Annotated in this window: 58 protein-coding genes, 5 tRNA genes, 1 other RNA gene and 4 pseudogenes (1 of these 68 only partly in view); 34 read left to right on the top strand and 34 right to left on the bottom strand. The window is 69.9% G+C overall.

Annotated elements, in window-relative coordinates; all coding sequences use genetic code 11:
- From ACFYO2_RS17545 to ACFYO2_RS17510, 8 genes are all read left to right on the top strand, one after another.
- Nucleotides 1-42: the 3' portion of an Lsr2 family protein gene (locus ACFYO2_RS17545; protein WP_388349458.1), read on the top strand. 276 nt of this gene lie to the left of the window's left edge; the window shows 42 of its 318 coding nt (coding positions 277-318); its start codon lies beyond the left edge, outside the window; the stop codon is at nucleotides 40-42.
- A 123-nt stretch (nucleotides 43-165) separates the two neighbouring features.
- Nucleotides 166-237 (top strand) — tRNA-Gly (locus tag ACFYO2_RS17540).
- Nucleotides 238-317: 80 nt separating this feature from the next.
- Nucleotides 318-393, top strand: a tRNA-Gly gene (locus ACFYO2_RS17535).
- A 137-nt stretch (nucleotides 394-530) separates the two neighbouring features.
- Nucleotides 531-1487: an ABC transporter ATP-binding protein gene (locus tag ACFYO2_RS17530; protein WP_388349456.1), complete on the top strand. Its 957-nt coding sequence runs from the start codon at nucleotides 531-533 to the stop codon at nucleotides 1485-1487.
- Entirely contained in the window at nucleotides 1484-2260 is a 777-nt protein-coding gene (locus tag ACFYO2_RS17525) for an ABC transporter permease (RefSeq protein WP_388349454.1), read from the top strand. The genes ACFYO2_RS17530 and ACFYO2_RS17525 overlap by 4 nt, the downstream gene beginning before the upstream one ends.
- A gap of 17 nt (nucleotides 2261-2277) precedes the next feature.
- A complete protein-coding gene (locus tag ACFYO2_RS17520) occupies nucleotides 2278-3540 on the top strand; it encodes a sensor histidine kinase (protein ID WP_388349628.1) in 1263 nt (420 codons plus the stop codon).
- The gene (locus tag ACFYO2_RS17515; RefSeq protein ID WP_388349452.1) at nucleotides 3537-4151 is read left to right on the top strand and encodes a response regulator; all 615 of its coding nucleotides are present in this window, start codon (nucleotides 3537-3539) and stop codon (nucleotides 4149-4151) included. The genes ACFYO2_RS17520 and ACFYO2_RS17515 overlap by 4 nt, the downstream gene beginning before the upstream one ends.
- A 23-nt stretch (nucleotides 4152-4174) precedes the next feature.
- Nucleotides 4175-4247: transfer RNA gene (locus ACFYO2_RS17510), tRNA-Gly, on the top strand.
- A gap of 48 nt (nucleotides 4248-4295) precedes the next feature.
- Here the strand turns inward: ACFYO2_RS17510 and ACFYO2_RS17505 are convergent.
- From ACFYO2_RS17505 to ffs, 6 genes are all read right to left on the bottom strand, one after another.
- Complete coding sequence (locus ACFYO2_RS17505; RefSeq protein WP_388349450.1) at nucleotides 4296-5195, bottom strand: phosphoribosylaminoimidazolesuccinocarboxamide synthase; 900 nt, start codon at nucleotides 5193-5195, stop codon at nucleotides 4296-4298.
- Nucleotides 5196-5304: 109 nt separating this feature from the next.
- Complete coding sequence (locus ACFYO2_RS17500) at nucleotides 5305-6819, bottom strand: N,N-dimethylformamidase beta subunit family domain-containing protein (RefSeq protein WP_388349448.1); 1515 nt, start codon at nucleotides 6817-6819, stop codon at nucleotides 5305-5307.
- A 198-nt stretch (nucleotides 6820-7017) separates the two neighbouring features.
- Nucleotides 7018-8970 (bottom strand): hypothetical protein, encoded by a 1953-nt coding sequence (locus ACFYO2_RS17495; RefSeq protein WP_388349446.1) that lies wholly within the window; start codon nucleotides 8968-8970, stop codon nucleotides 7018-7020.
- A gap of 405 nt (nucleotides 8971-9375) precedes the next feature.
- Nucleotides 9376-10629 (bottom strand): phosphoribosylamine--glycine ligase, encoded by a 1254-nt coding sequence (gene purD / locus ACFYO2_RS17490; RefSeq protein ID WP_388349444.1) that lies wholly within the window; start codon nucleotides 10627-10629, stop codon nucleotides 9376-9378.
- An 87-nt stretch (nucleotides 10630-10716) separates the two neighbouring features.
- Nucleotides 10717-13086: a DNA polymerase III subunit gamma and tau gene (locus ACFYO2_RS17485; RefSeq protein ID WP_388349442.1), complete on the bottom strand. Its 2370-nt coding sequence runs from the start codon at nucleotides 13084-13086 to the stop codon at nucleotides 10717-10719.
- A 59-nt stretch (nucleotides 13087-13145) separates the two neighbouring features.
- Nucleotides 13146-13244, bottom strand: an RNA gene (gene ffs / locus ACFYO2_RS17480) — signal recognition particle sRNA small type.
- Between the two features lie 72 nt (nucleotides 13245-13316).
- Between ffs and ACFYO2_RS17475 the strand changes: the two genes are divergently transcribed.
- Nucleotides 13317-13404 (top strand) — tRNA-Ser (locus tag ACFYO2_RS17475).
- Between the two features lie 62 nt (nucleotides 13405-13466).
- Here ACFYO2_RS17475 and ACFYO2_RS17470 read toward each other — a convergent pair.
- From ACFYO2_RS17470 to ACFYO2_RS17400, 15 genes are all read right to left on the bottom strand, one after another.
- Nucleotides 13467-14750 carry a tyrosine-type recombinase/integrase gene (locus ACFYO2_RS17470; protein ID WP_388349440.1) on the bottom strand — a complete coding sequence of 428 codons (1284 nt, stop codon included), beginning with the start codon at nucleotides 14748-14750 and terminating at the stop codon, nucleotides 13467-13469.
- 84 nt (nucleotides 14751-14834) lie between these two features.
- Nucleotides 14835-15062 carry an excisionase family DNA-binding protein gene (locus tag ACFYO2_RS17465; protein ID WP_093686248.1) on the bottom strand — a complete coding sequence of 76 codons (228 nt, stop codon included), beginning with the start codon at nucleotides 15060-15062 and terminating at the stop codon, nucleotides 14835-14837.
- A 340-nt stretch (nucleotides 15063-15402) separates the two neighbouring features.
- Entirely contained in the window at nucleotides 15403-16965 is a 1563-nt protein-coding gene (locus ACFYO2_RS17460) for a YfjI family protein (RefSeq protein WP_388349437.1), read from the bottom strand.
- On the bottom strand, nucleotides 16962-17285 hold the full coding sequence (locus ACFYO2_RS17455) for a hypothetical protein (RefSeq protein WP_388349436.1): 324 nt from the start codon (nucleotides 17283-17285) through the stop codon (nucleotides 16962-16964). The genes ACFYO2_RS17460 and ACFYO2_RS17455 overlap by 4 nt, the downstream gene beginning before the upstream one ends.
- A complete protein-coding gene (locus ACFYO2_RS17450; RefSeq protein ID WP_388349434.1) occupies nucleotides 17282-18166 on the bottom strand; it encodes a DNA primase in 885 nt (294 codons plus the stop codon). The genes ACFYO2_RS17455 and ACFYO2_RS17450 overlap by 4 nt, the downstream gene beginning before the upstream one ends.
- Entirely contained in the window at nucleotides 18163-18792 is a 630-nt protein-coding gene (locus ACFYO2_RS17445; protein WP_388349432.1) for a DNA cytosine methyltransferase, read from the bottom strand. Before ACFYO2_RS17445 ends, ACFYO2_RS17450 begins: the two co-directional genes overlap by 4 nt.
- On the bottom strand, nucleotides 18789-19517 hold the full coding sequence (locus ACFYO2_RS17440) for an SAM-dependent methyltransferase (protein WP_388349430.1): 729 nt from the start codon (nucleotides 19515-19517) through the stop codon (nucleotides 18789-18791). Before ACFYO2_RS17440 ends, ACFYO2_RS17445 begins: the two co-directional genes overlap by 4 nt.
- A gap of 89 nt (nucleotides 19518-19606) precedes the next feature.
- Entirely contained in the window at nucleotides 19607-19894 is a 288-nt protein-coding gene (locus ACFYO2_RS17435; RefSeq protein ID WP_388349428.1) for a hypothetical protein, read from the bottom strand.
- 18 nt (nucleotides 19895-19912) lie between these two features.
- Nucleotides 19913-20380, bottom strand: coding sequence for a hypothetical protein (locus tag ACFYO2_RS17430; RefSeq protein WP_388349426.1), 468 nt, complete (start codon nucleotides 20378-20380; stop codon nucleotides 19913-19915).
- A 16-nt stretch (nucleotides 20381-20396) separates the two neighbouring features.
- Complete coding sequence (locus tag ACFYO2_RS17425; protein WP_360221557.1) at nucleotides 20397-20591, bottom strand: hypothetical protein; 195 nt, start codon at nucleotides 20589-20591, stop codon at nucleotides 20397-20399.
- A 17-nt stretch (nucleotides 20592-20608) separates the two neighbouring features.
- Nucleotides 20609-20860, bottom strand: a complete 252-nt coding sequence (locus ACFYO2_RS17420) for a hypothetical protein (RefSeq protein WP_388349424.1) — start codon at nucleotides 20858-20860, stop codon at nucleotides 20609-20611.
- Between the two features lie 141 nt (nucleotides 20861-21001).
- Nucleotides 21002-23236 carry a cell division protein FtsK gene (locus ACFYO2_RS17415; RefSeq protein ID WP_388349422.1) on the bottom strand — a complete coding sequence of 745 codons (2235 nt, stop codon included), beginning with the start codon at nucleotides 23234-23236 and terminating at the stop codon, nucleotides 21002-21004.
- A gap of 82 nt (nucleotides 23237-23318) precedes the next feature.
- On the bottom strand, nucleotides 23319-23702 hold the full coding sequence (locus ACFYO2_RS17410) for an RRQRL motif-containing zinc-binding protein (protein ID WP_363040139.1): 384 nt from the start codon (nucleotides 23700-23702) through the stop codon (nucleotides 23319-23321).
- Nucleotides 23699-24820, bottom strand: coding sequence for a conjugal transfer protein (locus ACFYO2_RS17405; RefSeq protein WP_388349420.1), 1122 nt, complete (start codon nucleotides 24818-24820; stop codon nucleotides 23699-23701). The genes ACFYO2_RS17410 and ACFYO2_RS17405 overlap by 4 nt, the downstream gene beginning before the upstream one ends.
- Nucleotides 24817-25107, bottom strand: coding sequence for a hypothetical protein (locus ACFYO2_RS17400; protein ID WP_388349626.1), 291 nt, complete (start codon nucleotides 25105-25107; stop codon nucleotides 24817-24819). The genes ACFYO2_RS17405 and ACFYO2_RS17400 overlap by 4 nt, the downstream gene beginning before the upstream one ends.
- A 433-nt stretch (nucleotides 25108-25540) precedes the next feature.
- Here ACFYO2_RS17400 and ACFYO2_RS17395 point away from each other — a divergent pair, with 433 nt between their 5' ends.
- Both ACFYO2_RS17395 and ACFYO2_RS17390 read left to right on the top strand, forming a co-directional pair.
- Nucleotides 25541-25876, top strand: a complete 336-nt coding sequence (locus tag ACFYO2_RS17395; protein WP_388349419.1) for a winged helix-turn-helix domain-containing protein — start codon at nucleotides 25541-25543, stop codon at nucleotides 25874-25876.
- A 158-nt stretch (nucleotides 25877-26034) separates the two neighbouring features.
- Nucleotides 26035-27282, top strand: a complete 1248-nt coding sequence (locus ACFYO2_RS17390) for an XRE family transcriptional regulator (protein WP_388349417.1) — start codon at nucleotides 26035-26037, stop codon at nucleotides 27280-27282.
- Nucleotides 27283-27460: 178 nt separating this feature from the next.
- On the opposite strand, the gene ACFYO2_RS17385 is transcribed toward ACFYO2_RS17390, so the two are convergent.
- Complete coding sequence (locus ACFYO2_RS17385; RefSeq protein WP_388349415.1) at nucleotides 27461-28687, bottom strand: PIN domain-containing protein; 1227 nt, start codon at nucleotides 28685-28687, stop codon at nucleotides 27461-27463.
- Between the two features lie 620 nt (nucleotides 28688-29307).
- On the opposite strand from ACFYO2_RS17385, the gene ACFYO2_RS17380 reads away from it, so the two are divergent.
- Complete coding sequence (locus ACFYO2_RS17380; protein ID WP_388349413.1) at nucleotides 29308-29487, top strand: hypothetical protein; 180 nt, start codon at nucleotides 29308-29310, stop codon at nucleotides 29485-29487.
- A 103-nt stretch (nucleotides 29488-29590) separates the two neighbouring features.
- Here ACFYO2_RS17380 and ACFYO2_RS17375 read toward each other — a convergent pair.
- Nucleotides 29591-30421, bottom strand: a pseudogene (locus tag ACFYO2_RS17375) (tyrosine-type recombinase/integrase); the annotation flags it as partial.
- Between ACFYO2_RS17375 and ACFYO2_RS17370 the strand changes: the two are divergent.
- Nucleotides 30398-30672 (top strand): annotated as a pseudogene (locus tag ACFYO2_RS17370) (ATP-binding protein); the annotation flags it as partial. The pseudogenes ACFYO2_RS17375 and ACFYO2_RS17370 overlap by 24 nt on opposite strands.
- Nucleotides 30666-31048: pseudogene (locus tag ACFYO2_RS17365) on the top strand (hypothetical protein). The pseudogenes ACFYO2_RS17370 and ACFYO2_RS17365, both read left to right, overlap by 7 nt.
- An 18-nt stretch (nucleotides 31049-31066) precedes the next feature.
- Here the strand turns inward: ACFYO2_RS17365 and ACFYO2_RS17360 are convergent.
- The gene (locus ACFYO2_RS17360; protein ID WP_388349411.1) at nucleotides 31067-31501 is read right to left on the bottom strand and encodes a hypothetical protein; all 435 of its coding nucleotides are present in this window, start codon (nucleotides 31499-31501) and stop codon (nucleotides 31067-31069) included.
- Between the two features lie 198 nt (nucleotides 31502-31699).
- Here ACFYO2_RS17360 and ACFYO2_RS17355 point away from each other — a divergent pair, with 198 nt between their 5' ends.
- From ACFYO2_RS17355 to ACFYO2_RS17345, 3 genes are all read left to right on the top strand, one after another.
- Nucleotides 31700-32329, top strand: a complete 630-nt coding sequence (locus ACFYO2_RS17355; protein ID WP_388349409.1) for an HNH endonuclease — start codon at nucleotides 31700-31702, stop codon at nucleotides 32327-32329.
- Nucleotides 32330-32513: 184 nt separating this feature from the next.
- Nucleotides 32514-32789, top strand: coding sequence for a hypothetical protein (locus ACFYO2_RS17350; protein WP_388349407.1), 276 nt, complete (start codon nucleotides 32514-32516; stop codon nucleotides 32787-32789).
- 575 nt (nucleotides 32790-33364) lie between these two features.
- Nucleotides 33365-33706 (top strand): hypothetical protein, encoded by a 342-nt coding sequence (locus ACFYO2_RS17345; protein WP_388349405.1) that lies wholly within the window; start codon nucleotides 33365-33367, stop codon nucleotides 33704-33706.
- Nucleotides 33707-33893: 187 nt separating this feature from the next.
- Here ACFYO2_RS17345 and ACFYO2_RS17340 read toward each other — a convergent pair whose 3' ends face one another.
- The 3 genes from ACFYO2_RS17340 to ACFYO2_RS17330 all read right to left on the bottom strand — a co-directional run bounded on the left by ACFYO2_RS17340 (nucleotide 33894) and on the right by ACFYO2_RS17330 (nucleotide 36648).
- Nucleotides 33894-34367 (bottom strand): hypothetical protein, encoded by a 474-nt coding sequence (locus ACFYO2_RS17340; RefSeq protein WP_388349403.1) that lies wholly within the window; start codon nucleotides 34365-34367, stop codon nucleotides 33894-33896.
- A 235-nt stretch (nucleotides 34368-34602) separates the two neighbouring features.
- Nucleotides 34603-35208, bottom strand: coding sequence for an FMN-binding protein (locus ACFYO2_RS17335; protein ID WP_388349401.1), 606 nt, complete (start codon nucleotides 35206-35208; stop codon nucleotides 34603-34605).
- Nucleotides 35209-35274: 66 nt separating this feature from the next.
- Nucleotides 35275-36648: a ferric reductase-like transmembrane domain-containing protein gene (locus ACFYO2_RS17330; RefSeq protein WP_388349399.1), complete on the bottom strand. Its 1374-nt coding sequence runs from the start codon at nucleotides 36646-36648 to the stop codon at nucleotides 35275-35277.
- A gap of 502 nt (nucleotides 36649-37150) precedes the next feature.
- Between ACFYO2_RS17330 and ACFYO2_RS17325 the strand changes: the two genes are divergently transcribed.
- Nucleotides 37151-38572 carry an ATP-binding protein gene (locus ACFYO2_RS17325; RefSeq protein ID WP_388349397.1) on the top strand — a complete coding sequence of 474 codons (1422 nt, stop codon included), beginning with the start codon at nucleotides 37151-37153 and terminating at the stop codon, nucleotides 38570-38572.
- A gap of 86 nt (nucleotides 38573-38658) precedes the next feature.
- The gene (locus tag ACFYO2_RS17320; RefSeq protein WP_388349395.1) at nucleotides 38659-39126 is read left to right on the top strand and encodes a DUF5990 family protein; all 468 of its coding nucleotides are present in this window, start codon (nucleotides 38659-38661) and stop codon (nucleotides 39124-39126) included.
- 13 nt (nucleotides 39127-39139) lie between these two features.
- Here the strand turns inward: ACFYO2_RS17320 and ACFYO2_RS17315 are convergent, their stop codons facing one another.
- Nucleotides 39140-39430, bottom strand: a complete 291-nt coding sequence (locus ACFYO2_RS17315) for a zinc-ribbon domain-containing protein (RefSeq protein WP_388349393.1) — start codon at nucleotides 39428-39430, stop codon at nucleotides 39140-39142.
- 80 nt (nucleotides 39431-39510) lie between these two features.
- On the opposite strand from ACFYO2_RS17315, the gene ACFYO2_RS17310 reads away from it, so the two are divergent.
- The gene (locus ACFYO2_RS17310; RefSeq protein ID WP_388349392.1) at nucleotides 39511-40476 is read left to right on the top strand and encodes a DUF72 domain-containing protein; all 966 of its coding nucleotides are present in this window, start codon (nucleotides 39511-39513) and stop codon (nucleotides 40474-40476) included.
- Here the strand turns inward: ACFYO2_RS17310 and ACFYO2_RS17305 are convergent.
- The 5 genes from ACFYO2_RS17305 to ACFYO2_RS17285 form a co-directional block, all read right to left on the bottom strand.
- On the bottom strand, nucleotides 40376-42103 hold the full coding sequence (locus ACFYO2_RS17305; protein ID WP_388349390.1) for a copper resistance CopC/CopD family protein: 1728 nt from the start codon (nucleotides 42101-42103) through the stop codon (nucleotides 40376-40378). The two genes, ACFYO2_RS17310 and ACFYO2_RS17305, sit on opposite strands and share 101 nt — an antisense overlap.
- Before the next feature lie 167 nt (nucleotides 42104-42270).
- Nucleotides 42271-43056: an SDR family NAD(P)-dependent oxidoreductase gene (locus ACFYO2_RS17300; protein ID WP_388349388.1), complete on the bottom strand. Its 786-nt coding sequence runs from the start codon at nucleotides 43054-43056 to the stop codon at nucleotides 42271-42273.
- Nucleotides 43053-43526 (bottom strand): cupin domain-containing protein, encoded by a 474-nt coding sequence (locus ACFYO2_RS17295; RefSeq protein WP_388349386.1) that lies wholly within the window; start codon nucleotides 43524-43526, stop codon nucleotides 43053-43055. Before ACFYO2_RS17295 ends, ACFYO2_RS17300 begins: the two co-directional genes overlap by 4 nt.
- On the bottom strand, nucleotides 43523-44134 hold the full coding sequence (locus ACFYO2_RS17290; RefSeq protein WP_388349384.1) for a GNAT family N-acetyltransferase: 612 nt from the start codon (nucleotides 44132-44134) through the stop codon (nucleotides 43523-43525). Before ACFYO2_RS17290 ends, ACFYO2_RS17295 begins: the two co-directional genes overlap by 4 nt.
- Entirely contained in the window at nucleotides 44127-46193 is a 2067-nt protein-coding gene (locus ACFYO2_RS17285; protein ID WP_388349382.1) for a penicillin acylase family protein, read from the bottom strand. Before ACFYO2_RS17285 ends, ACFYO2_RS17290 begins: the two co-directional genes overlap by 8 nt.
- Nucleotides 46194-46327: 134 nt before the next feature.
- On the opposite strand from ACFYO2_RS17285, the pseudogene ACFYO2_RS17280 reads away from it, so the two are divergent.
- The 6 genes and pseudogenes from ACFYO2_RS17280 to ACFYO2_RS17255 all read left to right on the top strand — a co-directional run.
- Nucleotides 46328-46453 (top strand): annotated as a pseudogene (locus ACFYO2_RS17280) (SIP domain-containing protein); the annotation flags it as partial.
- Between the two features lie 24 nt (nucleotides 46454-46477).
- Nucleotides 46478-47062, top strand: a complete 585-nt coding sequence (locus tag ACFYO2_RS17275; RefSeq protein ID WP_388349381.1) for an HhH-GPD-type base excision DNA repair protein — start codon at nucleotides 46478-46480, stop codon at nucleotides 47060-47062.
- Between the two features lie 98 nt (nucleotides 47063-47160).
- A complete protein-coding gene (locus ACFYO2_RS17270) occupies nucleotides 47161-47505 on the top strand; it encodes a hypothetical protein (RefSeq protein WP_388349379.1) in 345 nt (114 codons plus the stop codon).
- 59 nt (nucleotides 47506-47564) lie between these two features.
- The gene (locus tag ACFYO2_RS17265) at nucleotides 47565-47696 is read left to right on the top strand and encodes a hypothetical protein (protein ID WP_388349378.1); all 132 of its coding nucleotides are present in this window, start codon (nucleotides 47565-47567) and stop codon (nucleotides 47694-47696) included.
- A gap of 199 nt (nucleotides 47697-47895) precedes the next feature.
- A complete protein-coding gene (locus ACFYO2_RS17260; RefSeq protein WP_003999914.1) occupies nucleotides 47896-48192 on the top strand; it encodes a type II toxin-antitoxin system VapB family antitoxin in 297 nt (98 codons plus the stop codon).
- A gap of 122 nt (nucleotides 48193-48314) precedes the next feature.
- Entirely contained in the window at nucleotides 48315-48959 is a 645-nt protein-coding gene (locus tag ACFYO2_RS17255) for a LytR C-terminal domain-containing protein (RefSeq protein WP_388349376.1), read from the top strand.
- A 64-nt stretch (nucleotides 48960-49023) separates the two neighbouring features.
- On the opposite strand, the gene upp is transcribed toward ACFYO2_RS17255, so the two are convergent.
- Nucleotides 49024-49659, bottom strand: a complete 636-nt coding sequence (gene upp, locus ACFYO2_RS17250; protein WP_388349374.1) for a uracil phosphoribosyltransferase — start codon at nucleotides 49657-49659, stop codon at nucleotides 49024-49026.
- A gap of 107 nt (nucleotides 49660-49766) precedes the next feature.
- On the opposite strand from upp, the gene ACFYO2_RS17245 reads away from it, so the two are divergent.
- From ACFYO2_RS17245 to ACFYO2_RS17210, 8 genes are all read left to right on the top strand, one after another.
- A complete protein-coding gene (locus ACFYO2_RS17245) occupies nucleotides 49767-49952 on the top strand; it encodes a hypothetical protein (protein WP_388349372.1) in 186 nt (61 codons plus the stop codon).
- Between the two features lie 355 nt (nucleotides 49953-50307).
- The gene (locus tag ACFYO2_RS17240) at nucleotides 50308-50844 is read left to right on the top strand and encodes a hypothetical protein (RefSeq protein WP_388349624.1); all 537 of its coding nucleotides are present in this window, start codon (nucleotides 50308-50310) and stop codon (nucleotides 50842-50844) included.
- A 56-nt stretch (nucleotides 50845-50900) separates the two neighbouring features.
- Nucleotides 50901-51326 (top strand): tRNA adenosine(34) deaminase TadA, encoded by a 426-nt coding sequence (tadA, locus tag ACFYO2_RS17235; RefSeq protein ID WP_388349370.1) that lies wholly within the window; start codon nucleotides 50901-50903, stop codon nucleotides 51324-51326.
- A 62-nt stretch (nucleotides 51327-51388) separates the two neighbouring features.
- Nucleotides 51389-51473, top strand: a tRNA-Ser gene (locus tag ACFYO2_RS17230).
- A 91-nt stretch (nucleotides 51474-51564) separates the two neighbouring features.
- Nucleotides 51565-51741, top strand: a complete 177-nt coding sequence (locus ACFYO2_RS17225) for a hypothetical protein (RefSeq protein WP_388349368.1) — start codon at nucleotides 51565-51567, stop codon at nucleotides 51739-51741.
- 11 nt (nucleotides 51742-51752) lie between these two features.
- Complete coding sequence (locus tag ACFYO2_RS17220) at nucleotides 51753-52046, top strand: Dabb family protein (protein WP_388349366.1); 294 nt, start codon at nucleotides 51753-51755, stop codon at nucleotides 52044-52046.
- A gap of 152 nt (nucleotides 52047-52198) precedes the next feature.
- On the top strand, nucleotides 52199-53092 hold the full coding sequence (locus ACFYO2_RS17215; RefSeq protein WP_388349364.1) for an RNA polymerase sigma factor SigF: 894 nt from the start codon (nucleotides 52199-52201) through the stop codon (nucleotides 53090-53092).
- A 277-nt stretch (nucleotides 53093-53369) separates the two neighbouring features.
- Nucleotides 53370-54251 carry an RNA polymerase sigma factor SigF gene (locus tag ACFYO2_RS17210; protein WP_388349362.1) on the top strand — a complete coding sequence of 294 codons (882 nt, stop codon included), beginning with the start codon at nucleotides 53370-53372 and terminating at the stop codon, nucleotides 54249-54251.
- Nucleotides 54252-54655 lie beyond the last annotated feature (404 nt).

Genomic DNA, 54655 nt, shown 5'->3' with positions numbered 1-54655 from the left:
ATCCCGAAGAGGATCTACGAGGCGTTCACCGCCGCCCAGTAAGTGCGGGCCGACGCCTGGTCATCCGCCCCTCGGGGGAACCGACTTGCGCTGCACCCCTCCTGGTCAGCTAGAGTCTGAAGCACGCCGAGGGGCGAGGCCGAAAGGCCCGGCTCCGAAGTACACGCGGGTGTAGTTCAGTAGTAGAACATCCCCCTTCCAGGGGGAAGGCGCAGTGTGCAATTCCTGTCACCCGCTCTGCACCGCCGGTCCGACCACTGTTGTGGATCAGGTAGGCTGGTGTACGCGCCGATCGGTGAGAGCCGGTCGGAGGCAATGCGGACGTAGCTCAGTTGGTAGAGCGCAACCTTGCCAAGGTTGAGGTCGCCAGTTCGAACCTGGTCGTCCGCTCCATGAAAGAGACCCCGGTCACCGACCGGGGTCTTTTTCGTGTGCCGTTTCGCGGCCGTGGGCACGCGTCTGACATTTGTCATGCGGAGTGATGACAGGGCGCACTGCTGCCGGGCCGTCGGTGGCGGAACGCTGAAGGCATGGACACCAACGAACACGAACACGTGATTGCGGTCACTGACCTGCGGCGTGTGTACGGGGGCGGGTTCGAGGCGGTGCGCGGGATCTCCTTCTCCGTGCGCCGCGGCGAGGTCTTCGCCCTGCTCGGCACCAACGGGGCGGGCAAGACGTCCACCGTCGAGCTGCTGGAGGGGCTCGCGCGGCCGGCCGGGGGCCGGGTACGGGTCCTCGGCCGTGATCCCTACGCCGAGCGGGCCGTCGTACGGCCTCGGACGGGGGTGATGTTGCAGGAGGGCGGGTTTCCGTCCGAGCTGACCGTCGCGGAGACCGCGCGCATGTGGGCGGGGTGTGTGAGCGGGGCGCGGCCCGAGGGGGAGGTGCTCGCGCTGGTCGGCCTCGAGCGCAGGGCGGGCGTACGGGTGAAGCAGTTGTCCGGGGGTGAGCGGCGGCGCCTGGACCTGGCACTCGCGCTGCTCGGCAGGCCCGAGGTGCTGTTCCTGGACGAGCCGACGACCGGTCTGGACGCCGAAGGGCGCCGGGCCACCTGGGAGTTGGTCCGTGCGCTGCGCGCCGGCGGTACGACCGTGCTGCTGACCACGCACTACCTGGAGGAGGCCGAGGACCTCGCCGACCGGCTCGCCATCCTGCACGACGGGCGGATCGCCGCCGCGGGGACGCCGGCCGAGGTGACCGCCGCTCAGCCGTCCCGGATCTCCTTCGAGCTGCCCGACGGGTACGTCCTGGGGGATCTGCCGCCGCTCGGCGAGCTGGGCGTGTGCGGGCACGAGGTCGAGGGGAACCTCGTACGGCTGCGGACGCGGGAGCTTCAGCGGGCGGCCACCGGGGTGCTGGGGTGGGCCGAGCGGGCGGGGGTCGAGCTGCGGCGGCTGGATGTGCGGTCGGCGTCGCTGGAGGAGGCGTTCCTGGGGATCGCTCGGGAGGCGTCCGCCGAGGTTGTCGAGGAGTACGCGGCATGAGGGGGACCGTCACCACCCCGGCGGGGCGCGTCGCGGCGCTCGCGCGGGCCGAGCTCACGCTGTTCGGGCGGAGCAAGGGCATGATCGTCACGGCGCTGTTCGTGCCGCTGGTGCTGCCGGTCAGTGTGCGGTCGGTGGTCGAGGACATGGACCTCGGAGGGTCCGGGCTCAGCGTCGGGCTGGTGCTGCTGCCCGGAGCCGTCGGGTTCTCGCTGCTGTTCGCCGTGTACTCGGCGCTCGTGGGCGTCTTCGTCGGGCGGCGCGAGGAACTCGTCCTCAAGCGGCTGCGCACCGGCGAGCCGCGGGACCGGGAGATACTCGCCGGAGCCGCGCTGCCGGCCGTCGCCACAGGGCTGGTGCAGTGCCTGGTGCTGGCGGCGGGTTGCTCCGTCCTCCTTGACGTACCGGCTCCCGCGGCTCCCCAACTGGCGGTGATCGGAGTCGGGTTGGGGTTGGCCCTGTGTGCGGCGCTGGCCGCCGTGACGGCGGGCCTCACGCGTACCGTGGAGAGCGCGCAGGTCACCTCGATGCCGTTCGTGATGGCCTCGATGGTGGGGTCCGGGGTCACCGTACCGCTGGAGTTGATGCCCGACCGGGTGGCGTCGGTGCTCGAACTGCTGCCGCTGACACCGGTGATCACGCTGGTGCGGGGTGGGTGGACCGGCGAGCTGTCGGTGTACGAGGCGGTAGGGGCCGTGCTGACCGCGCTGGCCTGGACGGTGTTGGGTGTGTTCGCTGTACGGCGGTGGTTCCGGTGGGAGCCCCGACGCTGAGGGACGGGGGCATGGACGTGCGGGGACCGACCAGGTGGTGGCGGGGGAAGAGCACGCCGGCGAAGCTGGAGACGTACACGCGGTCGACGTTCCACTCCTTCGCGGCGCTGGAGATCCTGACCGTCGGGCTCACGGGGGTCGGGCAGGTCGAGGCGTGGCTCGCGGGCTCGCTGCTGCTGGTGGTGGGCGTGCACGGGGTGGTGTGCGCGGTGACCGCGTCCCGGGCGCTGGACTGGACGCGCGGCAGGCGTGAGCGGCCCGTACGCCTGCTGTGGACGCTCGGCGCGCTCACCGCGGCGGTCGCCTGCGCGGCCCTCGCGCTCGCGGAGTACGGGCCGGACGGCGAGAGCGTGGCCGGCGCGGCGGGCGGGGTCCTCGGGGTCGTCCTGATCTTCGGGGTCGGCACGCTCGCGCTCGGCGTCCACAACCGGCGGCGCGTGTTCGCACTCGTCGGCGGCTTCGGAGCCGGCACCGGCGCCGTGTCGCTCGCTCTGGGCGCCCCCGGCGCCGCCGCGCTGGTCGCCACGCTGACCGTGCTGTTCGGCTCCGGGCTCCTCGCCTTCACCTCCGCGTTCTCGGTCTGGCTCCTCAACGCCTTCTACGAACTCGACGAGGCTCGCGAGACCCGCGCCCGGCTCGCCGTCGCCGAGGAACGACTGCGGTTCGGGCGGGACCTGCACGACGTCATGGGGCGCAACCTCGCCGTGATCGCCCTCAAGAGCGAGCTCGCCGTGCAGCTGGCGCGGCGCGGGCGGACCGAGGCCGTGGAGCAGATGATCGAGGTGCAGCGGATCGCGCGGGAGTCGCAGCGCGAGGTGCGGGATGTCGTACGGGGATACCGGGAGGCCGACCTGGAGGTCGAACTCGCCGGTGCCCACGGGGTTTTGACGGCCGCCGGGATCCGGTGCGAGGTGACCGGAGGCGAGCCGGCCGGGCTGCCGGGCGAGGTGCAGTCGGCGCTCGCGTGGGTGGTGCGGGAGGCGACGACGAACGTGTTGCGGCACGGGGATGCCCGGTGGTGTGCGGTGGGGGTGCGGGTGACGGAGGGGCGGGTGGTGCTGACGGTGGAGAACGACGGGGCGTCGGTTCCTTCCGGTGCCGGTGGGAACGAACAGGCGTCGGTTCCTTCCGGTGCGGGCGGTTCGGGGCTGGCCGGGCTGCGGGAGCGGTTGGCGGCGGTGGAGGGGACGTTGGAGGCGGGGCGGGTCGGCGGGGGATTGTTCCGAGTGGTGGCGGAGGTGCCGTTGATCACGGCCGGTGCGAGTGAGGTCATGGCGTGACCTCTCCCGTACGACTTCTCCTGGCCGACGACGAGCACCTCATCCGGGGTGCGCTCGCCGCGCTGCTCTCGCTGGAGGACGATCTCGTCGTCGTGGCCGAGGCGGCGAGCGGGCCGGAAGCACTGGCCATGGCCCATGCCCACGTCCCCGATGTCGCCGTACTGGATCTCCAGATGCCCGGGGCGGACGGTGTGAAGGTCGCCACATCACTGCGGGCCGAGCTGCCCGACTGCCGGGTGCTGATCGTGACCGGTCACGGGCGGCCGGGGCATCTGAAGCGGGCCCTTGCGGCCGGTGTGCGGGGATTCGTGCCGAAGACCCTGAGCGCGCAGCGGCTCGCGGAGATCATCCGCACGGTGAACGCCGGAAACCGTTACGTCGATCCCGAGTTGGCCGCCGACGCCATCTCCGCCGGAGACTCGCCACTGACCGCGCGGGAGGCGGAGGTGCTCGAGCTGGCCGCCGACGGGGCGCCCGTCGCGGAGATCGCCGAGCGGGTCGCGCTGTCGCAGGGGACCGTACGGAACTATCTGTCGTCAGCCGTCACCAAACTCGGGGCGGACAACCGTCACGCGGCGGTGCGGCTCGCCCGCGAGCGAGGTTGGGTATAGTAGCTACCGCGCCACGGCGCACTGCGGACGTAGCTCAGTTGGTAGAGCGCAACCTTGCCAAGGTTGAGGTCGCCAGTTCGAACCTGGTCGTCCGCTCGGTTGTCGAAGGCCCCGGTCCACTGGACCGGGGCCTTCTTCGTACGGTCAGCTCCAGCTCGTGCCCGTCAGACGCTCGTACGCCTCCACGTACTTGGCGCGTGTCGCGGTCACGACCTGCTCGGGCAGCGGCGGCGGGGGCTGCTCGCTCTTGCGGTCCCAGCCGGACTCCGGCGAGGTGAGCCAGTCGCGGACGTACTGCTTGTCGTACGACGGCTGCGCGCGGCCCGGCTGCCACTGGTCGGCCGGCCAGAAGCGGGAGGAGTCCGGGGTGAGGACCTCGTCCGCGAGGACCAGGGTCTCCGCCTCCGAGCCGAACTCGAACTTGGTGTCCGCGAGGATGATCCCGCGGTCCCGGGCGATGTCCCGGCCGCGCGAGTACACGGCGAGGGTGGCCTGGCGCAGCCGGGCGGCGGTGTCGGCGCCGACCTGGCGGGCGACCTCCTCGTAGGAGACGTTCTCGTCGTGCTCGCCGACCTCGGCCTTGGTGGCCGGGGTGAAGATCGGGGCGGGCAGTTCCGAGCCGTCGACCAGGCCTTCGGGCAGGGCGAGGCCGCAGACCGTACGGGACTCCTGGTACTCCGCGAGGCCCGAGCCGGTGAGGTAGCCGCGGGCCACGGCCTCCACCGGGACCATCTGGAGGGACTTGCAGACCAGGGTGCGGCCGGCCCAGTCGGCGGGGGCGCCGGCCGGCAGGTCGGTGCTCAGGACGTGGTTGGGGACCAGGTCGGCGAGCTGGTCGAACCACCACAGGGAGAGCTGGGTGAGGACCCGCCCCTTGTCGGGGATCTCGGTGGGCAGCACCCAGTCGAAGGCGGAGATGCGGTCGCTGGCGACCATCACGAGGTCGCCCGCCTCGTTCTGGTACAGCTCGCGCACCTTGCCGGTGTGGAGGTGGACCAGGCCCGGAACCTGGATCGGCTCGGGCTTTTCTACGAATCCGGACACGGTTCCTCCCCGTGGTGATGTCCAAGTGGCTCGATTCTCCCGTATGGCGGGGATCGGTCTTGGTCCGGGGTGTGTGGAGCGGGCATCGGCCGCGGTGGCGCGGCACGGTTCAGTCACGTTTGCAGATGCGGTCCAGGAGGTTGGCGGTGGCGCGCTGGACTCGGGGGTCGACGTGGCCGGGTCGGTCCAGTGACGGTGACCACGCGAACGTCCCGGATGCGAAGACCAGGGCGCCGGACGGGGCGCGGTAGAGGGAGGTCTCCTGGTGGCGGAGGGCTCCCTCGCTGTCGGTGTACGGCGAGTGGGCGAGCAGGATGCGGTCGTCGTGCTCGGGCAGCGGGGTGCGCGGGAAGTAGCGGTCGGCCTCGCCCGCGACCAGGCCCTCGATCTCGTCGCCCTCGTGCGCGCCGCTCGCCTCCCACATCCAGTGGTCGGCGTTGCGCACGATCAGGGGGTGGGGCTCGGGTACGCGGCCGGCGTACTGGATGCCGACCAGCTGCTGCTCGGGGCGGTCGATCTCCCGCCAGAGCACGGGCTTGCCCGGCCCTCTGCGTTTGCGGCAGGTGAGCAGGCGGTCCGGGACACCGGACGGGGACGGACCCAGCTCCACCTGCCAGTACATGGTGTTGGCGGACAGGAAGACCAGGCTGGTGCCGTGCTCGCGGGCGCGTTCCACGGTGCGGCGCATGTTCGTCGACCAGTACTCGTCGTGGCCGGGGAAAACCAGGCCGCGGTAGCGGGTTGGGTCGACATGGCCGGCGTGCAGATCGCGGGCGTCGGCGTAGGCGAGGTCGTAGCCGTAGCGCTCGGCCCAGCGGATGAAGTCGTAGGCGTGGCCCACGTGCAGGGGGAGGCCGGCGCCCGCGTACGGGCGGTCGAAGGAGAGGGTCGTCGCGGCGTCGGCCTCGCCGAGCAGCCGGCCGTTCTCGTCCCAGGCGTGGTAGAGGCTGGCGCCGGTGCGGCCGTCCTCCGGGTAGAGGTTGTACGCCTGCCAGGTGATGTCGGGCAGCAGGAGCAGCAGGTCTGCCGGGTGGTTGTCGCGGACGGTGAAGGGGATGTGGGAGCGGTAGCCGTCGGCGGTGGTGAGGACGGCGACGTACGCGCCGATGCTCCAGTAGCTCGGGACCTGCAGGCGCCAGGACAGCCACCAGTGGTGGCAGGAGACCGTACGGTCCGCGGTGAGGGGCGCGGGCTGGACGATGCCCGACAGGCGGGGGCTGGTGGTGATCTTCGCGGCGCCGTCTCCGCCGTAGTGGCCGATGCGGTAGACGTCGACGGCGAACTGCTGGGGCGGGTCGACGGTGATGTGGAAGTCGACTGCCTCGCCGGGGGCGACCGCGCCGGTGGAGGCGAAGCCCTTGATCTGCCGGTGGACGTCGTCGGCGGAGCGGGGGCCCGAGGCGGCGCGGGGGGCGGGCACCCTGGGGGCGCCCGCCTTCGGGCCGTGGACGGTGTGGGCGCTGTGGGCCGGATCCGCGTCCACATACCAGGGGACGACCTGGCCGGTGTCGTCGAAGTACGTCTCGGTGCCGCGGAGCCAGGGGACCGGGCCCTGGCCGAAGGGGTCCGTCACGGCGTGCGCGAGTGCTCCCGACTCCCAGCGGCGGATCTGCTGCGACCCCATGGTGGCTCCCCTCCCTCGCGCCCCCGTACGCCTGCGCCCTGGGCCTGTCGTGTGGCGTAAGCCCTTGCTCTGTGCTCGATCGGTCCCAGCACATCACATTACGCACCCAGGCTGTCACTATTCGTTGCGAATTGGCAGTAAGTGGAATCAGGTGGTCCGGTAGATGGTCCGGTACGGCCGCCGACCGTTGGGTGATCGTCAGACGAGGCGGACGGGCTTCTCCGGGCGTATCCCCGACTTGACCAGCCACGCCTGCAGAGGACCCGGGTCTCCGTCCTCCACCAGGCTGAGGACGCGGGGGGCCAGGTCGACCGCCCGTTCGCCATTGACCATGAGGGAAGGGCCGTCGAGCCAGTCGAGGCCCGGGGTCGCGCCGGCGGTGTCCATCGCGGCGCAGCACACCATCGCGGTGACGTGGTCGGTGAGCAGGTCTCGGGCGGTGCGCGGTGGCTGCAGGGGGAAGAGCGGGAGCGCGCCGTCGTCCCAGAGGGCGGTGTCGGGGCTGCCGCCGGTGCCGGTGCCCTGGCCGGTGGTGGGTGGGTCGGCCGAGGGTATGTTTCCGGGCGCCGATGCCTCTTCACGGGCGACTTCGGCGCTCAGGCGGGCGGCGAGGGCGGTGCCGTTCTCGGTGCCGGCGGGTGCTTCGTCGTCGAGGTCGTCGGGGTCGTGGGGGTCGTGGACGTCGTGGGGACGGTCGGGGCGGTCGGGGCGGTCGGGGCGGTCGGGGCGGTCGGGGGCGTACGCGTTGGTGCCGGGGTCGGTATCAGTGCCGGCGTTGGCGTTGGCGTCCGCGTCGGTGGGGTGCGGCTCGGTGCCGTCATCGGCCTTGTGAGGAAGGGTGGATCCGTCGGTCCGCAAGGTTGTAGCCGTCGGTGCCGTGAGGTGGTCCATGACTCGGGCCAAGGTCGGGCCGTCGGTGTGCGTCGACGTGGGGGCGGGGGCGCGGCGGACGCCCAGGGCATCCAGGACGCGGTGGAGGCGGGCCGCGTCGGTGCGCCACTTGCGGTCGACGACCTCGTCCGGGTACTCCTGCCAGTCCACCGGGGCCCAGTTCCGGCCCGCTTCGGCGGGGCCGCCGTGGAAGAGGCGGGCGGCGAGCAGTGAGGCGGCCTCGTCGATCGCGCCGGGCTCTTCGAGCAGGTCGCAGGCGGGGCGCTCGCCCAGGCGGGAGGCGAAGCCCTCGGCCAGCCGGTCCCGCCGGGACAGCTCGGTGAGGGCCGCGACGACGCCCGCGTCCAGCCGGGAGGGCCAGCGGCCCATCCGCCAGGCGGGCAGCGCGACCCGGGTCAGCAGGCGGTCCCAGCCGGCGTACGCAAGGCCCACCTGTTCCTGGGCGACGATCCGGAGGCCGTAATCCACAGCCTGTGCACGCTCTGCCGCTGCTGCGGCGACCCCGCGCTCCATCTCGGCGGCGTGGCCGCGGCAGCTGCGCAGCAGCAGCCGGGCGACCCAGCCGACGCCGGCGAGCACCGGGCGGACGAGGGCACCGCGGCCCGGCGCCGAGGTCACGGCCACCGCCGCGTCCAGACCCCGTATGAAGCGGCGGGCCGCGGCTATGTCGGGGTGTGCCGAAGGTCCCGTACCGGCGACGACCGGGGCGAGGACCGCGCGCAGCTCGCCCACGCGCATCCACCACAGGAACGGGGAGCCGATGACGAGGACGGGCGCGGCGGTGGCCCGGCGGTGGGAGCCGCGGACGCCCGCTATCTCGTCGTGGTCCTCGCGCGGGGGCGGGCCGTGGGCCGGGTGGGTGCGGTCCTCCAGCCAGCTGTCGCAGTCCGGGGTGAGCGCTATGGCGGAGGGTGCCGGGACGTCGAGGCGGTCGGCGAGGTCGCGCACCATGCGGTAGAGGTCGGGGGCCGACTCCTCGACGATCGGGACCGTCGGGCTGACGGCGGGCCGGGCGCGGGCGACGACCAGGGCGATGCCGCCGGCGGCGAGCAGTACGAGGAGAGCGGCCACGGACATCGTCCACCGCGCGGCGTCCCAGCCGGGGCCCACGAGGTGGCCGGTGGAGCCGCCGGCGAGCAGCACCACGGCCACGGCCGCGGGCAGCAGCGCGACGGCCAGCGCCCGGCTGCGAATGCGCAGCACGGCCAGGGCTCGGGACCGCGCGGACTGCGTGCCCGCCTCCACACCCATACCGGTCATGACCGGACCTCGCCCCCTCCCTGCCGTCCTGCCCGCCCGGGTCTTGGCCCGGCTCTCCTGGCGTTGCTCACTCCCCCACTGTGGCACCGACCACTGACATCGCAATGCCGGTGGGCCAAGTGCCGGACCGCTTGCGCCGCACCCTAGTTGGGGCCCCGGCCCACGTCAGCCGGATGGGGCAGCGGTCACTCGATGGAATGGCTTTGGGGAAAGGTGGATGACGGACAGCGATGATCAGGCCCCGGATCGTGAGACGGATCCGGGGCCTGCGAGGTTCATCGATGCCTTGATGTTCCGGCGGTCGACGCCAAGGCTTCATGCGGTCGAAGCCAAGGCTTCAGGCGGTCCGCGCCGAGGCTCTCAGGCGGTCTGCGCCAGGGCTTGCGGTGGTCCGCGCCAAGGTTCTCAGGCGCCGGACGCCGCCTTCGCCGCGATGTCCGTACGGTGCTGGGAGCCGTCCAGGTTGACGCGGGCGACGGCCCGGTACGCGCGGTCGCGGGCCTCGGTGAGGTCCTCGCCGACGGCGGTGACGGACAGGACGCGGCCGCCGGCGCTGACCACGGCGTCGCCCTCGCGCCGGGTGCCGGCGTGCAGGACGTACGCGTGCGGGGCGTCCTGGGCGGCCACCTCGTCCAGGCCGGTGATCGGGTCGCCGGTGCGCGGGGTGCCGGGGTAGTTGTGCGAGGCGATGACCACGGTGACCGCGGCTTCGTCGCTCCAGCGCAGGGGCGGCAGGTCGGCGAGGTTGCTCGTGGCGGCGGCCATCAGGACGCCGGCCAGCGGGGTCTTCAGCCGGGCGAGGACGACCTGGGTCTCGGGGTCGCCGAAGCGGGCGTTGAACTCGATGACCCGTACGCCACGGCTGGTGATCGCCAGACCGGCGTAGAGCAGGCCGGAGAAGGGGGTGCCGCGGCGGCGCATCTCGTCGACCGTGGGCTGCAGGACGGTCTCCATGACCTCGTCCACCAGCTTCGGATCCGCCCAGGGCAGCGGGGAGTACGCGCCCATGCCGCCGGTGTTCGGGCCCTCGTCGCCGTCCAGCGCGCGCTTGAAGTCCTGGGCCGGCCGGAGGGGGAGGACCGTCACGCCGTCGGTGACCGCGAAGAGGGAGACCTCGGGTCCGTCCAGGAACTCCTCGATGACCACGCGCTCGCAGGCGTTCGCGTGCGCCTTGGCCTCCTCGAGGTCACCGGTCACCACGACACCCTTGCCTGCGGCGAGCCCATCGTCCTTGACGACATACGGGGCGCCAAAGGCGTCGAGGGCTTCGGCGACCTCCTCCGGGGTCGTACAGACGTACGACCGCGCGGTGGGTACCTCAGCTCCCGCCATGACCTCCTTGGCGAAGGCCTTCGAGCCCTCGAGCTGCGCGGCCTCCTTGGAGGGGCCGAAGACGGGGATGCCCGCCTCGCGCACCGCGTCGGCGACCCCGGCGACGAGCGGCGCCTCCGGGCCTACGACGACCAGGTCGGCGCCGAGCTCCACGGCCAGCGCGGACACGGCCACGCCGTCGAGCGCGTCGACCGGGTGCAGCTCGGCGACCTCGGCGATGCCGGCGTTGCCGGGAGCGCAGTACAGCGCGCTGACGTCGGGGTCGAGGGACAGAGAACGGCACAGGGCGTGTTCGCGGGCACCGCTGCCGATGACGAGGACCTTCACGGGGGTCAGCCTAACCGGGTTTTTGTGCGGGGTTCCGAAGGGGTGGAGGGAGGCGAGCTGTGGGTTCCTCCAAGGCGTGGCCCGGTACTACTCGTTCGAGAACTCCTCCACCACCGTCGCTCCGAGCTCTCTCACGATGAGTTCGTGACCGGAGAGGGCCGACTCGTCGAGGTCGGGGTCGTCGTCCTCCGGGGTGTCGTCCTCGGGGGAGACCGGGTGCGGTTCCGGGGCGGACGGCCGGGAGGTGGGGGCGGGCGAGGACGTCTGCGCCGGTGCTGATGTGTTGGGTGTGGAGGTGGCGGACGTGGGCTGAGGGGACGCCGGGCGCTGGGGGGCCGGGGCGCCACCGGCGCTGCCGTAGCCGGCGCCGGTTCCGCCCTGGCTGGCACCGCCTCCGCCGCCATAGCCGCCGTTGGGGCCGGTGGGACCGCCGGTGGCCGGGGGTGCCGAGCCGCCCGACGGGTCGACGATCGCCTCGACCTTCCACTGCACGTTGAACTGCTCGGCCAGCGCCTGCTTCAACACCTCCTCGCTGCCGCTGCCGGAGAAGTTGTCACGGGCACCGGCGTTGACGAAGCCGAGCTGGAGGGTGGTGCCGTCGAAACCGGTCACCTGCGCGTTCTGGCTGAGCAGGATCCAGGTGAAGCGGCGGCGGTTCTTGACGGCCTCCAGGATGTTCGGCCAGAGCGTGCGGGGGTCGAGGCCGCCGCTCGGGGGGGTGGAGGCGGGGGCAGGGACGGGCGTCGCCGCCTGCGGGGCAGGGATGGAGGGGGCGGCGGGTGCGGGCGCGGGGGCGCTCGGCGCGGCCTGGGGTTGTCCGCTTCCGGCGGGTGTCGCCGTGGGCCAGCCGCCTGGTCGGCGACCGCCACCCGCAGGCGCGGCGGTGGGCCAGGCGCCGGGAGCAGGCGTGGCGGCGGGCGCCGGTGCCGGCGACTGGGCCTGGGCCTGGGCCTGCTGAGGCGACTGGGGTGGCTGGGGCTGTTGGCTCTGCTGAGGCTGATGCTGAGCCTGAGGATGAGCCGACGGCTGGGAATGGTCGGGGCCCGCCGGACGGGCGGCGGGAGCGGCGGCAGGCGCCGGTCCTCCGGACATCGGAGCCCCTTGCTCGGAGGGCAGGCCCGGCGCGGCGGTCCCCGAACCCGCCGGTGGACCGGAAGCCCGTACCGCAGCGCGAACCGCGGCCGCACCGCCCCCCGGAGCCGGCGCGGCGGCCGCCACCGCTCCGCCCTGCGCCTGGGCATGCGCGTCGGGACCGGGGACGTACCCCATGGCCGGCGCACCGCCCCCCGCGGAGAAGTTCACACCGCGTTCGATGCGGTCCAGTCGGGCCATCACCGAACGCTCGTCGCCGTACGCGGCGGGCAGCAGCACGCGCGCGCAGATGAGCTCCAGCTGGAGGCGGGGGGAGGAGGCGCCGCGCATCTCGGTCAGGCCCTCGTTGACGAGGTCGGCGGCGCGGCTGAGCTCGGCGGCGCCGAAGTTCCCGGACTGGGCCTGCATCCGCTCGATGACGTCGGCGGGGGCGTCGATGAGCCCCTTCTCCGCAGCGTCCGGCACGGCGGCGAGGATCACCAGGTCCCGCAGCCGCTCCAGCAGGTCGGCGACGAACCGCCGAGGGTCGTTTCCTCCCTCGATGACGTGGTCGACGACCTCGAAGGCGGCGGCACCGTCACCGGTGGCGAAGGCCTCCACGACGGAGTCGAGAAGCGACAGGTCCGTGTAGCCGAGCAGGGAGGTCGCCATGGCGTATGTCACACCGTCCGCCCCCGCCCCGGCGAGCAGCTGGTCCATGACGGACATCGAGTCACGCACGGACCCGGCACCGGCCCGCACGACGAGCGGCAGCACCCCGTCCTCGACGGGGATGCCCTCCTGTCCGCACACCTGGGCGAGGTACTCGCGCAGCGTCCCGGGCGGCACGAGCCGGAACGGATAGTGGTGCGTCCGGGACCGAATGGTCCCGATGACCTTCTCCGGCTCGGTGGTGGCGAAGATGAACTTCAGATGCTCGGGCGGCTCCTCGACGACCTTGAGGAGCGCGTTGAAGCCGGCCGACGTGACCATGTGGGCCTCGTCGATGATGTAGATCTTGTACCGGCTGCCCGCGGGTCCGAAGAAAGCCTTCTCACGCAGGTCACGGGCGTCGTCCACACCGCCGTGCGAAGCGGCGTCGATCTCGATGACGTCGATGGAGCCCGGGCCGTTCCTCGCGAGGTCCTGGCAGGACTGGCACTTCCCGCACGGGGTCGGCGTGGGCCCCTGCTCGCAGTTCAGACACCTGGCCAGGATCCGGGCACTGGTCGTCTTGCCGCACCCGCGCGGACCGCTGAACAGGTACGCGTGATTGACCCGGTTGTTCCGCAGCGCCTGCTGCAACGGGTCGGTGACATGCTCCTGCCCGATGACCTCGGCAAAGGTCTCCGGGCGATAGCGGCGGTACAACGCGAGAGACGACACGCATACGAGGTTATAGGCGCCCACTGACATCGGGCCCCGCCCGCAGGTCTCGCCCCGGCAACGCAAGCGCCCCCCACGCACCCGCCAGAGCCAACCTACCCTTGCTGCCTTCCGGCCCTGGGGGAGTTCAGTCAGATAGCGCCGCGTGAGGGGCTGCGCCAACAGTACCTGATGCCGGCCAGGGGGAACGAGTTCGCGAGCACTCCTCAACGTCTTGTATTGTTTGCGGCGGAGGATTCGCCTAGTGGCCTAGGGCGCACGCTTGGAAAGCGTGTTGGGGGCAACCCCTCACGAGTTCGAATCTCGTATCCTCCGCCAGTGCCTCACCGGGCACGATGTCGAAGGGCCCCACCTCACGGTGGGGCCCTTCGTCGTTGTCCTCAGCCCTCGTTGTCCTGGTTTTTGTCCACAGCGGGTGTCTCCGGGGTTCCCCAGATGGCTTCGGCGATCTTCCGGGCGACGTCCTTGAGCATGGCGTCCGGCACGTGGAGGTACCGGGCCCGCATGCTTGCGGAGGTGCCCGGCTCCCACCCCATGATCTGATCAATGACCCGGGCCGGGACACCCAGCAGCATGAGCACGGTGGCGGCCGTGTGCCGGGCGTCGTGCAGCCGCCCGTTCCGAACCCCCGCGTCTTCCAGCAGCCGCTTCCAGTCGTGATAGTCCGTGTTCGGGCTCAGTGGACCACCCAGCGGCTTGGTGAACACGTAGTCCGACTCGGTCCACAGGTCGCCGGCCGCCTTGCGCTCACGTTCTTGCGTCTCGCGGTGTGCACGGAGCATGGCGACCAGCGGACCCGGCAGGGGTACGGCGCGGCGACCCGCGCGGGACTTGGTGTTCTTGGTCTCGCGCCGGACCTGCACCTTGGCGGGGCAGTACCCCGCCTTCCGGCCGCACGGGGAGGCTTCCGGGCACCCGTGCTCGTATCTGGGGCGCAGACGGTTTCGGCGCAGCTTCAGGTACTCGTTGTCCAGGTCGACGTCAGACCAGCGCAGTCCGAGCGTCTCGCCCTGCCGCAATCCGAGCGCCAGTGCCAGCATCCAGCGGGCGCTGTTCCGGCGCTTGTTGGCTTCGAGCAACAGGCACTGAACCTCTTCCACGGAGTAGGGCTCAACCTCGGATTCGTCTTCTTCCATCCGTGGCGGCTTCGCCAGTGCGGCGGCGTTCTTCGCCGCGTAGCCGCGCCGTACCGCCTCCCCCAATGCGGTTCGGGCGGTGCGGTGGGCCTGGTGAGCCGTACCGGCCTTGCGCTCTCCGTTCGCCTGCATACGGCGATACAGGCTCTCCAGGTGTTCGGGCTGCAAGCGGTCAAGGCGGTGCTTGCCGACACCGGGCACGAGGTGCACGCGAACGGCGACCTCGTACCCGTCGTACGTGTTCTCACTGACGGTCGGCTTGGCGATGTTCTCCACCCAGTGCTGAAGCCACTTCTCAACCGTCCACGCCTTGCCCGGCTGTTGCGCCGAACCCGCGTCGCGCTGCTTCTCCAGCTTCTTGACTTCCTCGACCAGGTCCTCGCGCGTCTTGCGCGTCAGGTGTCGGCGGTACGACTCCCCGTTGTCCTTGTAGCCCATCGGCACGCGGGCGTGCCAACGCTCGTCTTTCCCGAAGTAGATCGCGGATTCGCCGTTCGCGCGGCGGGTGCCCTTCTTCTTCTCTGCCACAGGCAGGCTCCTGATTCTTGGTGTCGGGATGGAGACCGGGGCGGCGGGCTGTCCTGTCCGGGAGTGCTGCCGCCCCGGGCGGGGTCAAGCGGCTCGTTTGGCCGCGCGTCGGCGGGCGAGGTATTCGGCGGGTGCGTCTGCGGGAACGCGACGGAGACGGCCGATGTCGATGGACTCCAGTTCGCCGGTGCGGATGAGGGCGAAGCATGTGGTGCGGCCGATGCGGAGTCGGCGGGCGGCTTCTTCGACGGTGAGGAGAACCAACGTGGCGTCGTCGTCGGCGGGGGTCGCGAGGGTGCCGTGTTCGTCCAAGGCTCGCTCCTGTGGGGGCTGAGTTCATGGGCAGGTGCCGCCGCACAAACCGCAAAATCCGCAGAAATACCGGGGAGGGCCGTTGACCTGCGGTGATGCGGTACGGGGGCGGTGGTGGACGGTGCCCCGCAGAAATCCGCGATATTCCGCAAAAATCGGGGGCGGCCGGTGACCGACCCCGGCGGGTGGGGCGGTGCTCGGTTTTTTGCGGAATATCGCGGGATTGCGCGACGGGCCCCCGGCCGGGATGGGGCAGGGGTCCCGTCGCAGGTCAGCGGGGTGTCCGGGGGTTATTGCGGATTTTGCGGTTTGTGCGGGAGGGGCTGAGGGCGCGGCCGGGTCACCGGCCGCCCTGGCGCAGGGCGGGGTGGGCCAGCAGGCGGGGTGCCGGGGGGCGTCCACGCTTGCCGGTGCGCTCCGGCTGGTAGGACCGCAGATAGCCGTGGTCTTCCAGCAGCGCGAGGGCGGGTTCGAGGTCGGCGACGGTCGGAACCTCGCTGCGGGACAGGACGCTGAAGACGTCCCGGCGACTGACGTCCTCCCATCCGTTGTCCTTCAGCGCTTCCAGCACGCTGCGGGCACGGGACAGGGCCACGTCAGCCCCCATGGCGTCGAACACGGCGAGGGCGTGAGCGGTGTAGTACTCCCCCAGCTCGATGGCCGCGCGCATGGTGGCTTCGGTGACGGAGTGGGCGTAGCCGTTGCCGCCGTGTTCGGCGAGGTGCAGCAGCGCAGCCATGCGGGCGGTCGCTCCAACGAGTTTCCCGGCCCAGTCGTTGATGTGGCCCAGCGCCCCGCCGCGCTCCTTGAGTCGCGGTTCGACCCGTTGCTGATAGGCGATCAGGGCCGCGTCCGCCTCGGGGGTGAGCTGGATAAGCGCCGGGTCGGTCCAGCCTGCGAGCGACAGGGTGAGGTCGATGACCCTCGCGGCGTACGTGGCGGCCGTCTGCTCGGGGACCGGATCGGTGATGACCTTCCGATCGCCGACCGTCGACACCGGCAGCGAGTACAGGAAGCGGCCCAGCAGACCGCGCCCCTTCCCGCCCTTGATCTTCCCCATGTCCACAAGCACATCGGGCTGAACAGCCAGTCCCATGGTCAGAGCGGGGGCGTCAACGTACTCGCGGCGGGTCTGCCGGTTCACCCTCAGACGACCCCCGGCATGGCCTTTGAGAAAGACCTCCATGTTGGGACTGCCCGAGTAGCGACCGGCGATGATGTCGAAGATGCCCCCCTCATCACTCATCACCGACAGCCGCCCGCCCTGTTCCGCGATGAGCGAGGTGACCGTCTCGGGTGTGCAGTCGTCCGCCAGCAACAGGGGTTCGGCCGGCACGGTGAGCGTGTCGGCGGTCTGCGCGAGACCGATGGCGGTCTTCACCATCTCATCGCGCTTGTCGCCGTCGGCGGACGCGGCCTTGGCGGTGGCCTTGTCCGCCGCCTCCTTGGCCAGCCTCGCCGTCAGCTCCGCTTCCACGATGACCGGCTTCATGGCCGCCTTGAGCTGTTTCTCCGCCTCATACAGGGGGTTGGTCAGCAGGGAGAAGACGGCGGACTTGCGGTTGCCGGGCGGGAGCGCGACCACGGTGAAGAGGTTGGTGGGCTCACGCCAGTTGCCGCGCACGTGGACCACCGACCGGCCGCCGGCCGCCGTGGCGAGCACGGCGAGGGCGATGGACCCGGCGAGGTCGACCGGGGTCTGTGTCTCTTCCGCGACGGCCGCCACGAACTCCCCCAACCAGGTGGGGAGGACGTGGGCGGGGAACTGCGGACGCTCACGGCGGCCGGTGAGGGGAATGGGGTCCTCCCACACGTCCGGTGCCGCGTCGTCCTCGCCCGGCGGGTCTTCCAGGGTGGGCAGTCCGGCCCACAGGTCGGGGCTGTCCACAGGCTGTGGAGTCATGAGGCGGCCCTCCCTTCGGCGGTTGTGGTGTGGGGGCAGATGCCGACGATGACGCGGGCGGTCAGCCTGATGACGGCGGCACGGCCCCGGGCGCGTTCGTGATGCCCGCAGGCGCAGAGCCAGTCCGCGACGGGTACGCCCTCGCACTGGATCTGAAGCCCTGGGGTGATGCCGGTGACGGTGACCGTCTGCGGGTCAGAACCAACCGCAGAAAGGACGCCCTTGCGGGCGGCGACCTTCGGTTCGCCCACGCGCGGCCGTAGCGGGCCCTGTACGGCGCCCTGAGGGTTGTTCGCGGGGGTTCGGGATGCTTTGTTCATGCCGCGCGCTCCACAGCCGCCTCAAGGCCGTTGGCGACCGCGCGGCGGGCGTAGGACTCCGGGACGCCCACCAAGACGGCGGCGGCCACGATCTCCTCACCGATCGCCGCGAGGCCGCACGGTCCGGGACACGCGGCGTGCTGTGCAGCGAGGAACCGTGCGACGCCGAACGCCTGTGAGCCGGCGCCGGATTCAGTGCGCGCTCGTACGAGGGCGAGGCCGCGTTCCAGGCCGGTGCGGACGTAGCGCTCGGTGTGGCGGCACCCGGCGGCCACCGACCGGCCCCACGTGGCGCGGGGAGGAAGAGAAGAGACCACCTCCCCCGGGGCGGGGGTGGTCTCTTCCTTCACCAGCAGCGCGCGCACGGCCGCCGGGAGAACGGCCATGCGGCCGGTCCCGGGACCAAGCCAACGGGCGTACTGCGTCAGGGACTTGATGTCGATGCCCGGCCGTACCGCGTTCGACGACGGCATGGCGCCCCGGTAGAGCCAGTGTTCGCCCCGGGTCGTCTGTACCGTGCGGGTGGCGGGCAGGGTCTCACGGGCCCACGCGACGGCCGCCGCGTTGTCCAGGTCAACGACCGTCAGCCCAGCCCCGCCAGGGTGATAGGCGACGGCCACCGCCTCACGCCACACCGGCGCCCACAGGGGCGAGGTGAGGACGTGCGGGTCGGTGGTCGCGGCGGCCCACGCGTGGCACGGCGCCGGGCACTGGCAGGGGCCCGCGCTCTTCATGACCGGCCGCCCGCCGCACCGGGGCGGGGTGCCCGCGCATGTGCGGCAGTTGCCGAACGGGACCTTGCCCGCCCTCAGGGGCAGGACCGGGACGCTGGCCGCCGCGAGGGCGAGGGCGACCCGCAGAACTTCGGGTGTCGTGCTCATGCCGCTGCCCTCCCTTCCAGGGCGAGGAACTGGGTGGCGATCCACTCGGTGTAGGCGGGGGGTACGGCCTGACGGGCTTCGATGTTGGTCATCCAGGTGCAGCCCATGGCGTCGGCATAGGCGCGCTCGCCCTTGTGCTCGAACGCCAGCAGACCCTTGTGGTGCCAGCACGGCGGGACCAGGTCCCCGCCCCCGCCCCACGACGTCTCGAACCCACGATGACGGCGGACGCTGAGGCCGAACTGAGTCCCGCACAACAGGTAGTCCGGCCTCAGCGGGGCTTCCGGAACGTTCTCGATGACCCACGGCAGCCCCGACGCTTCCAGCCGCGCGCGGCCGGGGGTGAGCAGGTCGGGGTGGTCCGCACGGCTTCCGCGCCACGCGGTGACCCGGGCGAAGTGCTGGCACGGCCACGACGCGTGGACCAGGTCGAACCCGTCCAGGGGGAAGGTGAGGGCGTCGGCTTGGTGGAAGGTGAAGGGGTAGTTCGGCTGCGGGCGGTTGTCGACGCCCACGACGTCGAACCCGGCGAGGTAGTAGCCCATGGACAGGCCCCCGGCGCCACAGCACAGATCCAGCACCCGCAGGCCGTTCGGCCGCCGTAGCGGCAGCACACGCGCGTTCACGCGGCCACCCCCAGCACCGGAGCGGGGACGGCAAGCCCGGCAAGGGCCGCACGGCCGATCCACTCGGTGTAGGCGGGCGGAATGCACTCGCGGATGCCGTCACGGTTCATCCACTGCACCCCCAGCACGCGCCGGGCCAGGGCGACGCCGGAGAAGTTGCCGACGAACTGGCCGTAGTGGCCGGGCGGGACGGGGCGTCCCATCTTGGCCTGTGGCACCAGGTGCGCCGGGTGGATGGGCCGGGTGAGGGTGAAGCCGCCGCCCGGCTCGAAGAACCGGTGGCGGTAGTTCTCCAGCCCGAACATGGTGCCGCACAGCGTCACGGGGCTGTTCAGCTTCGGCACCGCACCCCGTACGTTCTCAATCACCCACGGCCGCCCCGTCGACTCCAGCGCCGTGCGGGTGGGGGCGATCAGGTCCGGGTGGGCGTTGCCCTGGATGCGCTGGCACTCACTGTCGTGCTGGCACGGCGGGGACGCGTGGATGAAGTCGAACCCGGCGCCGTACTCCAGGACGAACGCGACCGCATCGGCCTGAACGAAGGTGTAGGGGTAGCGGGGCTGCGGGGTGATGTCGACGCCCACGACGTCGAACCCGGCGTCGGCGTAGCCCTTGGCCGCGCCCCCCTGGCAGCAGTACAGATCCAGCAGGCGCGGCCGGGACACTCGCCCCGATCGGGTGGCAGGGGCCGAAGGGCCCTCGCCGAATACATGCGGTTGGGTCATGCTGTAGGTCTCCTGTTCTGCAACGTCGGGATCGGAGACCGTGGGCGGCGGGCTGTCCTGTCCGGGAGTGCCGCCGCCCACGGGCAGAGCTAGAAGGGCGGTTCGTTGCTGTAGCCGCCGGGCCCCCACGGGTCACGGCCGCTGTGCCGGCGACGCAGCCACCGGGGCAGGCTCAGGAGCGGCAGCAGAACCATGCGCCACTCCGTCCAGCAGGGGCAGGGCTCCCACTCGGTACCGGCGTACTCGCCGGTGTGGTCGCCGTAGTCGTGCGGGATGCCGCCCACGCCGTCGCAGTCACGGCAGTCCGGGCGAGGCGTGTCGGTCAGGATCAGGGCGTTGCGGGGCAGCGCCGTGCGCTGGATACGCAGTCGGATCACGGGTGTTGGACTCCCTTGTCAGCCGTAGAACCTGTTCCGCTTGATGACGGCCTTGCGGATGTTGACCGTGGTCCCGTCCCGGTGGCCGCTCGCGCTGAACACCTGCACGGCGATCCAGCCGCCGAAGATGACGGCGGCGAGGATGACGAGCTGCGTGACCAGCGCGGTCAGGGCGGTGATGAAGGCGGTGAGCATGAGCAGTCCGCCGCACACGGCGAGGAACCCGACACCCCCGAGCGCGATGTTCACCGCCGCCCGCGACACGGCCGGCTTGACGGCGACCGGTTCAGGCTTGACGGGCTCGATGGCGTAGCCGGTGACGACGCGGCCGTCGGGCAGGACGATGCTCGTCACGGCCGGGATGGCGCCCGGCTGCACGGGCATGAGCGGGGCGGTGTGGGCGGGGACGATCGGGGCGGGGGTGTGGACTTCGACGGCCGCCGTCTCGTACCGGGCCGGACGGCCGTATGCGGTGGGTTCGTTCACGGTGCTGGTCTCCCTTCTAGCGGCCGGCGTCGGCGAGGGCGCCGGTAACGGCGGTGACGAGCTGGTTGACGGTGTCGCTCGCATCGGTACCGGCGAGGTAGAAGCCGAAGAGCGCGACGACGACGGCCGCACCGGCACCGACGGCCTTGAAGCGCAGCAGCAGCGCGACGCCGACGGCGAGCAACAGAACGAGCGAGATGGTGATGTCCACGGGGCCTCCCAGTGGGGTCAGCGGGTGCCGGCGCGGTAGGTGCGCGCGGCGCGGTTGTAGATCCAGCGGCCGACGCGTATGCGCTTGCCGGTGGCGTCGCAGCGACGGCAGTCCTTGCCGCGCTTGGCCTTGCCCTTGCGGTCGGTCTTGAAGCCGTGGCCCATGCCGTCGCACTTGCGGCAGTCCCCGAACGGGCTCAGCCAGCACTTGACGACGTAACCGAGGGTGACTATCAGGAGGAATGCGGTAGCGAGGGCTGCAAGGCTCATCAGGGCCTCTCAGAGGGGGTTGGAGGGGGTTTCCGCAGGTCGGCCGCTACGCGCTAGCGGCCTGATCAGGGGCCATTTCGATCGCTAGCAGGGTTGCTACCGGTAGCGACGTCTGCCGCTACCGGTAGCAGGCTGTGAGACCTATCCGGCGTCCCGCTTCTGGTTGCGCTGTGTAATCGCGGCGGCGATGTCGTCGCGCTTGATGCCGCGCTTGTTGACCTGTTCGCCGTCGATGCGCCGGCTGATCTGCCCCGTGCCGATGCCGTACGGCTTGAGCGCGGCGGTGAGCGCTTCTGCCTTGGGCTTGGGCTCCAACTCCGCCCACGGGCCGTAGACGTCCGGGCGCAGGTCGGCAAGCCGGTCCACGACCGTTTCCGACCACACCTTGGTCTCGCCCTTGCCGAGCACCGCCGCGACGTCGTCAAGGATCGTCGCGGACGTCTCCGCCGCCGAGACCTCGCCGACTGCGTCACCCGACAGGGTCCCCTCCGCCTCGCGCAACGCGGCGGCCCTGGTCAGGACACGTTCGGCGTCGCGGCCGTCGGCGAGGTAGGTGCGCACGATCCCGGAGTCGTCGGACATGCCCTTGAGCAGACCGACGCCCTTGTGGGACTTCAGCAGCTTGGACGCGTCCAACCCCTCCGAGTACGACCCCGCACCGAGGATCGTGTCCGACACCTGGTAGGCGCCGACCCGCAGGGCGAACCGGGCCTGATGCTGGTCACGCAGCTCTGACGGGCACGCCTTGTCGTCCGGCTTCTGCGTCGCCGTCATCACGGAGACACCGACGGCCGGGGCGACCCGGGCGAGGTAGACCATCAGGGACAGGATTTCCTTGCCGTGCTCGGGGTGGGTCAGGTACTCCTGCACTTCGTCCACCACGAACAGCGTGAGGGGCATGTTCAGCTTCTTGTCCCGGCTGATCTCCGGGGTGAGCTTGCCCTCCGGGCAGACGTGCAGCGGCAGTTCCGAGAGCCGGTGGTACCGGTCCTCCACATCCGCCTTCAACTCCCGCAGCGAGGCCAGCAGATGCCCCACCGGGTCGACCCCGTTCTTCGGGACGATGCCGAAGCCGATGCGGTGCGCGACCAACGCGAACTTGCGCCAGTCCGGCGACGCCTTCCCGTCGAACACGTACAGGCGCACGTACGGGTCCAGCGCGGCGGCGAGCGCGATCGTGCGGGCAGAGAACGTCTTGCCCTGACGCGGCACGGCCCCTACCAGCAGCGACAGCCACAGCATCGTGGCCATGACCGGGTTGCCCCGCTCGTCGACACCCCACGGGAACGGCTTCCAGAAGTCCACCCGCGTCGCCCCCAGCAGCGGCGACTTGCCCGACGGGACGGCGAGCGGGTCACGGTCGGCGATCCAGTACGACACCCGCCGCCCGCTCGTCTCGTCCTTGTCGAGGAAGAGCTGAGTGGGGGCGATGTCCATACCGGAGGCGAGACGGGCGTGAGCCTTCATCGCGTCCTCGAACGTCTTGCCGTACGGCAGATCCACGATCACGCGCCAGCCGTCCCCGTCCCGGCCGATCGGTCGCGGGAAGGCGATCGTCTGATCCTTGGTGGTCAGCCCGGCCGCCTCGTGTGCGCGGATGACGATGTCCGAGGACAGCTTGCGCTTGCGGAACGTCACCTTGGCCATGTCGATCAGCGGCCGGTCCGCCGGCGCACCGACCACACCGAGGGTGGTGGCCAGCGTCGCCATGGCCAGCATGAGCAGCCACGACGGCGCCATGACGTACAGGGTCAGCGCGGCGGCCAGCCCGACGAAACCGGCGATCGTCGCGACGATCCCCCGCAGCCGGACGCGGTCGTTGCGCTGCCGGGACAGCTTCAGGTACTCCGCCGCGTCCTCGTTGGCCACGGAGGCGAGCCGCAAGCCCTTGCCCTCTGCGTCGAACACCCACCGGCCGATCGCGGTCGACCACCGCCACGCGCCGCGCGGCGAGTACATGCAGATCTTCGGCGTGTAGACCAGCGGGAGCCGCACGGCGTGGTAGCCGACCACGGCGGAGTAGTGCCGGACGGCCCACTTGCGGACCGCCGTGCGCTGGTCAGGGAGCTTCACCCAGTCCGGCAGGACCGGCATACGGGCCTTGTCCTTGGCCTCCATCCATTCCGCGACCGAGGGCGGGTAGACCTCGCGCGGCGGGTCGACCGGCGCCCCCTCGCTCAGGCCGTCGGCTTCCGGGTCGTCGGTGTCGGGGAGTTCGGCCTCCCACTCCCCCGGCTTCACCGCGCCCTCGCCGGTCGGCGCGGCCGGGTCGGCGGGGTCGGTCTTCTTCTTCAGCGGGAACGGCACGATGTCGGCCGTCGGCTGTTCGGTGCCCTCCGGGTCCTCCGGGGGCGGGAAGGCGGTGGTTTCCGTCACGATGTACGCACTCCTTCGGGAGTCGAAGGGTCCGGCCGGCTTGCTGTGGAAGGTGGGCGGCCGGACCCGGGTTCGGGGTAGTTCAAGCGGCGCGCTGTTCCTCGGGAAAGGCGCAGGTCACACAGGCTCCGAGCGAGGTGGGGATCACGTATCCGGCGTCCCGGCCGCACTCGGGGCAACGGCGGCGGGCGGCATTTGCCTTGGCGAGCGCTGCCCACCTCGCCGGGGTCATCGGCCGCACCGGACGGGCGAGGTCGACCCGGTACAGGTACGCGGTCAACGGTTCGCGCCGACGACGCGGCCGGAGGATCTGTGCCGCGATGTCCTGACCACCCGGGCGCAGTCCACGTGTGCGGAGTTGGCGGCGGGTGGCCAGGTCGTCGGGGGCGTATCGCCATGGGTAAGTGGGGATACCGAAGCGCTCGCCGTCCGGGTCGAAGCAATCGGCGAGGGCTAGCCGTTTCACGCGGCCTTACCGCCGTCGGCGGCACGTTCGGCGAGGATCGTGTCCCGCAGCGTCCGCGCGTTCGCCGGCGAGGTACGGAGTTCGCGGCGGATGCCCTCCGCCGTGATCCGGCTGTCCGGCCAATCGGCGGTCGCGGTGCGGGCCTCAGCGAGCAACTGATCCGCCGTGCGCTTCGATCGGGGCGACCGGGCCACGTCGGGAACCCGGCCGGTCGCCCGACGGGATCGGGGGGAGTCGACCGCCACCGCCCGCCGCCCGGCCGGGTCGACCGGTGAGGCGAGCGCCGGGGCAGGCTTGAAGGGAAGAGTCGACTTCATGAAGTCAACCGCCACCGGATCGGGTGCGGGCAAGCGGGTCAACACCACAGACGGCGCCGGGGTCGATTCCCGCAGGTCAGCCATAGACCGATTCCTCATGGTCTCGGTAGATTCCTCCGCATTCGCGTCCGCGTCGGGAACCGGCGCGAGGGCTGGGGCCGTGCCGCCGAACATCGACGCGAGCGCGGCATCCGCACCGTCCGCGATCCGGTCGCGCTGGACATCCATCAGCCTCGATCCGAGCGCGGCATCCCCGACCCCGACCTTGCGGGCCAGACGCCACGACGCCCGATCGGACCGCTTCCGGACTCGGTCGACCGGGTGGTGTGCGGCGCGCGCCCGGTGGTAGGCGAGGGCCTGCACGATGTCGGCGGTGCGCCGCTCGTTCTCCGCGTCGCGGCCGTCGGTGTGAACGACGATCCGGCGGGCGAGGAACGCCATGCCCTCCGCCGACACGGACATGCCCATCGGGGTCAGGGCGTAGATCACGGTCCGCCCTGGGTCCGGCGCGGCCATGGCGCCCATGACGGCGGCGGCGGCCGGCAGAGCCCACAGCCCGATCCGTACGACGCGCGGCGAGGACTGGCCCAGCATGGTCAGTCCCAGCAGGACCAGGGCGAGGACGGCCGTGGCGCCCTCACCGGCACCGAGGGCACCGAGCGCGGTCCCCGTGCCGTAGGCGTGACCGATGTTGCTGTACGTGCCGATCCCGCCGACGACGCCTGTGGCGAGCATCGGCACGAACGCGGCCGTCAGAACGCCGATCTGAACCTTCGTCAGAGGCTTGCGGGTCTCGTTCATGCCGCTTCCCCCGTCCCCGACCGGTAGCCGCGAGCGGAGCGCAGGAACGGCACCGTACGGGTCAGCGCGTCCCCGTACAGGGCGTCCCAACCGGCGATCTCGTCACCGGCCTCCGCCTCCGCACGCAGGTCGGCGAGGATGTCACGGGCCGCGTCCTCGCGGGCGGCACGCTCGCCGTCCGTCTCGAACTCCAACGGGCCCCGGAACAGGTCGATGTCGATACCGAGCGCCAGTTCCGCGAACTCGATGTCGCCGTGCGCTTCCTGGCCGGCGACGAAGGTGCGCATACGCATGGTGGATTTCTCCTTGGAACGTCGGGAATGGGAGATCCGGCGCGGCGGGCTGTCCTGTCCGGGAGTGCCGCCGCGTCGGAGGTGAGGGCCAACGCCGCACGTCGCGGCGGACCCCAAGTGACCCCGGGCGGAAGTCGATTCCGCGCCCTCACGGCTGGATACCGGGGCCGACGGTCGTCACCCGGCCGTCACGGGGACGGGGTCAAGCCCCGCCAATCTCAAAGCACTCTGTTGAGTTCTCAAGGAACCGGCGCTTCCTTCGTACTCACCCCCTCGGGCTTTCCTCCGGACGCTGTCTGTGCAGGTCAAGCGGTTTCCCCTTTGAGTCGGGGCAACCTCTTGCTAACTAGCTTGCACTAGTCTGCTGTGGTGCACAACCCTCATAGGGTGATGCGCACTAGTTCGCTGTGGTGGGTACCCTCAAGTCATGACTGTCACAGGAGGGCCCAAGCCGAAGGCGGTGCAGGTCGCGGACGCTCTCCGCGACGACATCAAGAAGATGAAGCCGGGCGAGAAACTCCCGTCTCAGCGAGAGTTGATGGACCGCTTCGGCTATGCGAGCCAGACCATCCAGAACGGGCTAGCTGCACTCCGGTCCGAAGGACTGATCGTGTCGGCGGGGAACCTGGGCAACTTCGTCAGCGACGGGTCTGCCTCGGGCGACGACGTACGCGATGACATCAAGGAAATCCGCTCCCAACTCAAGGCGTTGACCGAACGGCTCGAAGCGCTGGAAAGCCGCTCCGCACCAGGTGGTGCTTGATCTGCAACCAGCATGGGAGTAACGGAGTGTGTGAGGTAAGTGACAGCCAGGGGACGACGACAGGGGGGTGGGGACATGTCCGGTGACACCCCCCTGTCCCCTTCCCTGTCCCCCCTGCTCGCGCGCGAGACTCGGAGTAGGCACTCGGAGGAGGGCGCATGACTGACGACAGGCCCGCATGGGCGCGACGCATCGCTGCCGAACGACAGGCGCGCGACTGGTCACAGCGTGACGCGGTCAGGGCCCTGCGTGCACACGCACCCACGGAACTGCCGGCAGAGGACAGCATGATTCGCCAGTGGAAGCGCTGGGAGTCCGGCCAGGCCCCGAACGACTTCTACCAGCCGATCATCGCGGCGGTGTTCGGTACGGTGACACACGCCCTCTTCCCCGCTCCGTCACGACGGGACGGGGACAAGGAGATCTTGGCAGCGAGCGGTATGGAGACTCTGGAGATCGTGAGTCGCCTGAACCGGTCCGACGTCGACAGCGCGACGCTCGATGCTCTCCGGATCACCACGGACCGCCTCTGCTCTGAGTACCCGTTCATGCCGAGTGCCCAGCTCCTCATCGAGGGTCGGCAGTGGCTTCGCCGCGTTGTCGACCTGCACACGAAGAGCCTCACGCTTGCCCAGCATCGCGAGGTGCTCGCACTGTCGGGTTGGCTCGCCTTGCTGGTCGGCTGTGTCGAGTACGACACGGGCGACCGCCACGCGGCCGAGTCCACGCGGCGTGCCGCTCTCTCGCTCGCAACCGAGTCCGACCACCCCGAGGTGGCCGGGTGGGCACACGAAATGCGTGCATGGTTCGCCCTCACGACCGGCGACTATCGCGGGGTCATCGCGGCAGCGCAAGCCGGGGCAGAGACCGCAGCACACCATGGTGTCGCCGTGCAGCTCGCCGCCCAAGAGGCCAAGGCATGGGCGCGGCTCGGAGACCGTCGGCAGGTTGAGGTGGCCCTCGACAAGGGGCGCCGGATGCTAGAGGGGATGCCGTATCCCGAGAACCTGGACAACCACTTTGTTGTCGACCCCGCCAAGTTCGACTTCTACGCGATGGACTGCTACCGGCTGGTCGGGGAAGACCGACTTGCGCGGACACTCGCGGATGAGGTTCTGCGTGCGGGAACTGACTTCGACGGCACGGAGCGGTCGCCCATGCGGAACGCCGAAGCGCGGGTAACCCTGGGGGTCACCGCAGCGCGAGAGGGCGACCTCGAACAGGCCCTCATCCACGGCGAGCGCGCCCTACAGGGCGACCGGCAGTCTGTCCCGTCCCTGATCATGACCAGTCGAGAACTCGCGGCCGTCATGAGACAGCGCTACAGCACCGAACCGGCAGCACAGGACTACCTGAACCACCTGCAAGACATGGGCAGGGAGAAGCCGGGGTTCCTGCCCTCTTGACCTGTAGGAACTGAGACGGGCGGGCCTTGCTTCGAGGCCTCGCCCTCCAAGTTCACTGCTTCCGGGACCTGGGTCGCTCCGTAGAAGCCACGAGCGGGGCGCCGGCTCCATCTTCGGCGACGCCCTGGACAATCGAAGCGGTTTCTTCGCAACGATTGTCCAGGCTGAGGCATACAGCTCAGCTATCTTCCTCGGTTTCGCCCTCAACACCCACAATGAGGCGCGGCAGATGAGCAATCAGGTTGCGGTTCTCATCGCTGTAGTTCAAAAGCTGCCGAGAGACGAGTTCCTGAGTGTCACTCGCCATCAGCCCATTGATTGAACCAAGCAAACGCTCGAAGACCGGTTCCCACTTATCGCGATCTTCAGGAAGCAGTCCCTTTACGACGGGCCTATCAGAGAGAACTGTCGCTCGCTCCGTTCCTGAAGTGGTCATCAAGACCCTGGTTTCCCAAATACACATAACGGGAATCACCCCTCGATCAGGAACCCATGAAAGAGCTAGCCCCCACAAAAGCCACTCCACGTCCGCAACGAACCAGACACTGTCTCCGATCTTGTGGCCCGTCACATTAGAGACATTGAGGAGTTCGGCATCCGGGGGAGCAACCCATCGCCGATATCCAGTGCGCTTGAATTGCCTTCTGCCTTCATCGAAGCCCGACAAGAGTGAGGCTGGCAGTCGAGGTTTACCATGCAACTTTTTGATCGCCAGTTCACCTACAGTTTGCGACAATCCCATAAGCGCAGTGGCAGCATCAGCGCTAAGCTCACTAGCAGGCACTTCCTCCGTGAATTCTGAAATTACAGCATCCATGTCCTCCAGGAGTGTAATACGATGCTCCATCCCCTGAATGTCAGCATCCATGGGAGAGGGCCACCCGCTCCCGTCACCAAAATCTTTAGAATTCTTGGTGACGAAATACACCTGCTCGTTCGGGTACTTTTTCATAAAATCGACCACCGACAGCCAAATTGCTACATCCCTAGCACCCTCCTTTTTCTTCTCACCTTGCTTATCTGTCATCTTCGCTGGCTTTTCGCCGTTAGCCTCTCGCACCAGGGCCTTAAGCGCCGCTTCCCCACTCGTAGGGATCACGGTAAAGATCGCCCTATACTGCTTGTCCCACTCCCTACGGACGCCGTAAATGTCTGGCTCTTCAGGTAGTCTGCTAAATCCTTTGGCCAGCCCCGGGTGGCGGCCGTAAGCGCGCTTTACCGCGCTTACCGCCTTCACGTACGCGTCCCGGTATTCGATCACCTGCTGGGCCAGCATCTCATGCAACACCATTTCCGGAACCGCAATTTTCGCCTTACCGGAAGTTTTGATGATTCGCAATACATCTGCGTTGCTTCCATTCGGATTCAACATTCGGACTGCGTTGGTGTCGAGGATTAGGATCATCGCCCCGCCTTAATGCGTATGTGCGGCTTCACCGGTCGGGCAGTGGCCAGGAGGTATGGAAGTTGACTCCTCCATCGTGGCGCCTGTTGTCGCAGCGTGTGAGACGTTCCCTGATCTTGCTTGCCTGCGAGCCGCTCGTTGTCCTGGTCTTTGTCCAGTGCGCTGACGGCCGCCACCGTTCACACATGTACGCGTACCCCGTCTGACCTGCTCCGTGAACCCCCACGGACGCCCCCGTACGGCCACGCGGACAGTTGGAAAGCGTGTTGGGGGCAACCCCTCACGAGTTCGAATCTCGTATCCTCCGCCAGTGCCTCACCGGGCACGATGTCGAAGGGCCCCACCGTTCGCGGTGGGGCCCTTCGTCGTTCACGCTGCATTCGGGTGTGGCAGCACACCGACCCAGGAGTTGCGCACCTAACTATCTGAGGGTGTAGGGCCCAACGGATCGATACGACCGAAGTGACAAAGGCGCAGCTCAGGCAGGGGTTGCGGCGCTAACCCCCGCATCGCTCATTCTCGCCGTGCTGTCGGGGACCCCCGCAGCCCTCAGAAGGGATGGAGCACGCGCGCTCCGCCTCTCACGTGCGGGTCGCACGCCTACTCGAAGGTTGTTCTTGATGATCCTGATCATGCTCGTGCTCGCCGTGGTGGTCGTCGTTCTGACGCTTCTCCTGGCATCGGCGCTCGGTGCGCTGGTGCGCTTCCGCCCCGCGCTGATGGCGCCGATCCAGGTCGCGATGAGTGGCGTTGCGACGATGGTGGCGCTGATGGCCGTTCTCGTGGCCGTCACCCGCTGACCGTCGCAGAGCGCATCTCGACCCTGCGAGACCCTTCGTCTGTCCGCTTAGGCAGTCGAAAGCCCCGGCCCATGATGGGTCGGGGCTTTCGACCTCGCCCGTCTCAGTCACCCGTAGGCTGATTCCACAGGACTCCCCCGACTTGTTGTGCGACCTTCCGAAGCATCGGCCCAGTGACGTGCATGTACCGGGCGCGCATCCGAGCCGCTCCCCCGGGCTCCCAACCCATGATCGAGTCGATCATGACGTCCGGGACGCCGAGGATCAGCAGGACGGTCGCGGCAGTGTGGCGAGCGTCACGGAGACGGCCGTTCCGTACGTCTGCGTCCCGCAGGAGTCGCTTCCAGGTGTGGAAGTCGGTGTTCGGGCTCAACGCTCCGCCGACCGGCGAGGCGAAGACGTACCCCTTGCCCTCCCACTCGGCACCGGCCGCGATCCGCTCCCGCTCCTGTGATTCCTCGTGCTGGCGGAGAATCTGACCAGCGGATCGGGCAGGCCGATGGTTCGACGTCCGGCTCGGGACTTGGTGGACTTGTGCTCACGCCGGGTCTGCTCCCGCTTGGGGCAGTAGCCCGCCTTCCGACCGCACGGATTGGCACCGCAGCCGTGCGCGTACTTGGGGCGGAGCCTGTTCTTACGGATGCGGACATATCCCGCGTCGAGGTCGACGTCTTCCCAGTGCAGGCCAAGGGCCTCCCCTGTCCTCCTCTTCGAGGCGAGGAGCCTTGGCGATCTCAGCCGCGTTGGTGACTACATGCCCGCGTCGCACGGCCTCACCGAGGGCGACCCGGATCGTGCGGTGAGCGTGGTGGGCGGTGCCAGCGGAGCTCCCGGACGTCTGCATCTTCCGGTAGAAGCGTTCGAGGTGCTCCGGCTCCAGGCGGTCGAGCTTGTGAGCGCCTAGGCCGGGAGCGCGAACGCCATCCTCCACACCGCCAGCGGCCTCACGTCGGGCAGCTACACCTGGCCCTTGCGGTCTCTGCACAGGTCGTCGCCCTGTCGGTCACGGATGGCGGCGGCGCCGGCACGGCCCCGAAGGTCGAGGACCAGGAAGCGGAGCACGGCCGGGGCCTGGGGATGGTCAGCGCGATCGCCCACCGGGTTGTGGTCCATGACAGCGACGGCGGACACACGGTCACCGCGGAACTCTTCACAGCCCCTCGTGCGGGAGGTCACCCGTGCTGACGGACAAGCCGCGGCGGGGCTATTGGTGCGAGTGCTGGACCGAAGATCTCGCCGAAGGGACGCGGCCGACACTGCGGGGCTCGTTCGACGCGTACTCGGCACCGCAAGCCAGCAGATGGGTAGCGGTCGCCCTGCGCACCATCTCTCCAGCACTCGACCCCGACGCATCGGACAATGCGTGGGAGTGGCTCTACGACGGCCGCATCGAGACGAGACGAGCCCTCTTACGGGCGGAGCCTGCACGGTGACCGTCACCCATGCCACCACGCGCATCACCTGGACGATCCGCTCCGTGATCCTTCTGCCCCTGGCCCACAGCCAGGGCGTCGAACTCCCAACCTGCGCGTACGACTTCAAGCCGCTCACCGGTAGTTGATCAACCTTCACCAAGAGGTCAACGTGACACCCGCCCGGCGGTGAACCCTTCGCCATCCTGGAACTCGATCAAGACCCCGCTGTCGACGAGGTAGACCCAGCACTCAGAGCAGCACTCCAGTATCGCGTCGGCATGCGCCGCCACCAGGCCGGCCTCCAGGGCGAGCGAGGGCACTGCGAGATTCCCCCAGAACACAACTGCCAACTCATCCAGTCGACCCAGTTCGCGCAACAGCTTCTGGAGCTCCCCGCCTGCGAAGGTTGGAGAGCTCCGGAGTACCTCAGCACCGCTCCAGTCCAGTCGAGATGACCCCACAGAACCGAAGTCGCCCAAGCTCAGCGCGGCAAACGTCCGGTCCTCGTCGTATGACAGCACCGCCACCGCATCTCCAACGGCCGCAAGGAGCGCCGCGATCACGTCAGGCTGTGTTCCGTAGCTGGCCTCAGCGCTCAAGACACACTCCCCTGCATCAACCGAGACAAGACAAGCCCCATCCGACCGAATGAGTTACAACTTTCTCTACTGGTTCAAGGCGGCTCGCTCCGCTCCCCGCGTGCTACAGCAATCGGCCGCTCGAAGTCGGAGAAGGAATACGTCGTGGCCCTTCAGGGCTCAACACCCACCAACCGCTCGGCTTAAGTGCAGGGTCCGATGTCACTGGCGGGTGGAATGCTGCCGGTAGCAGCCAGAGGGGGGCCGATGTCCGTACCGAGCAAGTGGAAAATTGCGCAGCATTGGGAGAAAAGCCCGAGACAGTGTGATTTCGCACCGCACCTGCGTCTTGACGAGCCGTGTTGCTTCGCCTGCGGGTGGTTTTCCGAGCGGTGGAACCAGGCCACTCCCCAAGCCTCATGGCAACGCGCCAACCTCGAACGATCCCACATCATTCCCAAGAGTCTTGGCGGACCGGACGACGCGAGCAACCTGCTCCTACTCTGTCAACCTTGCCATCAAGAATCACCAGACTGGAGAGACCCAGAGCAGATGGCTCGCTGGATCGCGACAAGAGAAGAGCGCCCCAGCAGGGAAGTTGAGACCTTTGTGGCGTGGCTTGCTGCCGCCGAGAGGGCTCCGGATTTCAAAGACGCTCTGGCCTCTGTTGTCGCGGAGGAGGGTGCAACTGAGCGAGTATCCGAGCTCCTTCGCGGCCTCCTAGGGCAAGCAGGAACGCACTTCGCCATTGGATACAGCCAAGGCACCCGTGTCGCCGTGCTTCAGGCAGCTGCAAATGAGATCACCAAGCATGCTCAGCAAGCAGGCTGCGAGGCTGAGAAGGCTTGATCGGTTGACATCCAAGAGTGACATCAACGACTGCGTACAGCAGGGGCCGTGCGCGATCTCGCTCAGCCAAGGCGTCCACGCAGTCCTACGGTCGAGCTGAGCCTTGATCGAACTCCTAAAGCGGTGCTCGGAGATGGCATGAGGGCCTCAACTCGGCTGCCGCGGAAGCTGTCATCATCATGTGATGGCAGGCGTGCAGCTACCGGCAGGGTGGACTCTGGAGGAGATCCGCGACGTCTCCGGAAATCGGGAGTCCGTGGCTCTCGACACCGATCGCGTCGTGGCGTTGGTGGGCGGGCCGGGAGAAGGCGAACGGCTCCATCCCGAGATCGTCCTGGGGTTCCATGGGCTGCGTCTGGTGAAGCCGGTCAACGATGAGGACTGGTGCATGGGCAGTCCGATGGCAGTGTCGACTGCTGGAGCGCCTACGACGACCTCTACGAGGCGCTTCGGTCTGTAGCCCCGATGGCCTCGCTCCAGATCAGCACAGCGAGGCCCGTCTCAGTTTCCGTCTCATTCAGCCGTTCACGGCCGTTCAAACGAGACAAAGATCCGGGTGCGCCCCACCGGCCAACCGCCCATGAACGCAGGTGAACAACCCCGCACGCGCCCCAACACCCCACCACCACAGTAGGAAAGCGTGTTGGGGCCAACCCCTCACGAGTTCGAATCTCGTATCCTCCGCAGCCGCCTGACCAGGCGAGACGAAGATCCCGGCCGCTCCAGCTGCCGGGATCTTCGGCGTGCCCCGGTCTCAGTTCTGGTCTCATTTATTTCCGACATTCACGACATTTAACTCAGGCATGGCGAAGTGACCCTCCTCTCGGCGGCCGGTAGTCATTCCGGTCGGTCTGCACTCCGAACCTGGCCGGGGGATCGCTCTCGTTCCGTTCCTACAAGTGGGCGGCGTAGTGGTAGTTGCCGGTCCCACAGGTGCGTTCGAGCGTCTGGACCACCTTGCGCGGGTCGTCGTAGGGCGTGGCTGCCAGCATCACGCATCTCGGCCTCGATGCCCGCTGACGGACCGAGGGCTCGATGACCGACCTGCTGCCACCGCCGACCGTCGATGAGGCGATCGACGGCTACTTGGAGTCGGACTTCACCGGGCCCGCCACCGTCCGGATCGGCCCGTATCCCGGAATGGCCGCCAACGACGTCGTCACCGTCCGGTGGGTGCTTTGGGACGATCGATGGGAGTCGCGGCTGAGGATTCCGGGTGCGCAGGTGAGCTGGGCCGTGACCGTCCTGATCCCCAACTTGTACGTCAGCCGGTCAGCCACCTGGGTGTCCTACGCCATTGACGGGTTCGGCGGCGGAACCTCGGAGTCCGAGGTACTGGCACTCAGCGGGGCAAGTGCCGAACTTCGACGCCCGTGACCGGTTCACGCGCGCGGGGCACGCATCTGCGAGGCTCGCGGGACGGCGATCCGACAAACGCTGCGGAGCAGTTGGGCCCACGTGACCGGTCGCCTGCCATCACCGGCCATCAAGGCTCCCGGAAGACGGACGAACATCCTCTGTCGCGATTGACGTGGTGTCGACCACCTCGAAATTGTCTCAGTCGTCAGTGCCAGTTCCGGGCGTCGTACATGTACACCACCAGGGCGCGGCCTTCGGTCTGCGAGACGGTGCGGGCCAGCCCGATGGCGTCGGCGTGGTCGTAGGCGTCTTCGGGCGCGGTCATCCCAGTCGGCGAGGTCAAGACCCGATACCCGCAGACGCTGCGCCGCCAGTTGTCCAGGTACAGGGTGACGCCGACAGGCGGGTCCACCGGGTCGACGCGGGGGTCGCGGTGGAGCACCGGCCATTCCCGTACGACGTCGCCGTGCCGGAAGACGGCCACCTTCTGCGCCATACGGAGGATCTTGTATCCCCACGGGATCCATAGGTGCAGATCCGGATCGTCGAACCTGGCGGGATCGGTGAACGCAGACGTCGGCCGGTGACCACCGAAGATCACATACTGCGTGTCCGTCCGCGCGGTGTCGAACGGATCGATACGGTCCCCCTCAACCGGCGGGTACGGCCAGTAGTCCATGCCGCCGATCCTGCCAGGTCACTCTGACAACGCCTGGGCGCGAACACTTCGCCGCCCACCCGGCATCGAGGAGTGGTTCGCCGAGCCCTGCGGTTCGTGTGTCGAAAAGCTCCCGTACGTCCCCGACCGAGCGTGGTGGAGCAGCTTGATCAACGGATCGGCCATACCGACCGTGCGCAGCGCCATCTCGGCCACGGCGGCGTCGACCGCGTACTTGTGACCATGCGGCGCGGCCTCAGATGTCGGCCTGGTCCAAGGCGCTTTGCAGGGACTGTTTGTAGCCCGCGCTGGTGTACGTGGCACCGGACACCGTGTCGATGTCCGCGCTCTGGGCCGCCAGCGTCTCCTGGTTGAGTTTCGGGATCGCGGTGGAGGAGATCTCCTCGCTCCTCGGCGAGGAGGAGGGGGACTGAACGGCGGTCGCGTTCGTGATCCTGCCGTCGGTGAGCGTGATCCGCACCTGGACCGGACCGTACTTGGTCTGGGCCGTGGCACCGGTGACGGTACGGGTGGCGGGCGCTGCCGACGTGGTCTTCGGGGCGGAGGGGGCGCTGCTGGTCCTCGTGGGGGCCGCGGCGTGGGACGCGGACCGTGACGCCGACACGCTCGGGGAGGACGAGGCGCGCTTCTTCTCGGGTGTCTTCGACGGCGACGCCGAAGCGGACGGGGAGCCCGAGGACGCCGACGGGGAGGCGTGCGCCGTGGGGTGGGTCGTGGGGGTGTGCTCGGGCTGGGCGAGCGCCGGGTCCGAGTTCGGCTTGAGCGCGAGCAGCAGCACGATGGTGGAGACGGTGGCGGCGCCGGCCAGCACGATACGGCGGAGCGGATGCGTCTTCCTCACGGAACTTCCAGCGCATGCGGTCCCACGAGCGTCACACAGGCACTGTGCTCACGGACGCCTCCGGACTCAGAACTCGAAGGATTCGTAGTGGATACGCCGGTCGGGAACACCCACCTCGCGGAGCGCCGCGTACCACCCCTCGGCCAGTCCCGGCGGGCCGCACAGGTACGCGTCGTGCCGGGCGATGTCCGGCAGGAGCCTGCGCAGTGTCTTCGCGGTGATCGCGGTCCGGCGACCGTCCGGTTTGTTCACCACGTACAGCAACCGCGCCCCGCGCGCGTCCGCGATCGCCTCCAACTCGCCTCGCAGCGCGAGTTCCTCGGAGGTTCGGACCCGGTACAGCAGGGTCAGATCACCGGGTGCCGCGGGCAGCGTCTCGAACAGCGCGCGCAGCGGGGTGATGCCCGCGCCACCCGCGAGCAGCAGCACCTTGCCACGGCTGCGGCGCGCGGCCGTCAGGGCGCCGTACGGCCCCTCCGCCCACACCCGCGTACCCGGCCGCAGCCCGGTCAGGGCCGCGCTGTGCCCGCCGACCGCCTTGACGGTGATCCGCAGCAGGTCGGGCCGGGGCGGGGCCGACAGCGAGTACGGGTTCGCGGTCCACCGCAGCCCCTTGGTCAGGAACCGCCAGCGGAAGAAGTGCCCCGCCTCGGCGCCCAGCCGGTGCAGCCGCCGGCCCCGGATCAGTACGGAGACCACGCCCGGCGCCTCCGGCACGACCGAGTCGACCCGCATGCGGTGCCGGAGGTTGAGCCGCACCGGGGTGAGCACCCGGTACCACAGCAGCAGGGCGCCGACCGCGATGTAGAGGGCGTACCAGGCCATGCGTGCGGCGGTGTCGTCGACGAACTCGTTGCCCGTCGCCAACTGGTGCCAGAGGGCGAGGTAGACCGCGGCGTAGGTGAGCAAGTGCAGGTAGTACCAGGTCTCATAGCGCACGCGGCGCCGCACGACACCGGCCGAGACGAAGCCGACGAGGAGCAGCAGCAGCGTCCCGGCGGTCGCCTCGATCATCCTGGGGTAGCCGGTCACCAACGAGACGGTCTGCGCCACGATGCCCAGGTCCGCCTGCATCGCATACCCATACAGGATCAGCACCACATGGGCCACGGTCAGGCACAGCGCGTACCGGCCGGTCATCGCGTGCCAGCGCACCACCCGATCCGAGCCCACCCGGCGCTCCAGCGCCGGAACGCGCGCCATCTGCAGGATTGTCAGGGCGATCGCATAGCCGGCCAGCAGCCCGGTCATCCGGCCGGCGCCCACCAGCCATTCGGCGGTCGTCAGGGGGACGGCCGGGGTGTTCCGCCACCACAGCCACAGCACAGCTCCCGCACCGGCCCAGCCCAGCACCAACAGGGGTACCGCCGGGGATCGCCGGGGGCGGATCCGGCGCTTGGCCTGCCGTCTTCCCGCCCGACTCTGCTGGATCGTCGTCAAGGCCACGGTCCTTTACGTGGTTGGTGCCCCGGCACTTTATACCGGCCGGATGCCGGCATCGCGGCCGTCACCGGCCCGGCCCTCCAGCGGTACGCGCCCGATACCGGCAACCAGAACCAGCAGCCGGTGGTCTCAGTTCTGGTCTCATTCGCTTCCGTCCAGCGGCATCCGGGAGCCCCTCCACCGACCGCTCCGCCCCAGGTCAGAACGCCCCCGTGTTGGGGGCAACCCCTCACGAGTTCGAATCTCGTATCCTCCGCCAGTGCCTCACCGGGCACGATGTCGAAGGGCCCCACCGTTCGCGGTGGGGCCCTTCTTCGGTTCCGTTGGCCTCGACCACGACCCGACTGTCATCAGCAGCGCGCACTCCTCCAGCACCTTCGGACGGCGCAGCCCCCGACCACCGTCACTCTTCACCCTCTCCCGCATCCATGGCGTTGCCCAGTATGGTAGCGACAGAGATAGTATCTCTATCGATACTATCTTCTGCGGGAGTATTCTCATGCGTCGTTTCGTCGGGCGGGACCGGGAGCTGGGCGTACTGCGAAACGCCTTCCAGGCGGTTCAGGACGCCGTCGGATCACCGAAACCAGGTCAATGCATCCTCATGCGCGGAAGGCGACGGGTCGGCAAGTCCAGCCTCGTCGAGGAGTTCCTCCGGCGCATCGGGGCCCCGAACCTCTTCTTCACCGCGGCGGGCGGCACTGCGGAGGACGAACTGACGGAACTGCTCGACGCCGTCGTCAGATCCACCCTGCCGGAGCGGGAACTGTTCTCGGAGGAGAGTCCGGAGCAGTGGAATGCGGCGTTCAGGCTGCTTGCTGAGGTCCTGCCCGACGACAGCCCGAGCGTGGTCGTCATCGACGAGGTTCCGTATCTCATGGACCGCGTCGACGCCTTCGAGGGCATGCTCCAGCGGGCGTGGGATCGCCTGCTCAGCCGTAAACCCGTACTGCTCCTCCTGGTCGGATCCGACCTGTCGATGATGGAGACGCTGAACAGCTACGACCGCCCCTTCCATCAGCGGGGCCGGGAAATGGTCGTGGGGCCGCTGAACCCTGCCGACATCGGCGAGATGCTCGGGCTCGAGCCAGCGGCCGCCTTCGACGCCGCCCTGGTCACAGGCGGTCTCCCGCTGATCTGTGCGGAGTGGCGGCCCGGAGCGGATGTCTGGGAGTTTCTCCGCGACTCGCTGGACAACCCGATCTCGGCGCTCCTGGTCTCCGCCGAGCGGTCGCTGGCCGCGGAGTTTCCACCGCAGGCGATGAGCAGGGAGGTCCTGCGGGCCATCGGATCCGGGGAGCGAACCTTCACCAACATCGCGCGCGCGGCCGGCGGGATCGCCCACACCACTCTCACCCGAGCCACGGATGTCCTGACAGAGAAGCGGGTGGTGGCCGCCGAGCTACCACTCTCGCTGCGACCGTCGAAGGAACGCCGTTACCGAGTGGCCGACCCTTACCTGCGCTTCTGGCTCACGTTTCTGGATCCGCACATGGCGGAGATCGAGCGGATGCGGGGAGATCTCACACTGAGCCGGATCAAGGAGCAGTGGACAAGCTGGCGGGGGCGTGCGATCGAACCCCTCCTCCGGGAATCCCTCGCCCGCCTCCTTCCGGACGCGTTCCTGCCCGCCGCCCCGGCGATCGGCGCGTACTGGACCCGCAGCAACGACGTCGAAATCGACCTGGTGGGTGCCGACCGGCAGCCGGTGGCCAGGCAGTTGCTCTTCCTCGGCTCGGTCAAGTGGCTTGAGAACTCCGCGTTCGACAGCCACGACCTGGCCACGCTGCAGAAGCACCGGGCGGCGATCACTGACGAGCCCGTGCCGCTCGTGGCGGTCTCCCGCAACGGAGTCAGCTGTTCAGGACTCCAGGCGGCGTACGGCCCCGAGGGACTGCTCAGCACCTGGCGCAGAGCGTAGGCAGTGGCTGGGCTCCTGTGCACTGTGATGAGCGTGCCCGAATGAGGGAGAGGCACCGGCGTTCGACACAGCGGATGATGGCGGACATGCGCATCCGTATCGACGCCTTCGACCTGCCCGGCCTCACCCGCCCGGCCCTCGCCGACGGCTCCGCTCCCGCCTACGGCAACATCCACGTCGCCGTGCAGCGCCGCGACCGGCCGGCCGAACTGCTCGACCCGCAGCGCGGCGATGCCACGTCGGCCACCTGGACCCTGGAGTGCACGGCGGTCACCTCGCCGACCGGCATCGAGGTGACGGGCCCCTATGTGCAGAACCGGCTGGGGCACCGGTTCGTCTACCTGTCGTGGGGCACAGTCGACGAGGCCGGCCTCTTCACGATGTTCCGCCGCGGCAAGCTCATGCTGGACGCCGTCCCCGCGGACGTACTCGCCGCCGCCGCACCCGACGGCCTGCTGGTCGCACGTCTCGGTCTGACCGACGCATGCGGCGGCCCCCTGTGCGCACGGATCACACCACCGCACGTCACCTGGACCGCCGAACCCGCCGGCTGATCAGCCGTACCCGTCAGGACTGGTACGGCTGCTGCTGTGTCTGCCCGTACGGCTGACCGGCGTGCCCGCCCGCGGCCTGCGCCTGCAGCTGCTCCGCCTGTTCCTTGGTCAGCTTCTGTTCCGCGCCGCAGAAGGTGCACTGCGTCGCGTACTTCGTGGAGAGCGGGAACAGCGGCACGAAGAACAGCGTGAATTTCGTGACGCGCTTCCTGAGCGTGTGCGCGGCGGGGTTGCCGCACTGGCCGCACACCAGCGTCAGTATGGCGAGCTGGTACAGGTATCCCTTGGTGCCGAAGATGATCATGCCGGGTTCCTTCCCGAGTCGATGCCTCACAGTGTCCTGCACACCGCGTCCCTCCCCGTCGGCTGGGTAACCGCTGCCCCATGGGTGACATTCTCGTCGGGACGTGTTCCTGGACCGATCGGGCGCTCGTCGGCAGCGGTTGGTATCCCGTCGGGCGGCGGGACGCCGAGGGGCGGCTGCGGCACTACGCCGAGCGGTTTCGCGTCGTGGAGGTCGACTCCGGTTACTACGCGCTGCCCGGGGAGCGGAACAGTCGGTTGTGGGTGGAGCGGACGCCGGACGGGTTCCTGTTCGACGTGAAGGCGTTCTCACTTCTCACCGGGCATCCGACCAGCGCACGTGCCCTGCCGGCCGGGTTGCCCGCCGATGCCGGGGATCCTGGCGTGCTCGACGAGGTGTGGGCGCGGTTCACCGCCGGGATCGAGCCGTTAGGGATGGCCGGGCGGCTCGGGAGCGTGCTGTTTCAGTTTCCGCCGTGGCTCCGGCCGGGGGCGCGGGCCGAGGCGTTCCTGGAGGAGTGCGCGGTGCGGACGGCGGGCTGGCCGGTCGCCGTGGAGTTCCGGCATCCGGCGTGGTGGCGGGAGGAACGGGAGCAGACGACCCGTGCTCTGCTGACTCGCCTCGGCTTCGCCGCCGTCGGTGTCGACATGGCCCGGACGCTGCCCTCCTCCATACCGCCCGTCACCCCGGTGACCACGCCGCGCCTGTCCGTCGTACGGTTCCACGGGCGCAGTACCGCCTGGGGGACCGGCAGCAAGGAAGACCGCTTCCGCCACGACTACGCGCGCGCCGAACTCGAGGAGTGGGCGCCGCGCTTACGCGCCCTCGCCGAACAGGTCGGCCAACTCCACGTCCTCTTCAACAACTGCTGCGCCGACTCCGCCGTACGCGCCGCCGAGACGATGGACCGCCTGCTCGTCCCCGAGGACGCCGGCCGGCCCTTCCCTAGCCCGCGATCCGCACCGTCTTCGACTCGCTCACCTGGTCTATCTCCGAGACCCGGACCGTCACCTTCATCATCCAGTCGCCGGCGAGGGGGAGGTTGAGCGAACTCGTGCCCCAGTAGCCGCCCTTGTCGGTGAGTTCGGCGTCGATCGGGCCGATGTCCTGGGCGGGGAGGGTGAGGGAGAGGCGGAGTTCCGGGACGGTGGCCAGGCCCCCGTCGGGGGTGAGGACCACGGCCTCGACCGAGTTGTCGCCGGTGCGGCCCGGGTCGAGGGTGATCTGCACCTTGCCGCGGGCGGAGCCGACGGCGAAGGGGATGGTGGTCACGGACGCGGTGGGCACGCCGGTCGTCGACGCCGTTTCGGCGGCCTCGGCGGCAGCTCGGCCCGGAAGAGTGCCGGTGAGGACGGTCGTGAGCACCATGACCACCACGCCGACGGCGACTTCGGCCAGTACGGAGCGGCGCAGGCCGGCATGAGTAGGGGTCGAGGTGGCGGGGGCGGTGGCGGGTTCCGAAGGGGGCAGCGGTGGGCCGCCCACCGGCTCCGGCACCCGTTCGGGTACGGCCGCCTCCACCTGCGCCAGCCGCGCCGTCCATCGCCGTGACATGTCCGCCATGACCAGCAGGAGCACCACCGCGATGAGCTTGGCGACGAGGAGGCGGCCGTACGTGGTGTCGGTGAGGGCGTTCCAGGAGCCGAGGCCGCGCCAGGACTGGTAGACGCCGGTGACGACCAGGACGGTCACCGACCGGAAGGCCAGGCGGGAGAATCTCCTGACCACCGCGGGCGGGACGGCCGACGACGACTTGTACAGCGTGGTCAGCAGCGCCGTCAGACCGCCCAGCCACACCGCCATCGCCAGGACGTGCAGGGCGGACGACGTCATCGCCACCGGCACCTGGATGCCGGCCGACGCATGCTCGCCGGCGGACCACGTCAGCGCCAGGCCGACGCCGAGGGCGGTGCCCGCGGCGAGCCGGGCCCGTGACAGCGGCTCGCGCCGCAGCAGTCGTACGACGAAGAAGGCGGCCGGCAGGAGCAGGGCCAGGCGGGCCAGCAGGACCAGGCCGGGGCGGGTGGTGAGGGTGCGGGTGAAGGCCGCGGGGTCGAAGGCCGGGGCCGTGCCCGACTCGTACGGGGCGCGCAGCACCAGGAGGGCCACGGTGGCCGCCAGCAGGGTCCACCAGCCGGCCTTCAGGAGCCTGTGCAGGGGAGCCGGGTCCGGGGGTCGGCAGGCCGTCATGAAGACCGCCGTGCCGATCAGCAACGCCACGGCCAGGTAGGCCAGGTAGCGGGCGATGTTGTAGAGGCCGGCCGTGGCCGGGTTCTCGACCGGGCCCGTGTCCACCGTCGCCGTGGTGACGGAGGGCTTGCCCACCGAGAACGTGAACGCGCCCGAGACCGGGTGGCTGTCCGCCGACACCACCCGCCAGGCCACCACGTACGTGCCCTCGGCGAGCTTCGCGGGCAGGGTGACCCGGGCCGTGTCGGAGCCCTCCGGCGCGTGCTCGGCGCTGCCCAGGCGCAGGCGGTGGTTGTCGGGGTCCAGGACGCGGAAGGAGTCCTCGAGCAGGCCTACGGACTCGGTGAAGGTGAGGGTGAGGTGGCGCGGGGCCGACTTGAGGACGGTTCCGTCCTCGGGGTCGGTGGCGCGGAGGGCGGCGTGGGCCGACGCGGGTCCCGCGCTGCCGAGGAGGAGCAGGACCAGCACGGTGCCCAGCAGCACCAGCCCTTGAAGCCCCCGGCGCCGTCTGCCTGCCCTGAGACCTGACTGGGGGCCTGGCCGGAAGCTCGACCCGAGACCTGACCTGCGCTCACCGTCACGCTCCACGTCTCTTCTCCGTCTGTGGACTCGCCGCCTCCGGAAAGATACGGATGCCGGTGCCGGAACGCTCACCAGGTCGGCCGCGCCGTCACCCCTCCGTCCACCACCAGGTCCTGCCCGGTGATCCAGGACGCGAGCGGCGACGCCAGGAACACGCACGCGTCGCCGACGTCCTCCGGGCGCCCCAGCCGGCCGAGCGGCGCCGCCCGCTCCCATCGTCGTACGCCCTCCGGCCAGGCCTCCGCCAGGCCCTCCCGGTGGATCAGCCCGGGCGAGACCGTGTTGACGCGGATGCCGTACGGGCCGTACTCCAGGGCGGCCGCCCGCGCGTGCATCACCACGGCCGCCTTGGAGGCGGCGTAGTGGGCGTGATCGGCGGCCGGGTGACTCGCCTCGATGGACGCGATGTGGGTCACGGAACCGGAGCCGGAGCCCCCTCCCGGTCCCGTTCCCGACGCCCGCATCACCTCCACCGCCGCCTGTGTGCACGCGAACACGCTCGACAGGTTCGTGTCCACGACCGCCCGCCACTCGGCCACCGTCATTCCGGCCAGCCCCCGCGTCGGCTGGACGCCCGCGTTGTTGACCAGCGCCGTCAGCCGGCCCCCGCCCCATTCCGCGGCCTCCCGCACCAGGCCCGCGCACGCGTCCTCGTCGTCCAGATCCGCCCGCAGCACGACGGCCCGCCCGCCGGAGTCCCGGATACGGGACGCCATGTCGCTCGCCGCCTCCACCGCCGTACGGCAGTGCAGGGCGACCGCCGCGCCCTCCTCGGCGAACCGCAGGGCGATGCCCCGTCCGATGCCGCCGCCCGCGCCGGTGACCAGGGCCACGTGTCCTTCGAGGAGTCTCATGGACGGCACAGTCCCGCGATCCGCTCGGCCTGCGACGGATAACGCGCCGCCAGTTCCGCCGCGTTCCCGTGCTCGTAGTCCTCGTAGGTGAATCCGGGGGCCATCGTGCAGCCGAAGAAGGTCCACGCCCCGCCCGCCGCCACCCGGCCGCCCATCCAGGTGCCGCCGGGGACGGTGAGCTGGGGGTGCTGGCCGCCGAGTACGTCCGGCCCCAGGACGGACGTGCGGGCCGTCCCGTCCGGGGCCAGGAGCAGGAGTTCCAGCGGGTCGCCCAGGTAGAAGTGCCAGATCTCGTCGGTGGGCAGGCGGTGCAGGGCCGAGAAGTCGTCCGCGGTGAGCAGGGCGACGATCGCCGAGCCCTGAGGCCTGCCGTCCGGCAGTTGCGGTCCCGCCCAGGTACGCCGGAACAGCCCGCCCTCGCGGGGGATGGGCTCCAGACCGTAGTGGGCGACGAGGTCGTCCGGGGTCACGCCGGGAAGGCTACCTCGCGGTTCAGGAAGGCGAGTTGAGCGCGCTTCTCCGGCAGGTACACGTCCGGAATGTCGATCTCCGGCAGGACGACCGCCGGGCCCGCCTCGAAGCCCTGCTTCAGGAAGCGCGCGATCGCCCTCTCGTTGCGCACGTCGGGGTCGACCACGACCCGGCCGCGGTCCAGGCCGAGCAGCGCGTACGACGTGACGGCGGTCAGCAGCACCGAGGACCAGCCGGGACGCCCGCCGTCCGGCCCGGCGGGCGCCAGCAGCAGGTGGACGCCTATGTCGCCGGGCCGCACCTCGTAGCACTCGCTGACGCGGTCCGCCTCCGGCTCGTAGGTCTGCAGCAGCGCGACCGGTTCGCCGTCCTTCTCCACCAGGAAGGCGTGGTGGGTGTCGAGGGTGTCCATGTGCGCGTAGATCTCGGCGACCTGCTCCTTGCTCAGGCCGTTCATGCCCCAGAAGGACGCCCGCTCCTCGCTCACCCAGGCGTGGACGACGTCGGCGTCGGCGTGCGCGTCGAGGGGCAGGACACGGACGGTGCCGAAGCCGTCGACGGTCTGCTCGTGGACGGGCTCGCGGGTGGGGGCGTACGCCTCAGACATCGGTCTCCTTCTTCAACAGTGCCCAGTCGGTGACGACCGGTACGAGATCTCCCCTGAGCCACAAGGGGAGTTGGTCACGGTGGTGGGGCGATCCGGGAACACCCGAGGCGCCGAACGGGACCACCCAGTAACTGTCCTCGCGTCGGGCCAGGTCCCACACGTAACGGGCGGCCGGCCCCCGCGCGCTGACGTCGGTCCAGCCGGGCACGGCGGAGGTGCACAGCACGCAGTCGTGGTCACCGGACAGGCCGGGACCCTCGTCGGAGGTGTCGGTGAGCGCCCGCCAGGCGAACAGTCGGTGCGTGTCGCCCCAGGTGCCGGGAAGGTCCCCCGAGGCGACCTCCTCGACCGCCGCCCGGACGATCTCCGCGCGGTCGATGCCGTACAACTCCTCGGCCCGCAGCAGGTGTTCCAGCGCGAAGCCGATTCGCGGGACGAGCGCGAGCCACGGCAGGAAGACCTCGGGGTACGCGGGAGGAGAGGTCAGCGCGGCGAACGCCGGGTGCGCCGCGAGCCGGCGTACGACCGCACCGCGCACCGCCGCGTACAGGGCCGCGTCCGTGCTGTCGGCGTCCATGTGGCGGTCCCAGCGCAGGAGCGTGTCCCGGAGGGCGGCGGCCTCGGGGGTCAGACCGTCCAGCGCTTCCAGGTGGTCCAGCAGGGGTACGGCGGAGGCGAGCCGGGTGTCCATGTGGATCACCGGCATGTCGGCGGACGACCAGCGGTCCTTCTCCGTGAGGAGGGCGGTGATGCGGTCGGCGCGGTGGGTCGCGGCGAACTCGACGCCGAGGGGGGCCGCCGGTCCGCGCTGGTTGGCCATCACGGCGACACCATCGGTGAGGCCGGCGCGGGGCGCATCGTGCCGGCCCCGCCAGTCGTGGCCGGGTTCCCAGGCGGGGACCAGGCGGGTGCGGTTGGCCTCGGAGCGCAGCGGCACCCGGCCCGCGACGCGGTGCAGCAGGCCGCCCGCGGTGTCGGCGGCCTGGACGACGTTGACGGGCTCGGCCCACTGGTCAAGGGCCTGGTCCACATCGCCCACCGTGCGGGCCCGCAGCAGGGGCAGCAGGGCGCCGAAGCCGAGGTCCTCGGTGACGCGGGGCGGGTGGCGGAGGCTGATCGCGAGCGGGGTGCCGTCATCGAGTCCCTCGGGGCCGCCGGCGATCAGCGGGCCCCGGTCCGTCTCGATGACCTCGACCTCGACCGGCGCCTCCCCGGCCACCCGCACGGTCTCCGTGTGCCGGGCGGCCCGGCGCCAGACGCCGTCCGGGCCGAGCGCCTCGACGCCGGCGCCGGTGCGGCGCAGCCTCTCGCGGTAGAGGTCCTGGTAGTCGGCCATGGCGTTGGTGATGGCCCAGGCGACCGTGCCGGTGTGGCCGAAGTGGGCGATGCCGGGGACGCCGGGGACGGCGAGACCGACGACGTCGAACTCGGGGCAGGAGAGGTGGATCTGCTGGTAGACGCCGGGGTCCTCGATGAAGCGGTGCGGGTCGCCCGCGATGATCGCCGCGCCGGTGGTGGTGCGCTCGCCGCCGACCAGCCAGCCGTTGCTGCCGGAGGTGCCGGGGCCGTCGGTGGCGAACAAGCGGACGGCGTCCGCTCCCAGGTGCCGGACGACCTCTTCGCGCCAGAGCTTGGCGGGGAAGCCGGCGAAGAGGATGTGCGTGGCGAGCCAGACGGCGAGCGGGGTCCAGGGCTCCCAGCGGCCGGGCTCAAGGCCGACGCGGGCGAACTCGGGGGCATCGGCCCCCGCGAGCCCCTCGTTCACGCCGTCGACGTACGCACGCACCCAGTCCGCCGTCTGCGGGTCCCGTCTCTCCAGGGCGGTGAAGCAGCGTCCGGCGGTGTCGTCGAGGCGGGCCTGTCTCGCGAACCGGTCCCAGGCGAGGGCCTCGGTGCCGAGGAAGGCGGCCGAGGTGCCCTGTGCGCGGTGTCGCTCCACCTCCAGCTGCCAGGCCCGGTCGCGGGCGGTGACCTGGCCCTGGGCACGGGCGAGCGCACCCGCGCTGCCGGCGCGGAGATGGGGGATCCCCCAGGCGTCGCGGTAGATCTCGGTGATCACCCCTGTGCCCCTTCTGTCCTTTAGGTTAGGCTTGCCTAATTAAATGATGGTGGAATCGTACGCGAAGGGTGAAGACACGATGGGGCAGGGCACGGCTGGGAAGGCGCGGTCCTCAGACCGCTGCGTAGGCCCGCCCGCAGCCGCACGTCTGGATCGCCTGCGACACGGCGACGACCCGGACGCTCTCGTCGTACGTCCGCAAGGAGCTGGGTCTTCCCAAGCAGCGCATGCACGCACTGGGGTACTGGCGGGCGAGCTGACCGCGTACGCGCGATGATCGGGGCATGGACGTCACCCTTCACCTCGCCCAGGACCCCGAGGCCGACGAACTTCTCGGGCGCTCCCCGCTCGCCGCGCTGGTCGGGATGCTGCTGGACCAGCAGGTCCCGATGGAGTGGGCGTTCAAGGGGCCCCGCACGATCGCGAACCGGCTCGGCGCCGACGACCTGGACGCGCACGAGATCGCCGCGCAGGACCCGGAGGCCTTCGCCGCGCTCCTGTCGGAGAAGCCGGCCGTGCACCGCTACCCGGGGTCGATGGCGAAGCGCATCCACCAGCTGTGCCAGTACCTCGTCGAGCACTACGACGGGAACCCCGAGCTCGTCTGGAAGGGCGTGGCCGACGGGCGGGAACTGCTGCGCCGCCTGCAGGAACTGCCCGGCTTCGGCAAGCAGAAGGCGCAGATCTTCCTCGCCCTGCTCGGCAAGCAGCTCGGCGTGCAGCCCAAGGGCTGGCGTGAGGCCGCGGGCGCCTACGGCGAGCCGAAGTCCTTCCGTTCCGTCGCCGACATCACCGGGCCCGAGTCGCTGACCAAGGTGCGGGCGCACAAGCAGGAGATGAAGGCGGTGGCGAAGGCCGCCAAGAAGTAGCCGTCGGTACGGGTGGCCCGCCCGGGGTGTACGCCGAGCGGGTGGTTCTCACCGCCGGTGGGATGAACCACGTGCGCCGCCCGGGGAGATGAACTCCCGTGAGCACCGCCGCACCGCAAGCCCTTGGACCCGCCGGTCGGCATGCCTGGCTGCGGGTGCTCGTCCTGCTGCTCGCCCTGTTCGTGCCGGGCGCGCACGCGGGCGCACAGGCGATGCCCGTCTCGGCGGTGGCGACCGAGGGCGGCTCGGTGGTCTTCGAGTACGACGTCCTGGACACCGTGCTGCGCCCGGTGGGCCGGGGGGCCGGGCGTCCCGTCGTACCGCTGCGGCCCGCGCCCTTCCCGGACCCGGCGCCCGCCACCCCGATCGCCCGCCCCCGGCTTGCGCCACCGGGCACCTCGCCCGCCCTGCGCGCCCTGCGCTCGGTGGTCCTGCGCTGCTGACACAGCCGGCTCTCGCCCTCCGGCCCCTCAGTACGACGCAAGGAACAAGGAAGACTCACATGGCGATCGACCCGTACGCGGTCCTGCGCGCCCTCCTGCGCGCCGAGGCCGCACGCAACGCACCGAAACCCCAGGTTCCGCAGGCGAAGGAAGCGACGCCGCAGCGGTCCCCGAAGGAACAGGGCCGCTGACCCGAGGCGGAGGCGGGGTACCGCCTCCGCCGTGCCGCGGCGGACAGGTCCCCGCCCCGGAGCGGGTCAGGCGGAACGGTTTTGCTGCCAGTGATCTCAGGCGCCACTTCCTGTTTGCCCTGGTTTAGTGCGTCTTTTCCGGGCCCGCACTCCGTCTCCATGGCTGCGCCCGGAAGGTCTTGGCCGGTAGGCTTTCCGTGTGATCTTCAAGCGCATCGGAAACGGCCGGCCGTACCCCGACCACGGCCGGGAAAGCACCCGGCAGTGGGCGGACGTCGCGCCGCGCCCGGTCCGCCTCGATCAGCTCGTGACGACCAAGGGCCAGCTCGATCTGGAAACCCTGCTCGCCGAGGACTCCACCTTCTACGGCGACCTCTTCGCGCACGTCGTGAAGTGGCAGGGGGACCTGTATCTGGAGGACGGCCTGCACCGCGCGGTCCGCGCGGCGCTCCAGCAGCGCCAGGTGCTGCACGCGCGCGTGCTCGAGCTGGACTGAAGGCTGGGCCGAGGCCTCTTTCAGTGGCTCGGTGAGTGGGGGTTGGCCCTTTCGGGTTCTCCTGCACCTCGTCCAATGATCATCTAGTAGGAATCGTCGCCCGGGCGCACTACGCTGCGCTCATGAGCATGCTGACTCCCCCCGGCATGGGCCGCCAGTACCGGATCAAGGGAGACAAGTACCCCCGCATGCGCCGACCCCGGCGGCGCGGCAGATTCGTGATCGGGCTGGTGGCCTCCGTCGCCGCGCTCGGGCTGGTCGGCTGGGGCACCCTGCAGCTCATCGACGTCTTCTCCGGCGACGGCAAGAAGGCCGCGGCGGCCGGTTCCAAGGGGGACTGCGGCACCCGGGCGACCCCGTCAGCCTCCGCGTCCGCCGGTGCCGTCGTCAAGCCCGCCCAGATCACGGTCAACGTGTTCAACGCGACGGCCCGCAGCGGCCTCGCCAAGAAGGCCGCGGACGAGCTGAAGAAGCGCGGCTTCAAGATCGGTGACGTGGGCAACGCGTCCAAGGAGTTCGACAAGAAGGTCAAGGGCACCGGGATACTGCTCGGCCCCGCGTCCTCCCTGAACACCTCGCTGCCGGTCCTCGCCACCCAGCTCTCCACGGCCGAGCGCCGCACGGACGCCGCCCGCAAGGGCACCGAGCTCGACCTGGTCATCGGCGACGGCTACAAGAGCCTGAACAGCGAGGCGGACGCCGACAAGGCACTGGCCGCACTGGCCGCGCCTCAGCCGACGTCCACCTCGTCGAAGAAGGACTGCTGAAGGTCGTACGCGAGTACCGGACTGGCTCGTACGCGAGTAGCCGGTCTGCTGGAGTACTGGACTACTACTCGGCCGCCCCGTACATGCGGTCCCCCGCGTCACCCAGGCCCGGCACGATGTAGCCGTGCTCGTTCAGGCGCTCGTCGACCGAGGCGGTGACGACTGTGACCGGGGCGCCCGCGAGGTCGCGCTCCATGACCTCGACGCCCTCGGGGGCGGCGAGCAGGACCACGGCGGTGACGTCGTCCGCGCCGCGCTTGATCAGCTCGCGGATCGCCGCGACCAGGGTGCCGCCGGTGGCGAGCATCGGGTCGAGGACGTACACCTGGCGGCCCGAGAGGTCCTCGGGCATGCGGGTGGCGTATGTGGAGGCCTGGAGCGTCTCCTCGTCGCGGATCATGCCCATGAAGCCCACCTCGGCGCTCGGCAGCAGCCGGACCATGCCTTCCAGCATGCCGAGGCCGGCCCGCAGGATCGGGACGACCAACGGGCGCGGGTGGGAGAGTTTGACGCCCGTGGTCGAGGCCACCGGCGTCGTGATGTCGACCTGCTCGGTGCGCACGTCACGCGTGGCCTCGTAGGCGAGCAGGGTGACCAGCTCGTCGGCGAGACGGCGGAAGGTCGCGGAGTCGGTGCGCTGGTCGCGCAACGCTGTGAGCTTGTGGGCGACCAGAGGGTGGTCGACGACGTGGAGACGCATGGCGCTAACAGTAACCGGCGACAGTGCGCCGCTCCGTTGTGCCTTGCCCTGGCATCAAACCGCCCATCAGGGGGAAAGTGGGAGGGACGTACCAGGGTGGTGTGCCTATGCCTGACCGCGATACCCGAGAGGAGGCGTCGGCTCGGACGACCGACGCCGAGCGCCGCCGACGCCGCGCCCAGTTCCTGCGCGACCTGACCGAGGCCCGCGAACTGCGGGACCGGGTCCAGCCCCGCCGCGCGAAGACAGCCCGCCTGCGGCATGCGATGCGCATGCGGACCTTCCGCTGGTAGGGCCTGTGACACCCGCACCAAAGGCCCGATGAGCGCAGGGACACGCCGACAGCACCGACGAGTTGGAAGATCGCGGGGTCGTCGGGCGTTGTGCGGGTGGCCGTGCTCGGCCGCCCGGGAAAGCCGCGTACGATCCGCTGTTGGCGGCAACGAGTGCGCTGGTGAGACCTCGACGGACCCTGCGCTGCCACGAGATCGGCGGCAGCCGGACACACAGGGAGCCGAAGACGTCCCCTGAGCGCCATGTTTCTGCCACGATTCCGAGTGGGTGGGCTCGGAGCACAGCTCTCCCCGCCCGCAACCTCCGCCGGGGGGACCCCCAACCGGCACGCCTATGACCAGTGGGAGAGTCACGGTGTACTTCGCCGCACTGCTCGCGCGCACCGAAGACGGGTGGGAAGCGAGCGACACGGAGCTCGACGATGTGGAGACCCTGTCGGATCTGGCCGACCTGGCCCGGGAAGCCTCTCCCGACGAGGACACGGTGCTCGTGCTGATCGAGCAGGAGGACGCCTGGTTCGGCGTCGTCCGCATCGACGGTGAGGAGGACCCGCGCATCTACGTCTCGGACGCCTCAGCCGCCGCCCGCAGCTCGTACGGCGAGATCCTGCTCACCGCCGAACTGCTCGGCAGGGATCCCGACGAGGACGACGAGCCCGACCTGGACGCCCTCGACCTCGACGGCACCGAGGACGGTGAGGACGAGGACGACGAAGACGCCGAGGAGACCGGCGGCTCCGGCGAGCTCGTACCGCACGGTCCGGTCGGTGACATCCGGATCCTCGACGACCTCGGCGTCAGCGAGAAGGAGCTGAAGTCGCTGTCGCAGGACGCGGTCACCGAGATCGCCGAGGCCCTCGGCGCCTCGGAGGTCCTGGAGGCCGTCCGCTGACCTCACCGACCACGGGAACGACACCCGACCCGGTACGCGACCGCTGGCGGGCCGCCATGCGGCTCGCACTGGACGAGGCCGGGCGGGCCGACGCCGACGTGCCGGTGGGCGCGGTCGTGCTGGGCCCGGACGGTACGACCGTCCTCGCGGCCGGGCACAACGAACGCGAGGCCATCGGCGATCCGACCGCGCACGCGGAGGTCCTGGCGATCCGCCGGGCCGCCGCCGAGCTCGGGCAGTGGCGGCTGACCGGCTGCACGCTCGTCGTGACCCTGGAGCCCTGCACGATGTGCGCGGGCGCGCTCGTGCAGTCCCGAGTGGACCGGGTGGTCTACGGCGCCCGCGACGAGAAGGCGGGCGCGGCCGGCTCCCTGTGGGACGTCGTCCGCGACCGGCGGCTCAACCACCGCCCCGAGGTGATCGAGGGCGTGCTCGCCGAGGAGTGCGCCCGTCTGCTGACCGATTTCTTCCGCTCCCGCTGACGGCCTGTCCCGCCCGAATACCGATTTCAAACCACGCCGCACCTTGCTGTAAGGTCTCCCTCGGTAGCGTGTCCGAGCGGCCGAAGGAGCTCGCCTCGAAAGCGAGTGTGGCGCAAGTCACCGAGGGTTCAAATCCCTCCGCTACCGCTTCAGAAGGGCCCCGTCGTAAGACGGGGCCCTTCGTGCGATCATGTGCGCTCGTCGGGCGTATCAGTGACAGGGGAACAGGGAGGCCGCGATGGCGGTGAACTCGAAGAAGATCGCCGTCTACGCTCTCGTGGTCTTCGTGCTCTACGTGATCATCACGGACCCGGCCAAGGCCGCCGACTACGTCCAGATAGCCTTCGAGGGCATATCGGACGCCGCCAAGTCCGTCGGCGACTTCTTCACCTGGCTCGCCGACGGGGCAAAGTAGGAGGAGCGCACATGATCCGCCACCTGGTCCTCTTCAAGCTCGCCGAGGGTGTCGAGCGCGACGACCCGCGGGTCGTGAAGGGCGTCGAGGCCTTCCGCGCGCTGCCCGGCACGATCCCCGAGATCCGTTTCTGGGAGATCGGCTGGAACCTCAGCGACCGCCCCATCGCCTACGACTTCGCCATCAACTCCGGCTTCGACGACGTGGCCGCGCTGCGCCGGTACGTCGAGCACCCGGACCACCAGGCGGGCGTCGCCCTGTGGGCAGAGTTCGCCACCTGGGTGATCGCCGACTACGAGTACTGAACTCCCGCACATCTGAGCCCTCCGCCGGAACGGCGAAGGGCTCTTTTGCGTCTTATGCGCCAACCCTTCGCTCAACACGGCGTTATGCGGTGCTTGCACACAGTGCACATGTCTTGTGATGCTATGACCGCTTTTGATGGATGAGTTGACCGATGAAGACCGATGAAGAGGTGGCGTTGACCGTGTCGGCCAGTACTGCGCCGCCCAAGGAAGTCGTCCAAGTCGCGGAAGTCGTCGAAGCCACGGAAGTCGTCGAAGCCGCGACCGCCACACCCGGGCGCAGTCGCGGCGCCGACACCCGGGCGCTCACGCAGGTGCTGTTCGGCCGGCTCAAGGGGATGCAGCCGGGCACGCCGGAGCACGACCGGGTGCGCGGGGCGCTCATCGAGGCCAACCTCCCGCTCGTGCGCTACGCGGCCGCCCGCTTCCGCTCCCGCAACGAGCCGATGGAGGACGTCATCCAGGTCGGCACCATCGGGCTCATCAACGCCATCGACCGCTTCGACCCGGACCGTGGCGTGCAGTTTCCGACCTTCGCGATGCCGACCGTCGTCGGCGAGATCAAGCGGTACTTCCGCGACAACGTCCGCACCGTCCACGTCCCGCGCCGGCTCCACGAGCTGTGGGTGCAGGTCAACGGCGCGACCGAGGACCTGACCACGGCCTTCGGGCGCACCCCGACGACCTCCGAGATCGCCGAGCGGCTGCGCATCTCCGAGGAGGATGTGCTGTCCTGCATCGAGGCCGGACGGTCGTACCACGCCACCTCGCTGGAGGCCGCCCAGGAGGGCGACGGGCTGCCGGGACTGCTGGACCGGCTCGGCTACGAGGACCCGGCCCTGGACGGCGTGGAGCACCGGGATCTCGTACGGCATCTGCTGGTTCAGCTGCCGGAGCGGGAACAGCGAATTCTGCTGCTGCGCTACTACAGCAATCTCACCCAGTCACAGATCAGCGCGGAACTCGGCGTCTCCCAGATGCACGTCTCGCGGCTACTCGCGCGTAGCTTTCAGCGACTGCGTTCCGCGAACAGGATCGACGCCTAATCGCCGCCCAATCGCGTAAACGATCGAGTCATCACCAGTACGGCTGAATCGCTCACCAGCGCGGATCCCGCCCTTTCTGGTCCGAAATACCGTCAGACCCCCTTCTTCCTGGGCGTATTCACGTCTCGCATGTCGACATGTCACTACAGCGTGTTGCCGACATGTGACATTCTGCCGGAAGCGCGTTTGCCGTGGCTTCGGCTCCGGTATTCAGGTGAAGGCAAACGTTCCTCGACGGAGCGTTCGCCGTACCGTCCCGCGACCCAAAGGGGGTGGCATGTCCGCAGACCAGGGCAGCTCGAAGGTGCTCACGCTCACAAAGAGCGAGCCCGCGCCCGCACTCGACGACGTAACGGCCGTCGAGGCCGCGCCGGCCCCGGCCCTCCCGACCTCGGGAGCTCTCGACACACGCACCCTGTCCCGCTCCCTCTTCCTGCGGCTCGCCGCACTCGACGAGACCAGCCCCGAGCGCGCGTACGTACGGGACACCCTCATCGAGCTCAACCTCCCGCTGGTGCGCTACGCGGCCGCCCGCTTCCGCTCCCGCAACGAGCCGATGGAGGACATCGTCCAGGTCGGCACCATCGGCCTGATCAAGGCGATCGACCGCTTCGACTGCGAACGGGGCGTCGAATTCCCGACGTTCGCGATGCCGACCGTCGTCGGCGAGATCAAGCGCTTCTTCCGCGACACGTCCTGGTCGGTCCGCGTCCCGCGCCGCCTCCAGGAGCTGCGACTGGCCCTCACCAAGGCCAGCGACGAGCTCGCCCAGAAGCTGGACCGCTCCCCGACCGTCCCCGAACTCGCCGTGGTCCTGGGCGTGTCCGAGGAGGACGTCGTCGACGGCCTCGCGGTCGGCAACGCGTACACCGCCTCCTCGCTCGACTCCCCGGCCCCCGAGGACGACGGCGGCGAGGGCTCCCTCGCGGACCGCCTCGGCTACGAGGACACGGCACTGGAGGGCGTGGAGTACCGGGAGTCGCTCAAGCCGCTGCTGGCCAAGCTCCCGCCGCGCGAGCGCCAGATCATCATGCTGCGCTTCTTCGCCAACATGACCCAGTCGCAGATCGGCGAGGAGGTCGGCATCTCGCAGATGCACGTCTCCCGGCTGCTGACGCGGACGCTGGCGCAGCTTCGGGAAGGCCTGATCTCGGACTGACGGAAGCTCCGCGCGGAGCTTCCTGTTCGACGGGGCGTCAGCCACCATGGCGCGATGCTTCGAGCGACCCGTCCCGCACGGACACATGGCCGTCGGTGCGCCCTGCTGGGCGCGTCGGCGGCCGTCGTGCGTGCCGCTCGACGGCGACGATCGGCAGTCGGCGGTCGGCAGTCCGTCGGCGCCGGGAACCCGACCGACCGCGGGCGTCACTTCGCGGGGCAGCCGGGACCCCCGCCCGAGCGGCACGGGTACGCGCGCCTCGTCACCCGGGGGCGCCGAGGCCGGTCGTACGACGAGTGACCCTCACCTTCCAGGGAGCGGGCGTGCGTTCGGGCACCGTGACCTTCGGGACGCACGTCATCGGCGCACTCGGCGTCGACCGGGCGACGGTCGAGTCCGCGGGG

The organism is Streptomyces sp. NPDC006602, from assembly GCF_042870385.1.
Classification (GTDB): Bacteria; Actinomycetota; Actinomycetes; order Streptomycetales; family Streptomycetaceae; genus Streptomyces.
The sequence above is the reverse complement of the archived record's forward strand: the minus strand, read 5'-3'. Positions and strand labels throughout refer to the sequence as shown.

Coding starts and splice junctions, on each gene's coding strand:
- ACFYO2_RS17530 (WP_388349456.1), top strand. CDS start 531: ATGGACACCAACGAACACGAACACGTGATTGCGGTCACTGACCTGCGG.
- ACFYO2_RS17525 (WP_388349454.1), top strand. CDS start 1,484: ATGAGGGGGACCGTCACCACCCCGGCGGGGCGCGTCGCGGCGCTCGCG.
- ACFYO2_RS17500 (WP_388349448.1), bottom strand. CDS start 6,819: ATGGGGTCGCAGCAGATCCGCCGCTGGGAGTCGGGAGCACTCGCGCAC.
- ACFYO2_RS17495 (WP_388349446.1), bottom strand. CDS start 8,970: ATGACCGGTATGGGTGTGGAGGCGGGCACGCAGTCCGCGCGGTCCCGA.
- ACFYO2_RS17460 (WP_388349437.1), bottom strand. CDS start 16,965: ATGACTCCACAGCCTGTGGACAGCCCCGACCTGTGGGCCGGACTGCCC.
- ACFYO2_RS17455 (WP_388349436.1), bottom strand. CDS start 17,285: ATGAACAAAGCATCCCGAACCCCCGCGAACAACCCTCAGGGCGCCGTA.
- ACFYO2_RS17450 (WP_388349434.1), bottom strand. CDS start 18,166: ATGAGCACGACACCCGAAGTTCTGCGGGTCGCCCTCGCCCTCGCGGCG.
- ACFYO2_RS17440 (WP_388349430.1), bottom strand. CDS start 19,517: ATGACCCAACCGCATGTATTCGGCGAGGGCCCTTCGGCCCCTGCCACC.
- ACFYO2_RS17420 (WP_388349424.1), bottom strand. CDS start 20,860: ATGAGCCTTGCAGCCCTCGCTACCGCATTCCTCCTGATAGTCACCCTC.
- ACFYO2_RS17405 (WP_388349420.1), bottom strand. CDS start 24,820: ATGAACGAGACCCGCAAGCCTCTGACGAAGGTTCAGATCGGCGTTCTG.
- ACFYO2_RS17400 (WP_388349626.1), bottom strand. CDS start 25,107: ATGCGCACCTTCGTCGCCGGCCAGGAAGCGCACGGCGACATCGAGTTC.
- ACFYO2_RS17395 (WP_388349419.1), top strand. CDS start 25,541: ATGACTGTCACAGGAGGGCCCAAGCCGAAGGCGGTGCAGGTCGCGGAC.
- ACFYO2_RS17390 (WP_388349417.1), top strand. CDS start 26,035: ATGACTGACGACAGGCCCGCATGGGCGCGACGCATCGCTGCCGAACGA.
- ACFYO2_RS17385 (WP_388349415.1), bottom strand. CDS start 28,687: ATGATCCTAATCCTCGACACCAACGCAGTCCGAATGTTGAATCCGAAT.
- ACFYO2_RS17380 (WP_388349413.1), top strand. CDS start 29,308: ATGATCCTGATCATGCTCGTGCTCGCCGTGGTGGTCGTCGTTCTGACG.
- ACFYO2_RS17355 (WP_388349409.1), top strand. CDS start 31,700: ATGTCACTGGCGGGTGGAATGCTGCCGGTAGCAGCCAGAGGGGGGCCG.
- ACFYO2_RS17350 (WP_388349407.1), top strand. CDS start 32,514: ATGGCAGGCGTGCAGCTACCGGCAGGGTGGACTCTGGAGGAGATCCGC.
- ACFYO2_RS17345 (WP_388349405.1), top strand. CDS start 33,365: ATGACCGACCTGCTGCCACCGCCGACCGTCGATGAGGCGATCGACGGC.
- ACFYO2_RS17340 (WP_388349403.1), bottom strand. CDS start 34,367: ATGGACTACTGGCCGTACCCGCCGGTTGAGGGGGACCGTATCGATCCG.
- ACFYO2_RS17325 (WP_388349397.1), top strand. CDS start 37,151: ATGCGTCGTTTCGTCGGGCGGGACCGGGAGCTGGGCGTACTGCGAAAC.
- ACFYO2_RS17320 (WP_388349395.1), top strand. CDS start 38,659: ATGCGCATCCGTATCGACGCCTTCGACCTGCCCGGCCTCACCCGCCCG.
- ACFYO2_RS17315 (WP_388349393.1), bottom strand. CDS start 39,430: ATGATCATCTTCGGCACCAAGGGATACCTGTACCAGCTCGCCATACTG.
- ACFYO2_RS17310 (WP_388349392.1), top strand. CDS start 39,511: ATGGGTGACATTCTCGTCGGGACGTGTTCCTGGACCGATCGGGCGCTC.
- ACFYO2_RS17300 (WP_388349388.1), bottom strand. CDS start 43,056: ATGAGACTCCTCGAAGGACACGTGGCCCTGGTCACCGGCGCGGGCGGC.
- ACFYO2_RS17290 (WP_388349384.1), bottom strand. CDS start 44,134: ATGTCTGAGGCGTACGCCCCCACCCGCGAGCCCGTCCACGAGCAGACC.
- ACFYO2_RS17275 (WP_388349381.1), top strand. CDS start 46,478: ATGGACGTCACCCTTCACCTCGCCCAGGACCCCGAGGCCGACGAACTT.
- ACFYO2_RS17265 (WP_388349378.1), top strand. CDS start 47,565: ATGGCGATCGACCCGTACGCGGTCCTGCGCGCCCTCCTGCGCGCCGAG.
- ACFYO2_RS17255 (WP_388349376.1), top strand. CDS start 48,315: ATGAGCATGCTGACTCCCCCCGGCATGGGCCGCCAGTACCGGATCAAG.
- upp (WP_388349374.1), bottom strand. CDS start 49,659: ATGCGTCTCCACGTCGTCGACCACCCTCTGGTCGCCCACAAGCTCACA.
- ACFYO2_RS17245 (WP_388349372.1), top strand. CDS start 49,767: ATGCCTGACCGCGATACCCGAGAGGAGGCGTCGGCTCGGACGACCGAC.
- tadA (WP_388349370.1), top strand. CDS start 50,901: ATGCGGCTCGCACTGGACGAGGCCGGGCGGGCCGACGCCGACGTGCCG.
- ACFYO2_RS17225 (WP_388349368.1), top strand. CDS start 51,565: ATGGCGGTGAACTCGAAGAAGATCGCCGTCTACGCTCTCGTGGTCTTC.
- ACFYO2_RS17220 (WP_388349366.1), top strand. CDS start 51,753: ATGATCCGCCACCTGGTCCTCTTCAAGCTCGCCGAGGGTGTCGAGCGC.
- ACFYO2_RS17215 (WP_388349364.1), top strand. CDS start 52,199: ATGAAGACCGATGAAGAGGTGGCGTTGACCGTGTCGGCCAGTACTGCG.
- ACFYO2_RS17210 (WP_388349362.1), top strand. CDS start 53,370: ATGTCCGCAGACCAGGGCAGCTCGAAGGTGCTCACGCTCACAAAGAGC.